The organism is Cupriavidus sp. GW821-FHT02F09, from assembly GCF_059421605.1.
Genome location: NZ_JBWKVH010000022.1, coordinates 1 through 56705, shown reverse-complemented (window position 1 = coordinate 56705; position 56705 = coordinate 1). Strand labels below are relative to the sequence as shown.

Annotated in this window: 49 protein-coding genes (1 of these 49 running past the window's edge); 26 read left to right on the top strand and 23 right to left on the bottom strand. The window is 67.4% G+C overall.

From position 1 onward, the window contains the following. The 5 genes from AC07XB_RS22985 to AC07XB_RS22965 form a co-directional block, all read left to right on the top strand. Positions 1-346, top strand: the 3' end of a protein-coding gene (locus tag AC07XB_RS22985; RefSeq protein ID WP_492371896.1) for a DUF1839 family protein. Its footprint begins 647 nt before the window's first position; the window shows 346 of its 993 coding nt (coding positions 648-993); the start codon falls outside the window, past its left edge; the stop codon is at positions 344-346. A gap of 30 nt (positions 347-376) precedes the next feature. After that, the gene (locus AC07XB_RS22980) at positions 377-2986 is read left to right on the top strand and encodes a glycoside hydrolase family 2 protein (RefSeq protein ID WP_492371895.1); all 2610 of its coding nucleotides are present in this window, start codon (positions 377-379) and stop codon (positions 2984-2986) included. A 278-nt stretch (positions 2987-3264) separates the two neighbouring features. Next, positions 3265-3987, top strand: a complete 723-nt coding sequence (locus tag AC07XB_RS22975) for a Crp/Fnr family transcriptional regulator (protein WP_492371894.1) — start codon at positions 3265-3267, stop codon at positions 3985-3987. A 41-nt stretch (positions 3988-4028) separates the two neighbouring features. Then, the gene (locus tag AC07XB_RS22970; RefSeq protein ID WP_492830036.1) at positions 4029-6437 is read left to right on the top strand and encodes a polysaccharide biosynthesis tyrosine autokinase; all 2409 of its coding nucleotides are present in this window, start codon (positions 4029-4031) and stop codon (positions 6435-6437) included. A 315-nt stretch (positions 6438-6752) separates the two neighbouring features. After that, a complete protein-coding gene (locus AC07XB_RS22965; RefSeq protein ID WP_492829996.1) occupies positions 6753-8612 on the top strand; it encodes an alpha/beta fold hydrolase in 1860 nt (619 codons plus the stop codon). A gap of 84 nt (positions 8613-8696) precedes the next feature. Here AC07XB_RS22965 and AC07XB_RS22960 read toward each other — a convergent pair whose 3' ends face one another. The 4 genes from AC07XB_RS22960 to AC07XB_RS22945 form a co-directional block, all read right to left on the bottom strand. Then, complete coding sequence (locus AC07XB_RS22960) at positions 8697-10940, bottom strand: polysaccharide biosynthesis tyrosine autokinase (RefSeq protein ID WP_492371892.1); 2244 nt, start codon at positions 10938-10940, stop codon at positions 8697-8699. Further along, positions 10937-11401 (bottom strand): arsenate reductase/protein-tyrosine-phosphatase family protein, encoded by a 465-nt coding sequence (locus AC07XB_RS22955; protein ID WP_492829998.1) that lies wholly within the window; start codon positions 11399-11401, stop codon positions 10937-10939. The genes AC07XB_RS22960 and AC07XB_RS22955 overlap by 4 nt, the downstream gene beginning before the upstream one ends. 11 nt (positions 11402-11412) lie before the next feature. Then, a complete protein-coding gene (locus AC07XB_RS22950; protein WP_492371954.1) occupies positions 11413-12507 on the bottom strand; it encodes a polysaccharide biosynthesis/export family protein in 1095 nt (364 codons plus the stop codon). Positions 12508-12867: 360 nt separating this feature from the next. Next, complete coding sequence (locus AC07XB_RS22945) at positions 12868-13809, bottom strand: response regulator transcription factor (RefSeq protein WP_492830000.1); 942 nt, start codon at positions 13807-13809, stop codon at positions 12868-12870. 888 nt (positions 13810-14697) lie between these two features. Here AC07XB_RS22945 and AC07XB_RS22940 point away from each other — a divergent pair. From AC07XB_RS22940 to AC07XB_RS22910, 7 genes are all read left to right on the top strand, one after another. Beyond that, positions 14698-15558 carry a class I SAM-dependent methyltransferase gene (locus AC07XB_RS22940; protein ID WP_492371889.1) on the top strand — a complete coding sequence of 287 codons (861 nt, stop codon included), beginning with the start codon at positions 14698-14700 and terminating at the stop codon, positions 15556-15558. Further along, positions 15555-16742, top strand: a complete 1188-nt coding sequence (locus tag AC07XB_RS22935; protein ID WP_492830002.1) for a glycosyltransferase — start codon at positions 15555-15557, stop codon at positions 16740-16742. Before AC07XB_RS22940 ends, AC07XB_RS22935 begins: the two co-directional genes overlap by 4 nt. A gap of 63 nt (positions 16743-16805) precedes the next feature. Further along, positions 16806-18086 (top strand): hypothetical protein, encoded by a 1281-nt coding sequence (locus AC07XB_RS22930; protein ID WP_492830004.1) that lies wholly within the window; start codon positions 16806-16808, stop codon positions 18084-18086. Then, a complete protein-coding gene (locus AC07XB_RS22925) occupies positions 18083-19126 on the top strand; it encodes a glycosyltransferase family 2 protein (RefSeq protein WP_492830006.1) in 1044 nt (347 codons plus the stop codon). The genes AC07XB_RS22930 and AC07XB_RS22925 overlap by 4 nt, the downstream gene beginning before the upstream one ends. Further along, positions 19123-20295, top strand: coding sequence for a glycosyltransferase family 4 protein (locus AC07XB_RS22920; RefSeq protein ID WP_492371885.1), 1173 nt, complete (start codon positions 19123-19125; stop codon positions 20293-20295). Before AC07XB_RS22925 ends, AC07XB_RS22920 begins: the two co-directional genes overlap by 4 nt. Further along, a complete protein-coding gene (locus tag AC07XB_RS22915) occupies positions 20289-21629 on the top strand; it encodes a hypothetical protein (RefSeq protein WP_492830008.1) in 1341 nt (446 codons plus the stop codon). Before AC07XB_RS22920 ends, AC07XB_RS22915 begins: the two co-directional genes overlap by 7 nt. 84 nt (positions 21630-21713) lie before the next feature. Next, the gene (locus AC07XB_RS22910; RefSeq protein ID WP_492811160.1) at positions 21714-22907 is read left to right on the top strand and encodes a glycosyltransferase; all 1194 of its coding nucleotides are present in this window, start codon (positions 21714-21716) and stop codon (positions 22905-22907) included. Positions 22908-22944: 37 nt separating this feature from the next. Here the strand turns inward: AC07XB_RS22910 and AC07XB_RS22905 are convergent, their stop codons facing one another. The 12 genes from AC07XB_RS22905 to AC07XB_RS22850 form a co-directional block, all read right to left on the bottom strand. Continuing rightward, entirely contained in the window at positions 22945-24207 is a 1263-nt protein-coding gene (locus AC07XB_RS22905; protein WP_492830010.1) for a glycosyltransferase WbuB, read from the bottom strand. A gap of 72 nt (positions 24208-24279) precedes the next feature. Then, the gene (locus tag AC07XB_RS22900; RefSeq protein WP_492830012.1) at positions 24280-25371 is read right to left on the bottom strand and encodes a glycosyltransferase; all 1092 of its coding nucleotides are present in this window, start codon (positions 25369-25371) and stop codon (positions 24280-24282) included. A gap of 1 nt (position 25372) precedes the next feature. Continuing rightward, complete coding sequence (locus tag AC07XB_RS22895) at positions 25373-26419, bottom strand: GDP-L-fucose synthase family protein (protein ID WP_492830037.1); 1047 nt, start codon at positions 26417-26419, stop codon at positions 25373-25375. Next, positions 26412-27632 (bottom strand): GDP-mannose 4,6-dehydratase, encoded by a 1221-nt coding sequence (gene gmd / locus AC07XB_RS22890; RefSeq protein ID WP_492371880.1) that lies wholly within the window; start codon positions 27630-27632, stop codon positions 26412-26414. The genes AC07XB_RS22895 and gmd overlap by 8 nt, the downstream gene beginning before the upstream one ends. Then, positions 27619-29043, bottom strand: a complete 1425-nt coding sequence (locus AC07XB_RS22885) for a mannose-1-phosphate guanylyltransferase/mannose-6-phosphate isomerase (protein ID WP_492371879.1) — start codon at positions 29041-29043, stop codon at positions 27619-27621. The genes gmd and AC07XB_RS22885 overlap by 14 nt, the downstream gene beginning before the upstream one ends. A 232-nt stretch (positions 29044-29275) precedes the next feature. Beyond that, positions 29276-29608: a hypothetical protein gene (locus AC07XB_RS22880; RefSeq protein ID WP_492371878.1), complete on the bottom strand. Its 333-nt coding sequence runs from the start codon at positions 29606-29608 to the stop codon at positions 29276-29278. A gap of 499 nt (positions 29609-30107) precedes the next feature. Next, entirely contained in the window at positions 30108-30941 is an 834-nt protein-coding gene (locus tag AC07XB_RS22875; protein WP_492371877.1) for an ABC transporter ATP-binding protein, read from the bottom strand. Then, positions 30938-31702 (bottom strand): ABC transporter permease, encoded by a 765-nt coding sequence (locus AC07XB_RS22870; protein ID WP_492371876.1) that lies wholly within the window; start codon positions 31700-31702, stop codon positions 30938-30940. The genes AC07XB_RS22875 and AC07XB_RS22870 overlap by 4 nt, the downstream gene beginning before the upstream one ends. 1 nt (position 31703) lies before the next feature. Continuing rightward, on the bottom strand, positions 31704-32696 hold the full coding sequence (locus AC07XB_RS22865; protein ID WP_492371875.1) for an ABC transporter substrate-binding protein: 993 nt from the start codon (positions 32694-32696) through the stop codon (positions 31704-31706). 86 nt (positions 32697-32782) lie between these two features. After that, positions 32783-33529, bottom strand: a complete 747-nt coding sequence (locus tag AC07XB_RS22860; RefSeq protein WP_492830014.1) for a GntR family transcriptional regulator — start codon at positions 33527-33529, stop codon at positions 32783-32785. Further along, positions 33487-34899 (bottom strand): AtzE family amidohydrolase, encoded by a 1413-nt coding sequence (locus AC07XB_RS22855; RefSeq protein WP_492830016.1) that lies wholly within the window; start codon positions 34897-34899, stop codon positions 33487-33489. The genes AC07XB_RS22860 and AC07XB_RS22855 overlap by 43 nt, the downstream gene beginning before the upstream one ends. Next, complete coding sequence (locus tag AC07XB_RS22850) at positions 34896-35087, bottom strand: DUF4089 domain-containing protein (RefSeq protein ID WP_492830018.1); 192 nt, start codon at positions 35085-35087, stop codon at positions 34896-34898. Before AC07XB_RS22850 ends, AC07XB_RS22855 begins: the two co-directional genes overlap by 4 nt. Before the next feature lie 455 nt (positions 35088-35542). On the opposite strand from AC07XB_RS22850, the gene AC07XB_RS22845 reads away from it, so the two are divergent. Together AC07XB_RS22845 and cynS are read left to right on the top strand one after the other, a co-directional pair. Beyond that, the gene (locus AC07XB_RS22845) at positions 35543-35668 is read left to right on the top strand and encodes a hypothetical protein (protein WP_492371872.1); all 126 of its coding nucleotides are present in this window, start codon (positions 35543-35545) and stop codon (positions 35666-35668) included. Between the two features lie 87 nt (positions 35669-35755). Further along, positions 35756-36199, top strand: coding sequence for a cyanase (cynS, locus tag AC07XB_RS22840; protein WP_492830021.1), 444 nt, complete (start codon positions 35756-35758; stop codon positions 36197-36199). Positions 36200-36362: 163 nt separating this feature from the next. On the opposite strand, the gene AC07XB_RS22835 is transcribed toward cynS, so the two are convergent. Together AC07XB_RS22835 and AC07XB_RS22830 are read right to left on the bottom strand one after the other, a co-directional pair. Next, the gene (locus AC07XB_RS22835; RefSeq protein ID WP_492371870.1) at positions 36363-36806 is read right to left on the bottom strand and encodes a nucleoside deaminase; all 444 of its coding nucleotides are present in this window, start codon (positions 36804-36806) and stop codon (positions 36363-36365) included. Between the two features lie 156 nt (positions 36807-36962). Next, a complete protein-coding gene (locus AC07XB_RS22830) occupies positions 36963-37568 on the bottom strand; it encodes a response regulator (RefSeq protein ID WP_174425785.1) in 606 nt (201 codons plus the stop codon). Between the two features lie 382 nt (positions 37569-37950). Here AC07XB_RS22830 and AC07XB_RS22825 point away from each other — a divergent pair, with 382 nt between their 5' ends. From AC07XB_RS22825 to AC07XB_RS22815, 3 genes are all read left to right on the top strand, one after another. Next, on the top strand, positions 37951-40005 hold the full coding sequence (locus AC07XB_RS22825; RefSeq protein ID WP_492830023.1) for an ATP-binding protein: 2055 nt from the start codon (positions 37951-37953) through the stop codon (positions 40003-40005). Beyond that, entirely contained in the window at positions 40002-41648 is a 1647-nt protein-coding gene (locus AC07XB_RS22820; RefSeq protein WP_492371867.1) for an EAL domain-containing protein, read from the top strand. The genes AC07XB_RS22825 and AC07XB_RS22820 overlap by 4 nt, the downstream gene beginning before the upstream one ends. Positions 41649-42096: 448 nt before the next feature. Beyond that, complete coding sequence (locus AC07XB_RS22815) at positions 42097-42273, top strand: CsbD family protein (protein WP_492371866.1); 177 nt, start codon at positions 42097-42099, stop codon at positions 42271-42273. Positions 42274-42372: 99 nt separating this feature from the next. Here the strand turns inward: AC07XB_RS22815 and AC07XB_RS22810 are convergent, their stop codons facing one another. Then, on the bottom strand, positions 42373-42555 hold the full coding sequence (locus AC07XB_RS22810) for a hypothetical protein (RefSeq protein WP_492371865.1): 183 nt from the start codon (positions 42553-42555) through the stop codon (positions 42373-42375). A gap of 407 nt (positions 42556-42962) precedes the next feature. On the opposite strand from AC07XB_RS22810, the gene AC07XB_RS22805 reads away from it, so the two are divergent. Next, positions 42963-43670, top strand: coding sequence for a phosphoribosyltransferase (locus tag AC07XB_RS22805; protein WP_492371864.1), 708 nt, complete (start codon positions 42963-42965; stop codon positions 43668-43670). Between the two features lie 28 nt (positions 43671-43698). On the opposite strand, the gene AC07XB_RS22800 is transcribed toward AC07XB_RS22805, so the two are convergent. The 4 genes from AC07XB_RS22800 to AC07XB_RS22785 are packed head-to-tail and all read right to left on the bottom strand — an operon-like array spanning position 43699 to position 47370. Next, the gene (locus tag AC07XB_RS22800; protein ID WP_492371863.1) at positions 43699-44211 is read right to left on the bottom strand and encodes a LeuD/DmdB family oxidoreductase small subunit; all 513 of its coding nucleotides are present in this window, start codon (positions 44209-44211) and stop codon (positions 43699-43701) included. After that, a complete protein-coding gene (locus tag AC07XB_RS22795) occupies positions 44208-45515 on the bottom strand; it encodes a 3-isopropylmalate dehydratase large subunit (protein ID WP_492830024.1) in 1308 nt (435 codons plus the stop codon). The genes AC07XB_RS22800 and AC07XB_RS22795 overlap by 4 nt, the downstream gene beginning before the upstream one ends. Then, entirely contained in the window at positions 45512-46540 is a 1029-nt protein-coding gene (locus AC07XB_RS22790; protein WP_492830026.1) for a tripartite tricarboxylate transporter substrate binding protein, read from the bottom strand. The genes AC07XB_RS22795 and AC07XB_RS22790 overlap by 4 nt, the downstream gene beginning before the upstream one ends. Before the next feature lie 50 nt (positions 46541-46590). Beyond that, positions 46591-47370 (bottom strand): GntR family transcriptional regulator, encoded by a 780-nt coding sequence (locus AC07XB_RS22785; protein ID WP_253928545.1) that lies wholly within the window; start codon positions 47368-47370, stop codon positions 46591-46593. Positions 47371-48031: 661 nt separating this feature from the next. On the opposite strand from AC07XB_RS22785, the gene AC07XB_RS22780 reads away from it, so the two are divergent. From AC07XB_RS22780 to AC07XB_RS22745, 8 genes are all read left to right on the top strand, one after another. Then, positions 48032-49480, top strand: a complete 1449-nt coding sequence (locus AC07XB_RS22780) for a hypothetical protein (protein ID WP_492371860.1) — start codon at positions 48032-48034, stop codon at positions 49478-49480. Positions 49481-49676: 196 nt separating this feature from the next. After that, positions 49677-50126 carry a hypothetical protein gene (locus AC07XB_RS22775; protein WP_492371859.1) on the top strand — a complete coding sequence of 150 codons (450 nt, stop codon included), beginning with the start codon at positions 49677-49679 and terminating at the stop codon, positions 50124-50126. After that, positions 50123-50818, top strand: a complete 696-nt coding sequence (locus tag AC07XB_RS22770) for a C39 family peptidase (RefSeq protein ID WP_492371858.1) — start codon at positions 50123-50125, stop codon at positions 50816-50818. The genes AC07XB_RS22775 and AC07XB_RS22770 overlap by 4 nt, the downstream gene beginning before the upstream one ends. Positions 50819-50828: 10 nt before the next feature. Further along, positions 50829-52076 carry a hypothetical protein gene (locus tag AC07XB_RS22765; RefSeq protein WP_492830028.1) on the top strand — a complete coding sequence of 416 codons (1248 nt, stop codon included), beginning with the start codon at positions 50829-50831 and terminating at the stop codon, positions 52074-52076. Between the two features lie 107 nt (positions 52077-52183). Beyond that, positions 52184-53620, top strand: coding sequence for an acetate kinase (locus AC07XB_RS22760; RefSeq protein WP_492830030.1), 1437 nt, complete (start codon positions 52184-52186; stop codon positions 53618-53620). A gap of 246 nt (positions 53621-53866) precedes the next feature. After that, complete coding sequence (locus AC07XB_RS22755) at positions 53867-54379, top strand: DUF1269 domain-containing protein (RefSeq protein ID WP_492371855.1); 513 nt, start codon at positions 53867-53869, stop codon at positions 54377-54379. 249 nt (positions 54380-54628) lie between these two features. Continuing rightward, a complete protein-coding gene (locus AC07XB_RS22750; RefSeq protein WP_492813440.1) occupies positions 54629-55765 on the top strand; it encodes an ABC transporter substrate-binding protein in 1137 nt (378 codons plus the stop codon). Positions 55766-55788: 23 nt separating this feature from the next. Next, the gene (locus tag AC07XB_RS22745; RefSeq protein ID WP_183034760.1) at positions 55789-56556 is read left to right on the top strand and encodes an SDR family oxidoreductase; all 768 of its coding nucleotides are present in this window, start codon (positions 55789-55791) and stop codon (positions 56554-56556) included. The last annotated feature ends 149 nt before the right edge of the window (positions 56557-56705 follow it).

The window sequence follows — 56705 nt, the reverse complement described above, 5'->3', positions numbered from 1 at the left end:
GGCATTCCGCACGGCGTTTCCCGCGCATCAGGAAGCACTGATGGCCGGTGGCGAGCAAACCTTCCATCCCTACGCCTTTAGCGTGCTGCGCCAGCTCGGCGCCAACTTCGAGCTGCTCGGGCAGTACCTGCGCTGGCTGGCGCAGCATGGCCAGCCGATGCCTGAGAGCATTGCGGGCGCGTGCCAGAAGCTCGCGTCCGAGGCCATGGTGATGCAGTTCCGCCTGGTGCGCTCCATCATCAGCCGCCGCGTGGATCGCTGCCAGGATTGCCTGGACCAGCTCGAGGCCTCCTACGAGCTGGCGGTGCCGGCGCTGGCGGGCTACGTGGGCGAAGCCGAGTACTGAGGGGCGCCTGCCATGCATGCGCCGCCTGGCTTGACACCCGTCCCTGGGCGACCCGTGCACCGGCACCCGCTCGCCGGCGACTGGGCCTTGCTCGAGACGCCCGCCGGCGCCGTGGCATCGCCCGCGGCGCTGGCCGGGCGCGGCCCGTGGATGGCGGCCCAGGTGCCCGGGACGGTGGCGCAGGCGCTCCAGGCTGCGGGGCAATGGCAGGCGGCGGCACCGCGGCCGCTGCACGATCACGACTACTGGTACCGCGTGACGGTGTCCGGCACGGGCGCGTACCGGCTGCGCCTGCACGGCCTGGCTACCGTGGCCGAGGTCTGGCTCGATGAGGTGCGCGTGCTCGACGCGCAGAACATGTTTACGGCGTTCGAGGCCGAGCTCCATCTCGATGGCGAGCATGTGCTCTGCCTGTGCTTTCGCTCGCTGCACCGCTGGCTGCGCACGCAGCGCGGCCCGGTGCGCTGGAAGCCGCGCATGATCACGCCGCCCACATTGCGCCTGGTCCGCACCACGCTGCTGGGCCACATGCCCGGCTGGTGCCCAAGCGTGCATACGATCGGGCCCTGGCGCGGCATCGACCTGCTGGCGCTTGCCACCGACGCGAGCCCGCTGCTGACGGCGCGCCTGGACCTGCAGGCAAGCCTGGCCGCCGATGCGGCGCAGGGTGGCGTCATCCGGCTGCGCCTGCGCGACGTGGCACCGCTGCCGCCAGCGATGACGATCATGCTGTGCGTCGATGGCCGCGAGGCACCCATGAAGGCAGTGGACGCCACCGGCACCGGCGGCATCGCCTACGAGGGCGAGCTGGCCGTGCCCGAGCCGCGCTTGTGGTGGCCGCACACGCATGGCGCGCCCGAGCGCTATGCGGTGCATCTGCGGCTGGGCGAAGAGCGCATCGCGTGTGGGCAGGTCGGCTTTCGCCGCATCGAGCTCGACCGAACCATCCATGGCAGCACCGACGGCCTGGCGGACCACGAAGAGGATGCCCAGGGGTTTGCGCTGCGCATCAACGGCGAGCGCATCTTTTGCCGCGGGGCCTGCTGGACCAGCCACGACCTTGCCGGCCACGCCGATGCGTCCGACGAAGTGCGCAAGTGGCTCGCGCTGGCGCACGGCGCGGGCATGAACATGGTGCGCGTGAGCGGTGTTACCTGCTACCAGGGGGAGGCCTTCTTCGACGCGTGCGACGCGCTTGGCCTGCTGGTCTGGCAGGATTTCATGTTCGCGAACTTCGATTACTCGGCCAGCGCCGAGGCCGTGCGCCCGCTGATGGCGCAGGCCACGCGCGAGGTCAGCGAGTGGCTGGCGGCGCATCGCCATCATCCCAGCGTGGCGGTGCTGTGCGGCGGCAGCGAAGTCGAGCAGCAGGCCGCGATGATGGGCACGCCCGCGGCCACCTGGCGCCAGCCCTTGTTCGACGAGATCATTCCAGCGTGCATTGCAGCCTGGCATCCCGACGCGGTGTATGTGCGCAACTCGCCGTGCGGCGGTGCGTGGCCCTTCCAGGCCGACAGCGGCGTGACGCACTACTACGGCGTGGGCGCCTACCAGCGCTCGCTTGACGACGCGCGCCGCGCCAATGTGCGGTTTACCTCGGAGTGCCTGGCGTTTTCCAACGTGCCTTGCGCGCGTACCGTGTCGGACGCGCTCGCGGTGCCGCCCGTGCATGATCCACGCTGGAAGGCCCGTGTGCCGCGCGATGCCGGCAGCGGTTGGGACTTCGAAGATGTGCGCGACTTCTATTTGCGCGAATTGTTCAAGGTGGACCCGCCGCGCCTGCGCTACGAGGACACAGCGCGCTACCTGATGTTGTCCCGCGCCGTGGTGGCGGAGTTGATGACCGACGTTTTCAGCGAATGGCGGCGAGCGGGCTCTACCTGCTCGGGCGGCCTGGTGTGGCAGTTGCAGGACCTGCTGCCCGGCGCGGGCTGGGGCATTGTCGATGCGCTGGCCCGGCCCAAGTCGGCCTGGCATGCCTTGCGCCAGGTGTGGCAGCCGCTGCAGGTGCTGATCACTGACGAAGGCCTCAATGGCATTCACCTGCACCTGATCAATGAGCGCGCCACGCCGCGCAATGTGCGCCTGCAACTGCAATGCTGGCGCGACGGCGAGACCGCGTTGCTCGATGTCGCGCACGATGTGTGCCTGGCCCCGCGCTCCACGCGGCGCATCAGCGGCGCCGCGCTGGCGGGTGCCTTTTTTGATTTCACATACGCCTATCGTTTCGGGCCGCGCCTGCACGATGTGGTGCGCGCCGCGTTGCTCGATCCCTGCGACGGCGCCCTGCTGAGCCAGGCCTGCTACCTGCCCGAGCGCAGCGCGGCCGCGCTCGAGCCGCCGGAGCTGACGGTCGGCGTGGCGCGCGAGGACGGCGATTGGTGGCTCACGGTGTCGACCCGGCGCTTTGCGCGCTGGGTGCACATCGACGATATCGCCTTTCGCGCGGAACACGACTGGTTCCATCTTGCGCCCGGCAGCCAGCTGCGCGTGAAACTCTTGCCCGATAACGGCCAGCAAGGTGGAGGCCGCGAAGGCGCGCAGGGTGTAGGCCTTGCGCAGGCAGATCCCATCCCGATGGGGGAGGTCCATGCACTCAATGCGCGCCGCGCGATTGCCTACAGCGCGCCAGGCGCCTGAAGAGGCGGAAAAACGCCAGACGATGACGGCGCGAAGCGCCGCCTGGCCGTCATTGCCGCGCACCGGCGATGCGGCCCGGCCGCGCTCTCACACCTACCGAAGGATGATCAGGTTTCAGCCGTGCGGCTACTGTTGGCAGGGCCACATATGGCACTTAATACAAGCACAAATGCCGTGCGAACCAGGGTCAAAGAAAAGGTGGTCGGCGCGGGTCCTCCGGAGCTAGGTGGGCCGGCTTCGGTCGAGGTGTTCGTACGGCTGGTCACGGGGAGAGAGTAATGATCAGTCAGCGTTCGGATCTGCACGTCAATCATGTGCTTGGCGCCTTGCCGCGCAAGGATTGGGAATTACTGTCGTCGCATCTTGAGCTGGTACGCATGCGCGCCGGGCAGTTGCTGACCGATTCCGGCCAGCGCATCCATCATGTCTATTTCCCCACGACGGCCATCGTCTCGATGCTGTCGCTGCTGGAGGACGGCGCCACCGTCGAGATCGCCGCCATCGGCAATGAAGGCCTCGTCGGCATCCCGGTGCTGACCGGCGGCGACACCATGCCCTGCCGCGTCGAGGTACGCACGCCGGGCTTTGCCTACCGCCTTTCCGCCGCCACGCTCAAGCAGGAATTCACGCACTCCCCGGCCATCCAGCGCGTCACCCTGCTCTATGTGCAGGCCGTGCTCACCCAGATCGCGCAGACCGCCGTGTGCAATCGTCACCACTCGCTCAACAAGCAGCTTTGCCGCTGGCTGCTGCTGGCCCTCGATCGCATGGCGTCCAACGAGCTGGTGATCACCCAGCAGGTCATCGCCAACATGCTGGGCGTGCGCCGCGAAGGGGTGACGGAGGCCGCCGGCAAGCTGGAGGACCTGGGCCTGATCCAGCATAGCCGCGGGCACATCACGGTGCTCGACCGGCATGGGCTGGAGGCACATTCCTGTGAGTGCTACAAACTCGTCAAGCGCGAGTTCGATCGTTTGCTGCCGGCGCTTGCCAGTGCTTGAGGCGGGAGCGGGGTTGGGTCAGGGAGATTGCCGTGAAAAGGTTGACCTTTGCCGGTGCGTCGCCGGCTGCAAATGAGCCGGCGCAGCCGCGAGCGCAGGGCTCGCGCGCACTAGTCGATCACCTTGGCTGGATCGTTGCGCTGACGCTCGCCGGTGGCGCCATCGGTGCGCTGGTTGCGTTGTCCATGCCGCAGCACTATCGCGTCGAGGCGCTGGTGCAGGTGGAGCCACGCGACGCAGGCCAGAATGCCGGCGCGCGCGGCGCGGCGCAGGCCGGCCCCGCCGCCCCGTTCGATGCCGGCATGCTCACCAGCCGCGCGGTGGTCGGGCCCGTGGTGGAGCGGCTGCACTTGGACGTCTCGGCGGTGCCGTTGCGCGCGCCGCTGGTGGGTGCGCTGGTGGCGCGCTTTGCCGAGCCCGGGCAAGCCATGGCCCCTTGGCCGGAAAGCCTGGGCTACGCCTGGGGCGGCGAGCGCATCCAGATCGACAGCCTGGCGGTGCCCGAGCGCCTGCTTAACGTGCCGCTGATGCTGGAGGTCCAGCCGCAGGGCCACTATCGCCTGTATGCCGGCAATGCGCTGCTGTTCGAGGGCGTGGCGGGCGAGCCGGCTGCGGGCAACGATGTGGAACTGCAGGTGGCCAACCTCGATGCGCGGCCGGGCACGCGCTTCGAACTGATTCGCCATGATCCGCTTTCCACCGTGGATGCCATCTCGCGCGAGCTGGTGGTGGACGAACACACGCGCGACGCCGGCACTGTGCGCATCGCCTGGCGCTACCCCGATCGCAAGCTGGCCGCCGCGCTGGTCAATGGCGTGGCGCAAGCGTATATCGACAGCCAGACCACCCAGCGCCGCGATGATGCGGCCGGCAGCCTTGCCTTTGTCACCGGCGAGCTGCCGCGCGTGCAGGGCGAGCTGGAGCGCGCCGAGGCCGCGCTCACGCGCTACCGTACCCGTAGCGGCACCATGGCGCCGACCCAGGACGCGCAGTCGTACCTGAACGGCAGCATGGACTACCAGCGCCAGATCGCCGCGCTGCGGCTGGAGCGTACCCGCCTGCTGCAACGCTTTACCACCGACAGCAATGAAGTGCGCACGGTCGACACCCAGATCCAGGAGCTCAGCAAGGTGCGCCGCGACATGGATTCGCGCATGCAGAACCTGTCGGAGACGGAGCGCGAGTCCGTGGCGCTCACGCGCGACGTGAAGGTGGCCGAGGACATGTACATGACGTTGCGCAACCGGATGCAGCAGCTCTCGCTGGTGCAGTCGGATCGCTCCAACAACATGCGCATCGTCGATGCGGCGCTTGCGCCCGCCCGGCCCGACGGGGTTGGCCCGTGGCCGCTGACCGGCGGCGGCGCGCTGCTTGGGCTGTGCCTCGGGCTTGCCGGCGTGGCCGCGCGCCAGCGCTACAGGCCTTCGGTGGCCGACGCCGCCGATGCCGAGGCGCGGCTGGGCATGCCCATGCTCGGCGAGATCGCGTTCAGCAGCGAGCAGACCGAGCTCGAACACCAGTCCGAGGTGCATCGCCGCCTGGGCATGATGATGGGCTTCGCCGCCCAGCCCACCCCGCGCCTGTATGCGCCCGCGCCTGGCAGCGCCTTGGCCGAACCCGGCGGGTTCTCCACCGGCGAGGCCGAGCGGCTGCTGCGGTGCGGGCTGCATGACCGCTTCCTGCTGGCGCGGCGCTCGCCGCACGCGCTTGCGGTGGAGGGCCTGCGCAGCGTGCGCGCGGCTTTGCATTTCGCCGTGCGCAACGCGCCCGATGCGGTGCTGGCCGTGACCAGCCCGGCGCCGGGCACCGGCAAGACCTTTGCCTCCGTTAACCTGGCCGTGCTGTTCGCCGAGGCTGGCCAGCGCGTGCTGCTGATCGACGCCGACCTGCGCCGCGGCAAGATCGCCAACTGGTTCGACCAGGCCGCCGAGCCGGGGCTGGCCGAATTGCTCGCGGGCCATGCCGAGCTCGCGGCGGTGATGCGGCCCACCGTGGTGTCGGGGCTTTCGGTGATCACCGCCGGATCGATGCCCCCCAATCCCTCCGAGCTGCTGATGATGCCGGCGCTGGCCGAGACGCTGCAGGCCTGCAAGGCGCGCTTCGACCTGATCATCATCGACACGCCGCCGGTGCTGGCCGTGGCCGATGCCACCCTGGTCGCCAACCTGGCCGGCTCAACGCTGCTGGTGGTGCGCGCAGATGTCACGCCCGCCGCGCAAGTGGACGAGGCGCTAAAGCGCCTGGCTCGCGCCGGGGCGCGGCTTGCCGGTGGCATGCTTAACGGCGTCACGCCCCGGCGCAGCAACCGCGCGGACTTCGCCGCGATGAGCCCGTACCTGGGGCTGCCGCTGCCGGCCGCGCGGCCTGAAACGCTGGCGCTGGAGTCGCGCCCCGCGCCGGCCGGCTCGGCAGAGCAGCAGGCAGGCCATGGCTCCATGCCAGCCGCCTGATAGCCGGGGACGCCAGGGAAATCTCCATGAGCGTACCCGTTTCTGCGTGCGCCCGGGCCTTGTGAAACGCCTCCTCGCAACCTGCGCGCAACGTGCCCTGCACGTTGCGCGTTGTCATGAAAATCGCGGCCTGCGGTGGCCAATCAGGGCCGTTGGGCGGGCCGCGACACGGATTTCGATGGGTTATGCCAGGCCGGGAGCCGCCGGCGGGCATGGCGCACGAACACGAACCAACAACATCAGAAGGCAAAGCGTACCCGTTTCTGCGTGCGCCAATGCCTGGGGCCAACGCCCCATTTCTCGCTGGGAGAGGTCATGAAACCGGTCTTGTTCGAGGGCTGTGCCGGCTGGCTGCACGAGGCCGCAGGCACCACGGGCGTGGTGCTGTGCAACCCGCACGGCCACGAGGCGATGTGGTCGCACAGGGCGTTTCGCCACCTGGCCGCAGATCTCGCCGCCGCGGGCTTGCCGGTGCTGCGCTTCGATTATCCCGGCACCGGTGACTCCGCCGGCACCGATGCCGATGGCGAGCATATTGCCTGGTGTGTGCATGGCATCCTGGCCGCGGTAACCACGCTGCGCGAGCAGGCTGGGGTGAGCCGGGTCGTGCTGTGCGGCCTGCGCCTGGGGGCCACGCTGGCCGTGCTCGCCGCCGAGGCAATGGCCGCGCGCGAGCCCGGTACCGTGGCCGGCCTGGTCCTGCTGGCGCCGGTGGTGAGCGGGCGCGCCTATCTGCGCGAGCTGCGCGCGTTGCACACCAGTTGGGTCAACAACGTCATCCCCGACATCGAGCTCACGCCGCCCACCAACGGGTCGCTCGACGTGCTGGCCTATCGTTTCCAGCCCGACACCGTGACGACGCTCGAAGGCCTGCGCCTGGCCCGCCGCAAGGGCTGCCCCGCGCCGCGCGTGCTGCTGCTCGACGCTTGGCCGGGGGCCACCTCCCCCGTCGCAGAAATGGGTACGCTTTATCGCGGCTCGGGGGCCGAAGTCACGCTGGGCACCTTTGGCGAGTACCCCGGCATGATGCAAGCCGCCGAGTGCGCGCAGGTGCCTGAGAGCGCCTGGCAAGAGGTGCTGGCCTGGGTGCGCCCGGCCGTCGTCGCAAGGCGCCGCGGCGCCGCGCCCGGCCTGCCTGCGCCAGGCAATGAGAGTCCTGCGCTGGAATGCGAGGTGGACGGCGTGCGCGAGCAACGGGTATGGCTGGATCGCGGGCGCCAGTTCGGCATCCTTTGCCAGCCCGCGCGGCGCGGCGCGAGCGATGTCGCGGTGCTCTTTCCCAATACCGGCGGCAACCACCATGTGGGCGACGGGCGGGTCTTTGTGAGCTTGTCGCGCGAATTGGCTCGGCACGGCGTAACCGCATTACGCCTCGATCTCTCTACGCTGGGCGATAGTCCGGCCCCGGCACGCCAGATGAGCATTCCCGCGGTATACGCGCAGAGCGCCTGCGACGATGCCAGTGCCGCCGTCGACTGGCTGCGCGCGCAGGGGTACAAGCGCATCGTCATGTCCGGGGTTTGCTCGGGCGCGTTCATCAGCCTGCACGTGGCGTTGCGCAATCCGGCGGTCAACGGCCTGGTCCTGGCCAACCTGGCGAAATTCCGCTGGGACGATGCCGACACCGCCGCCGTGAACGAACGGGTGCAGTCCATGCGGGGCTACGTGGCGGCCGTGCGCCGCGCGCAGAACTGGCAGCGGCTGTGGCGCGGCCAGGTCAAGGTCTGGCCGATCCTGTCCGGCTTCGCACGCCGATGCGCGCGGCGCGCGATGCAACGCGGCGCCGCCGCCATGGCGCGCTGGCGCGGCGGCGGCGACACCACCACCGTGACCGGCTTCGCGCGGGCCGCCATGCGGGAGCTCGACCGGCGCGGCGTGCAGACGGACTTCCTGTACGGCATGAGCGATATCGGGCTGGAAGAAGCCAAGGACCGCTTTGGCGGCAACCTCGAAGCGCTGCAGGGCCTGGGCAACATCCGCGTGCGCACCCTGCCCACATTCGATCATTCGCTGTTTCTTGCTGACAGCCGCGCCGCGCTGGCGGCGCATCTGGTGCGCTACATCGAGGTGCAGCTGGCGCGCGGCGAGCCGGCCGAGGTGAGCGAGGTGAGCGAGGCGAACGAGGACAGCGCCGGCGCGCTGGCGGATGCGGTGTCAGGCACGGCGAGCGCCTGAGCGTGGGCGGCAAGCCGGCCGCGCACGACAAAGAAGAGGCGCCGGAATCCCGGCGCCTCAGATTGCGCGCTACGCGCGGCAGCCCTACCGGCTCTGCACCGTATCCACGTCCTGGTACCGATAGTTCAGATACCGGTACTTGCCGAAGTTGTAATGCGCCCGATACCAGCGCCCTTGCACATTCAACCCGTTGAACAGCACGCCCTTTACTTCCCCACCCACCTGCCTGATCGCCCTGCCCGCGGCTTCCAGTTCATCCACGGTAGTCGAGTCCGCACGGGCCACCATGAAGACCGCATCTGCCTTGGTAGCGAGGATTCCGGTATCCGAGGCGGCCAGCACTGGCGGCGTGTCGATCAGCACGATGTCGTAGTTCGCCTTTAGGGCATTGAGCAGCGCGTCCATCGCGGGACTCAGCAGCAGGTCCGCGGGATGCTCGGGCAACGTCCCGGTGGGAATGAAATCCAGCCCGGGCACAACCTGCCTGCGAACGGCGGGCTCTACCGGCGCGCCCTGCAGCAGATCGGTCAGGCCGGGGCCACGGTCGGTGTCGAAGCGCCGGTTCAGGTTGCCCCGCCGCAGGTCGGCGTCGATCAGCACCACGCGCTTGCCGCCGGCGGCGAGCACCGCGGCGAAGTTGGCGCAGATGAAGGACTTTCCGACACCCGGCGCCGGGCCCGTCACCAGCACCACCGGATGGCGGTTGCCAAGTAGCGAGAACTGCAAGGCGGTGCGGAAGCTGCGCAAGCTCTCCATGGCGGGATCGTCAGGCATCCGGCAGGCCAGCAGCGCGGCTTTCGGGTTGCCCTGCGTGGCCAGGCGCGACTGTTCCGGGCTGAACGGGATGGTGGAGTACACCGTGAACCCCGTCAGGTTTTCGATATCGTCGGCTTCGGCGACGCCGCCGTCCAGCATGTGGCGCAGGCACACGACGATCAGCGCGCCCACGGTGCCAAGCATGGCCGCGAATATCACCAGCAGCGACCGGTTGGGCCGCACGGGCTGCAAGGGCACTTCGGCCGGGTCGACCATGCGCGCGGTCCCCACCTTGCTGGCCTTGGTCAGCTTGAGTTGCTGGGCGTCGTTGAGCAGCGACTGGTAAAGCTCGGTGCTGACCTTGACATCGCGCAGCAGGCGCAGCACGTTTTGCTCCACTTCGGGCAGTTTCTGGATACGCGTGGTCACGCCGGCGAGCGCGGCATTCAGGCTGCCGATCTGCTCGTCGATGATGCCGATGCTGGGATGGTTGCCGGTAAAGCGCGTCACCAGTTCCTGGCGTTTCGCGCGTAGCTCCTGCAGGCGTGTCTGGATCTGCACGGATTGCGAGAGGATCAGCTTTGACTCCTCGCCCAGGTCGATCGTGCCGCGCTGGTTGCGCAGCGCGTTATAGCGCGTCTCGGCGGTTTCCACCTGCTGCTTGACCTGCGGAAGCTGCTGGTCGAGGAAGGCCAGGGATTTCTCGGCCTCTTCCGCCCTGCGGCGCACGTTCTGGTCGACATACTCGCTGCCGATCTCGTTGAGCGTTGCCGCGATCAGGTCCGGGTCCGGGCCTTCAAGGGTGATGCCGATCACCCCGCTCGACTTGCCGCGCTCGGCAATCTGCAGCGATTGCTGCAGCTGCGCGATGGCAATGGCCCGAGGCAGCCGCGTCACATTGAAGCTGGCGCCAGGGTTGCCTTCCAGTTCCGTAACGAGGATCTCGACGTTGCCGCGTGAGGTTGGCACGACCAGCGGCTGGCCGACGGTGCCTGTTGCCATGGTCTGCTCGCCCTTGACTTTCAGCCGGTACCGTTTGCCGTCAAGGGCCGTCACTGTCATCCTGGTGCCTTCCAGCCGCGTTGGCATGTCGAGGCGGCCTACCGTAATGCGCTCGTCGCCCCAGACGAAGCCGCCCCAGCCGAAGAGGCCGGGTTCCGACAGGCCAGGGTTGTAGCGTGCCAGCGCCTGGCCGATCACCGGAAAGTAGCTCGGCCTGGCATCAATGAACAGCTTCAGGCTTTCCACCGCCTTGCCCACCACCATGCGCGAGTGCAGCAGCTCGATTTCCGCGGCGGCGGCCGGCTTGACGTCGAAGACCGGCGCCACGCTGCCCGCGAGCTTGCTGTTGGTGCTGCTCCCCGTGTCCTCCACTTGCACCACGATGTCGGTACGGTAGACGGACTTGGTGAAGAACGCGTAGGTCGCGCCCAGGGCGAAGACCGTGCCCGCGATCAGGATGAAGGTCCAGCGGTAGCGCATCAGTATGTCGAGATAGCCGGTCAGGTCGATCGATTTTTCCCGCTGAGCGCGTCCCACCGGCAATGCCTCGTTTGGATTGAACGTGTTCATGCGACCTCCCCATGACATTGATCCCGTGCAATGGCGCGAATGCGCACCGACCATGAATCGACCCCTTGCTTGATCAGCCCCAGCACGATCCGGAACATATTCTGCGAACAGCCATAGGGGTCGGGCACGTCAGCGTGCATGAATTCGCAAAGGCGGTAGACCTTGCCGCGTGCCTGCGGATACTGGCGCTCAAGCGCCTCTCTTTGTTCCGTGTCCATCACCAGCACCAGGTCGGCGCCGTTGATCATGTCCCCGTCCACGGTGCGCGCGCGGTGCCCTGAGAGATCGAGGCCGTCCTCCTCGAGCAGGCGCACCGTATGCGGATCGGCGGCGGCGCCCTCCAGCGGGGCCAGCCCGGCGGAACTCACCGTGCAGCTGGGCAGCGCGTGGCGCAGCAGGCCCTGTGCCATGGGGCTGCGGCAGGTATTGCCGATGCACACAACCAGGATCGAGCGGATCATCGCGGCCTCGCTTACTTGACCACGCTGGCGGCGCTGAACGCACCGCTCGTCGATGGCAGCAGCAGGTTGACCACGCGGCTCCAGCGCACCAGTTCGCGCGCGTCGACATACACCACGTCCTTTGCCTCGAGTTCGAAGCCTTCGGCAATGGCCAGCGCCACGGGCGACGTGCCATCCAGGTGATACACCTTGGGCTCGCCGTCCGCCGCCTTGCGGATCACGAAGATCTGCTCCGCGTTGGCGGTGTTCGGGTTCACGCCGCCAGCGTCGCCAATGGCCTCATTCAGCGTCATGCGGCCATTGCGCATCAGCAAGGTGGTGGGGCGCACCACCTCGCCGGTGACGAAGATCTTGCTGTCCTCGCGCTGTTCCACGCGCACGATGTCGCCGTTCTTGAGCATGATGCGCGAGGGATCGATGCCGCGCGCGAGCAGTGCCGGGATGTTGACATGCCAGCTGCGCTCGCCGCGCGTGATGCGGATGCGGCTGTTGTCGCCTGTCAGGTTGAGCACGCCACCCGCACGGTTAAGCGCCTCGATCAGCGTCATCGGCGCGTCGTCGATCGGTTGCATGCCAGGCGTACGCACTTCGCCATCCACATAGATGCGCTGGCTGCGGAACGCGAGCACGCGCACCGTCATCTGGGGATCGCGCACCACGCGCGAGAGCACCTTCGCGATCTGGTCGCGCACGTCGTTCGCCGTCCTGCCGGCGACCTTCATCACGCCAGCGTAGGGAAACTGGATATCGCCCTGCGCGCTCACCACATAGCCGGGCACATTGGAGCCGCCGCCCACCGCGGGGATTTCATACGCGGCGCCGATGCTGTAGGTCTGGTTGGGGAAGACCAGTTCCGGGTGATCCCATACCACCACCGAGACGATGTCGCCCGGGCCGATGAGATAGGGCTGCGGCTTGCCATAGAGTTCGTCCAGCTTCTCGACCTCGCGTTGCGCCATGGTGCGCTGGTTGCGCACCACCTCCAGCGTGATCGGCGTGATGTTGGGCATGGCATCGGGTCCGACCGCGCCGACGGGCGCCTTGGGGTCGAAGTGCATGCCTGGGGAGCTTGCGCAGGCGGCGAGCATCAGGGTCGCGCATAGCATGGCAAGGCATGCCAGCGGCCGGCCTTGGCGTTGCGCGTTCCTGTGTTGCCCGTCATGGTCGGTGATCTCGTTCACGGCAGCCTCCGGCATTGGGCGACAGGGACATCGCAACCGCTGCGACAGTCCCCCGATGCTCCCATCCTAGGAGGCTGACGGGGGCCAATCGGTGCGCTTTCACACATTGCACTGCGATGCCGGAACCAGCGTGCGCGAGGCACCAGGGCGAACGGGGGCGGCTTGCTTTTGGGACAAGCAAGGCACACAACGTATGCGGGAAAGCGTGCCCCGCGGCCCCGCATAAAAGACAACGGCGGCAGGCTTGCGCCTGCCGCCGCCGGTTGGCTGCGCCGCAAGCGCGCCTCAGCGCATCGCGGCGGAAGCGCCCGTGCCGTATTCCGCGACCGTGCGTGCCGGCCTGGCGCCGGCAGACGGCGCGTTGCGCACCGCCGTGCGCGGCGCGGCCTCGTCGCCGCTGACCCATTCCAGCGACGCGCCGCGCTGGAGCGCCGCGTAGACCGCCTCGCCCTTGTTGCGCACCTTGAGCCGCTGGTACAGGGTGCAGGCATGGCTCTTGACGGTCGCCACCGAGATATTGAGCATGCGGCTCACGGTCTTGATGGGATGTCCGCGCGCCAGCAGCACCAGGACCTCATATTGCCTCGGGGTGATCTGCAGCATCTCGGCTTCGTCGTACGCGGTCTCGCTGTGCCCGCCGGTGCCACTGGCATCGGCCGGAACAGCGCCCGGGCGAGACACGGCGGCCAGGGACTCGCGCGAGGATGGCGCGGCGTGGACGCGCATGCCCGCGGGGTTGCACTGTGCGCTGTCGGTCAGCGGTGCCAGCACGGGAATGCGTCCACCTACTGGATAGTTGCCGGCCGACAGACCCGGCGATCCGCTGCTTGACGCGCCAGCTTGGCGGTTGTTCTGGCCGCGCACGTATTGCCCGCCAACCATGGCCAGGCGGATGCCAGCTTCCAGCACCGCCAGCGAAGCGGATTTCGGCAGGCAGCCGCAGATCCCTTGCGCCATGGCGAGCGCCGGAATCTGCAGCGGGATCATATCGGCGAGCAGCAGCAAGCGATCGGCCGAGAGCACGGAGCGCACCTTGTTGAGCAGATGCCATCCGGCGTCGGTGTCGGCCGGCATGCCGAACACGAGCAGGTCGCAATGATTGCCTTCCAGCAGGGCGACGTCGGCCGGGTCGACGGTGATGACGTGGTCGACGCCATGAATACGCTCGAGCATTTGCAGCAACCCGAGACGCAGCAGTGGGTGACCCTCGATGAGCAGTGCGTTCATGTTGTTATTCCCCCCGTATGATTGCGGTAGGAAACAGGTTGAACGCAGCGGAATAATGACCTGCGCGACCCTCGTGGTGCTCCACGCGCGCCGCCCCTATTTATCCCCGTACCACCGCCAAGCCGGACCGCCCGTTCTTATTGCCGGGAACTGACCGCGAGCCGGAAGGCTGACCCCCTGAACCCACCCCAAAATGCCATTCGTCTTAAAACGAATTAAGGTCATATTATGGTCTGATCTGCACGAAATCAAGTTGCTTTGGCGGCGCTCCAATTAGGTTGGAGAGGTTTGTTCTCATCATCCGGAAAGCCTTGATGGTGGCCGCATGGCGGGTTACCCGAACGGGTGATGGATAATCGACGGGATTATGTTTCAAGACTGAAACAGTTATTGGTCGATAAAGTTTCACCGCTGCAACGGAAAAGGGGTGTTGCTAGCGCATTTATGGCTTTTCCGGGTGGCGCGCCCGGGTGGCGAACCAATCTTGAAACTCGCGCCGAGGTGGAGTCCGCGATCCACTTGCGCCTTCGGCATGAGCCTTGGGCGAGCGCCGCGCGACAAACGGATGAGAGCTATCTCAGCCATCAGGATGAGGGGAGAGCGGCAGCCGGCACGCGAGCATGCCCACGGTGCCGGATGCCCCCTTGCGCTGCTGGAAAGCGATGCTGGCGATACCCCGTCGCCGCGCCTGAAGCGGGCCCCGCAGATGCCTCGCAGCGCACGCCGATCTACCAGTTCCCGGCGTCCCGACCCGTGTGTGGCAACGTACAGAAACCTGAATCCCGCGCCGGCATCCTCACTGCAGGCAGACCGGTCATCCGCCCGGCAAGGCATGCCAGCGGCATGGCTGCGCTTTGGTCCAACGTTGCTCATCTTCACGAGGATGTCATGGCTTCAGGCACGGCGCAGGATCGCATCAACCAACACGCATGGCGTAGCTGGGGCGCGCGCCGGTGGTTCGGCACCGCCAGCGATTGGACGGACCCTGGCGAGGCTGCGGCGATTGCCTGGGTGGCGGACGAAGTGCGGGGCCAGCCCATTCTCGACGTTGGCGTGGGCGGCGGGCGCACCGTGGCGCTGCTGCGCACGCTGAGCGACGACTATACGGCAGTCGACTACATGCCCGAGATGGTCGAGATCTGCCAGCGCAATCATCCCGGCGTGCGGGTGATGCAGATGGATGCGCGCAACATGTCGCGCTTTGCGGACAACAGCTTCGCGCTGGTGATGTTCAGCTTCAACGGCATCGATGCGGTCGACTACGCGGGGCGCGTCGCCATCCTGCGCGAGTTCGCGCGCGTGCTGCGTCCCGGCGGCCTGATGCTGTTCTCCACGCACAACATGCGTGGGCCGAGCTATCGCGAGACTCTCTCGCGCTTCGTGCGGCTTCCGCATCTGTCGGCCAACCCTATCGCGGTTGGCATCGATACCGCGCGGGTGATCTGCAACCTGCCGATTGCCACCTTCAACTACCTGCGGCACTCGCGGCTGAACCGCGAGTTCGATGGCTATGCCATCCGGGTTTGCGCCGCCCACAAGTTCGGCATCGTGATCGTCTATACCGAGTTCGCCGCGCAGAAGCGCGCGCTCGCGGAGCTGGGGCTGCACACCGATGTGGTGTTCGGCAACCTGAACGGCGAGCCGGTGCGCGAAGGCCAGGACCTGCGCGACGTGTACTGGTTTCATTTCATTGCGCGCAAGGCCGCGGCCGGCGACTCGTCACCGGCGGCCCCCGGAGCCCGGCCATGAAGATCCTGCACGTGATCTCGTCGATCGATCCGGGTGGTGGCGGCCCGATCGAGGGTGTGCGCCAGCTGCGCGCACCCTTGCGTGAGCGCGGCGTACAGGTGCAGGTGTGCTGCGGCGACGCGCCCGATGCGCCCTGCGTGCGCGACAGCGAGCTCGACGTCATCGCGCTGGGGCCGTCATCGCTCAAGTATGGCTTCAACCGGCGCATGGTGGCCTGGCTGCGCGCGCATTGCGAAGCGTACGATGCGGTCATTGTCGAAGGCCTGTGGCAGTTCCACGCGCTGGCCGTGTGGCTGGCGCTGCGTGGCAAGCGGGTGCCGTATTTTGTGTTCACGCACGGCATGCTGGATCCCTGGTTTCGCGACCACTATCCGCTTAAGCATCTGAAGAAGAGCCTCTACTGGCTGGTCGGGGACTATTGGGTCTTGCGCCATGCGCGCGGCGTGCTGTTCACGTGCAGCGAGGAGAAGCAGCGCTCCAGCGGTGCGTTCTGGCCATACCGGTGCCGGGAGGTGGTGGCAAGCTACGGCACGGCGCAGCCGCCGCAGGACGGCGCGCCGTTGCGTGAGGCCTTTCTTGGCGCCTTCCCGGAGGTGCGCGGCAAGCGCATCGCGCTGTTCCTCGGCCGAATCCACGAGAAGAAGGGTTGTGACCTGCTGGTCGACGCCTTCGCCGGCGTGGCCGCGGCGCATCCCGCGCTGCATCTGGTGCTGGCCGGACCGCACGACACCGCGCTGCGCGCGATGCTGGAGCAACGCATTGCTGCGCATGGGCTGTCCGCGCGCGTGAGCTGGACCGGCATGCTCAAGGGCGAGCTCAAGTGGGGCGCGTTTCACGCGGCCGAGGTGTTCTGCCTGCCTTCGCACCAGGAGAATTTCGGCGTGGCGGTGGCCGAGGCGCTCGGCTGCGGCGTGCCGGTGCTGATCTCCGACAAGGTCAACATCTGGCGCGAGATCGTCGCCGACGGCGCCGGGCTGGTGGGCCCGGACACCGCGCAGGGCGCCGCTGCCTGCCTGCGGCATTGGCTGCAGGCCGAGCCCGCCGAGCAGGCACGCATGCGCATTGCCGCGCGGCAGTCCTTTGCCCGGCGCTTCCATGCCGGACAGGCCGCACAGCGGCTGCTGGACATCATCCATGGCGCGACCGAGGCTGCGCAGCCTGTCCACCACGCGGCGGCGGGATAGAGGAGGAGAGGCCATGGTCGCGCCGTCATGCCACAGCGTCATTGAGCGGGGAGCGGGAGCGCCGTGAAGCTGCTCAGATTCCTCGTCTATGCGGTGCTTTCGCAGGGGATCGGCGCGATCACCGGCCTGCTGCTGGCCCGTTGGCTTGAGGTGGGCGACTACGCCATCTACACCGTGGTCGGCCTCATCATGGGCGCCATCGCCATCGTCACCAAGGGTGGCATCCAGCTTGGCCTGAACGCGCTGCTGGGCAAGACCTGGCCGGACCGGGAGCGTGCCGCGGAACTGGCCTGCGCGGCCATGGGCCAGCGCTGGAAGCTCTCCGCCTGGCTGTTGCCGGTGGTGCTGGCGATCGCCGCGTGGCTGCTGTATCGCAACCATGCCAGCGTGATCCTGATCGTGCTGCTGCTGGCGCTGTTGCTGGCGACCTGGTACTTCGACATGCAATCGCGCGTCGTGGACCAGGTGCTGCTGTTTGCCAACCGCGCGCCCGCGCTGCAGGCGCTGGATACCGGCTTGTCCGTGGGGCGCCTGGTGCTGTCGTCCGCGCTCTACGCGCTGGGCCTGCTCGGCGTGTTGGGCGCGACCCTCGTCAACGTGCTGTTCGCGGGACTGCGCGTGCCGTTCGTGCGGCGCTGGATCGCGCGTGAGATACCGCTGGCGGCGCATGCCGGCAGCGCGGGCAAGGCGGAAGACAGCCAATACATCGGCCGCATCATGCGGCGGCAGTTGCCGCTGGAGGCGTTCTACTGCGTCCAGGGGCAACTGGTGTTCGCCATCGTTGCCTATCACGGCGCGGTCGGGCAAACGGCCTCGCTGGGCGCGCTGTCGCGCATCGGGCAATTGCTGATGCCGGTGGGCGCCGTGGTGGCCGCGTATGTGATTCCGCGCTTCGCGCAAGCGCGCGACGGCGTGCTGCGGCGCTTTGCCGGCTGGGTGGCGCTGGCTTGCCTGCCTGCCGCCGCGCTGGTGCTTCTGGCCGTGACATGGCCGGGGTTGCTGCTGTGGCTGGTGGGGCCGAACTACGCCACGCTGGGCGCCGAACTGATGATCGCCTGCCTTGGCGCGGGCTTTGCCAGCGTGGTCGGCATCGCCTGGCAGTTGCTGGCCAACCGTGGCCTGAATCATTTTGCCTTCGTGCAGGTGCCGGTGGTGCTGGCCTGGTGCGCGGCCGCGCCGCGCTTTCTCGATCTCGCCACGCTTGATGGCGTGCTGTGGTTCCAGCTCGGGCTGTCGTCGGGGCTGGCCGCGGCCATCGTCTGCGAACTCGCCGCGGCCGTGCGTGCCGGGCGCCTGCTGCCAAGCGACGAGCGCCTTGCCCCCCATGGAGGAAGCACGCAATGAGCGATGCGCCCAGCGTTACGCTGATGGTCCCGACCTACCGGCGCCCGGACATGCTCCAGCGCTGCCTGCAGGCTGCCGCCGCGCTCGTGCCGGCGCCGGTTCAGCTGATCGTGGTCTGCCGCGGCGCGGACGATCCCGACACGGCGGCGTGGCTGGCAAATACGGCGCAGGTTCGCTATCCGGCGTTGCAGGTAGTCAAGGTGACCGAGCCTGGCGTGGTGGCTGCCATGAATGCCGGCCTGCCGCACGCAACCGGCGAGCTGCTCGCGATCCTGGACGACGACGCGCTGCCGCGCGCGGACTGGCTGGCCTGCTTGCTGCCCCACTTTGCCGATGCCACGGTGGGCGGTGCCGGTGGCCGGGATGTCGTGCGCAGCGCCGATGGCGCGCCACTGGCCGTGCCGGATCTGCCGCTGGCCGGCTATCGCGACGGCTGGGGCAGGATCATCGGCGAGACGCATCGGGTGTGCGGCGCGCCGCGCGCGGTGGAAACGCTCAAGGGTTGCAACTGGATCCTGCGCCGGGCGGCGCTGGGCACGGCGCGCTTTGACGAGCGGCTGCAGGGGCAGGGCGCGCAGCCCGGCAACGAGACGTGGATGTGCCAGATGCTGCGGCACGCAGGATGGCGCCTGGTGCTCGATCCCGGCGCCATCGTTGATCACTATCCGGCCGCGCGCTACAACTACGAGCGCCAGAGCTATGCGCACAGGCGCTGCTTCGAAGAGACCTGCAACATGACGGCGATCTCGATGGCATATGCACCGCCCGCGATGCGCCTGCGGCTGGTGTTGTTCCAGCTGCTGGTGGGGTCGCGCAGTTGCCCGGGCGCTTACTTCCTGGCGCACAGCCTGCTCAAGCGTCCACGCAGCCTGCCCGGGCAATTGCTGGGTGGCTGGGGTGGCTTCGTGCAGGGCGTGCGCCTGGCGGGCACGCTGCGCATGCAGCCGCCCGGGCGGCCCACGCGCTGCGCCGGGCCGCCCGCGCAAGCCGTGTCCGCCGGAGCGAGGCTCGATGGCTCCCCACGGGGGAGCGAAGCATGAAAGCCCTCGTCACGCATCCCGGCCTGCAGCATTCGCACCAGATGGCACAGGCGCTTTATGAGCACGACATGCTCAAGCAATACTGGTCCGGCGTGCCGGTGCGCGCCCCGGGCGAGGCGCCGCCATGGTGGCTGCCGGCCGGATATCACGCCAAGGTGCGCGAGGTCGCCATCCCCAAGGCGCTGCGGCGGCACCCGGTGTTTTTCCCCGGTGTGCTCAAGCTTGGCCTCAATCGCTATGTCGGCCGCTCCGGGGCAGCTTACGCGCACCGGATCTTCCATCTGTTCGACCAATGGGTGGCCGCCCGGGTGGAGGCGGTGCGCCCGGATATCGTGGTCGCTTACGAGAATTCTGCGCTGCGGACCTTCCTGGCGGCGCGGCGCATCGGCGCGCGCTGCGTGCTGGAGGCGCCCGCCGTGCATCATCGTGCGGCCGAAGCCATGGTGCCGGTCGAGGACCGCACCTACCTTGCGCAGATCAATGCGCAAAAAGATGCGGAGATCGCGCTGGCGGACATCATCATCACCTGCTCGGAGTTTGCCGCGCGTACCTATATCGACGCCGGCGTGCCCCCCGCCAAGCTAAAGACGATCCTGCTTGGCGCAACGCTGCCGGACGACGTCCGCCGCCAGCGGCTCGCCGGCGGCCCGCGCTTTGTGTTCGCCGGGGCGGTGCGCGTGGGCAAAGGCATCGACCTGCTGCTCGACGCGTTCGCGCGGCTGCGGGAGCGGGTGCCGGAGGCGGAGCTGGCGCTTGCCGGCGCGCTCGTGGAGCAGGAGCTGGGCGGGCGCATCGCTGCCATGCCGGGCGTGCTTCAGCTTGGCGCGTTGCCGCAGCCGGCGCTGTTCCAGGTATTTGCCGATGCCGATTGCTTCGTGCTGCCGTCGCGCTTCGATTCCTTCGGCATGGTGGTGGCTGAGGCCCTGGCATGCGGCACGCCGGTGCTGCTCTCGGATCGGGTTGGTGCGAAAGAAATCATCGATGAATTCCCGCAGGCCGGGTGGGTGGTGCCGCTTTGCGCGGACGCGCTGTACCAACGCATGCTGGCCCTGGCGACAGATCGCGCGCAGCTGGAGCGCGCGCGTGCCCATGCCCGTATCGCCGGGCAGAAGTACACCTGGGCGAGGTATCGCCTGAGTGCAGCCGAAACGGTAGGCGCGCTATGCTGAGCCATTCCCTTCCCTATGCAAAACCTGCCGTGCCGGCCCACCGGGCGCGCGTCACCGTGTTCGGGCGGATCTTCATCACGGTCTTCGTGATTGCCGTGTTCGAGGGCGCCGCGCGCAAGTGGGTCTCGGATTCGCTCACCATGCCGCTGATCCTGCTGCGCGACCTGATGGTGGTGTATGCGCTGTACCACGCGGTGCGCTATTCAGGCTTTACCCCGGCGCGGCGCACCGTGCGCATGCTGCTGTGGTGGTCGGCCATTGTTTGTTTCTGGGGCTTGCTGCAGCTTGTTGCGGGCATCAACTCGCTGCCCATTTTCCTGATCGGCGTGCGCTTCTGGCTGCTGTACCTTTGGTTTGCCTACGCCGCGGCCGAGCTGCTCGAGGAGCAGGACCTGGAAGCCATCTCCAAGGCCGCGCTTGCCATGCTGCTGTTCATGGCTCCGCTGGCACTGGTGCAGCATTTTCAGTCGCCGGAGAGTTTCCTCAATCGTCAGATCGAGGGCGATCCGGATACGGTCTTCCGCGTGACGGCCGACGTGGTGCGCACCACGGGCACCTTCTCGTTCACGCTGGGCTACACCCTGTTCCTGGCGATCGTCAGCCCCTTCGCGCTGGAGGCCGTGCTGGGCGAGCAGAAGCCGGGGCTCCGGGGCAAGCTGCATTCGCTTGCGGTCATCGGCAGTCTGTTCATCGCCTCGCTGGTGAGCGGGTCGCGTTCGGCCATCCTGCTTTTGCCGATCGTATTTGGCATCGCGCTGCTGGCAAGCTTGCGCTACGGCAAGGGAAAACGGCGCAGGGCGGCGTTGTCGTGGGGCATTGTTTCCATCCTCATGAGCGTGGTCATCGTGCTGTTTGTCAGCTCGGCGGTGGACGCGACCTTGGAGCGCTTCAGCTCCGCGGCGGAGTCGGAGAGCTTCGGTGACCGGGTGGAGTCGATGTTCTTCGGTGTCAACGATGTCTCGGCCGAGCAGAGCCTGCTTGGCAGCGGGCTGGGGCTTGGCAGCAACCTTGCCAACTACTTCCTGCAGACCGGCCTGCTGTTCGTGATCAGCGAAACCGAGACCGGCCGCGTCATCGGCGAGATGGGCCTGGTCGGCTATCTGAGCATCTTGCTCAAGGCGCTGATCTTCATCAACGGCATGTGGCGCGCATTGCGCGTGGCCAGGCGCACCGGCAACTCTTTTCTCATCCTGATGTGGACCATTGCCATCTTCGGGCTGACCTCCTGGCCGGTAGTCGGGCAGCTGACAGCCAACGCGCTTGGCTTCGTGTTTGCCGGCATCACGCTGGCGGCCACGCGGCAAGCGAGCCAGCGCTTGTATCACCCCGGCTAAGCCCTGTCCCGGTTCGGCGGGGCGAAGTCACGACCTAAAAAACGACGCGGCGACGGCCGGCTATCCGCACACTTTTCAATCACCATGAAAATCATCTTGTTGGGTCACCCCGCCTTTTTTGGCAGCCACAGCATGGACCGCTTTGCCGCGATGATCATCGACGGCATGCGCGCGCGCGGCCACCAGGCTGAACTATGGACCCCCGCCGCCGTGATGTGCCGGCTGCCGGCGCGCGGCGGGCTGCGTAAATGGCTGGGCTACATCGACCAGTACATCCTGTTCCCGATGCTCGCGCTATGGCGTCTGCGCAAGGTCGACAAGGACACCTTGCTGGTGCTGGCCGATCATGCGCTGGGCATCTGGATGCCGCTGCTGCGCCATCGTCCGCACGTGGTGCATTGCCATGATTTCATTGCCCTGCGCACGCTCGCCGGCGAGTTCCCCGAGCACGGGCTCTCGGCCAGCGGGCACACCTACCAGTCGCTGATCCGTTGGGGCCTGTTGCAGGGAAGGGCGTTTATCGCCGTCTCCAACAAGACCATGCGCGACCTGCGGCGGCTGCATCCGTGCGCGCCCGAGGCCGCGTGGGTGGTCTACAACGGAATGAACTATCCGTTCCACAGGATGGGCACCACCGAAGCGCTGGCCTGCCTGCAGCGCGCTGGCGTGCCGGCCGATCCGCAAGGCATGCTGGTGCATATCGGCGGCAACCAGTGGTACAAGAACCGCGAAGGCGTGCTGGCGCTCTACCTCGCCTATTGCCAACGGTGCCGCGTGCCGCGGGCGCTGTGGATGATCGGTGGCGATCCCACCGCGGAAATGCGCGAGCAGGGCGAACGGGCGAGCCCCCTTGGCGGCAGCGTGCGCTTTCTGACGGGGCTGCCCACCGAGGCGGTGCAGGCAGCCTATTCGCTAGCCGCCGTGATGCTGTTTCCGAGCCTGGAGGAAGGGTTTGGCTGGCCCATCATCGAAGCCATGGCATGCGGCGCGCCGGTGCTCACCACCAACCGCGCGCCGATGACCGAGATCGGCGGCGACCAGGTGCAGCTGCTCGAGCCGTTGGCTAGCGGTGACATGGATGGCTGGGCGCAACGCGGCGCGGACGTGCTGGCCGGGATGCTCGCATGGCCGCAAGCGCGGCGCGCCGAAGTGGCCGCGCGCTCGATCGCGTGGGCCGGGAACTTCTCCGCCGAGAAAGCCATCGACCAGTACGAGAGCATCTATCTCACGGTGCTGGCGGCGGCTTCGGTGGAAGATCGCGTGTCGGTGGACGCCTGAACGTCTGAACGTCTGAACGCCTGAACGGTGGCGTGTGCTATTCGCTGCCGACCCCGGCGGTGCTGGGCGCGCCGGCGGGCTGGTGCCTGATCAGCGCGAACAGCGCCTTCTCCAATTCGCCCAGCACCATGTCGAGGTCCAGGTGCTGCTCGGCCCAGCGCCGGCCGGCGCCGCCCAGGTGCGCGCGCAGGGCGGGCTGCGCAGCCAGCATGTCGATGGCGGCGGCCAGCGCGGCCGCGTCGCCAGGCGGCACCAGCACGCCGCATTGCGCAACCACGCGGCCAAGCTCCGTGTCCGGCTCCGCGGTGGCGACCACCGGGCGAGCGCTGGCCAGCATGCCGGTCAGCTTCGAGGGCATGACCAGGTCGGCGGCGCCGGCGCGTTGTGGCAGCAGGTGAATGTCGGCCGCGGCCAGCAGCGAGGCAAACATGGCGGCGGGCTGCAGGGACAGGAAGCGCACCTGTGGCAGCCCCGCGCAGGCGGCCTCCAGCGCGGGGCGCCCGGCGCCGTCGCCGCAGAAGATGAAGTGCAGGCGTTCATGGCCATCGAGCAGGCGGGCGGCATCGGCCATGACATCCAGCCCCTGCTTGGCGCCCATATTGCCTGAGTACAGCGCCACCACGGCATCAGCTGGAATGCCCAGCGTGCGGCGCGCCAGCATGGCGCTGCCGGCGCCGATTTCCCACAGGTTGACCCAGTTGGGCAGCAAGGCCGCGCGCTCAGGCTCCGTGCCCTTGCCACGCGCCAGAGAGACCATGGCCTGCGAGATCGACGAGACCCGGTCAAAACGCGTCATCAACTGATGCTCCACGCGCCGCGCCACGCGGCGCAGCCAGGGCCGGCGGAGCAGCCCCAGCGCAAAAGCCGCGTCGACCTCATAGTCCTGCACATGCAGCCAGGTCTTGCAGCCGCTCCAGTGTGCGAACAGCAAAGCGGCCGGCGCGCACATCAGGGGAGGCTCCACCACGAACAGCACATCCGGGCGCCAGCGCAACTGGGCCATCAGGCTGGGCAGGCTGGATACGGCAAAGCTCGCCAGGTGCAGCAGCCGCGTGATGCCGCCCGGCTTGCGCGGTACCCACAGCGGCGCGCGATACACCTCCACCCAGCGCCGCCGCTCGCGGCTGTATTGCCACGCGCGATAGCCCTCGCCCACGCGCCACGCCGGATAGTACGGCGGCGCGGTGACTACCCGCACCTCATGGCCGCGCGCGGCCAGCCACTCGGCCTGCTCGCAGGTGTACTTGCCGATGCCGGTCAGCTCGGGCGCATAGTTCAGGCAGTACATGAGTATCTTCATGGCAACCGTAGCGTCAGTGGCGTCGATGCTCTGTATGGGGTACGCAGCTGTCGCGCCCGCTGCGGCGTGCGTCTAGTCCGCGGCCATGATCCGCACGCAGCCAGCCGCCATGGCCCTGCCCGCGGAGGCGGGAGAGTCCTCCAGCGCGGCGGCCTGGCAGCGCTCGGCGGTGGCGGCGGCATCCGCAAAACGCGTGGGCACCTGCACCAGGCACCTGGCCAGCGCACCGGCGTCGCCCGCCTTGAAATACAGGCCGGTGACGCCGTCGCGTATCAGTTCGCCGGCGTCGTCGTTATTCACGCTCACCACCACCGGGCAGCCGTAGCTCAGTGCCTCGCGTACCAGCGGATGCCAGCGCTGCGCGGCATCTGGCAGCACCAGGCAGCTCGCCTTGCGGTACTCCACGGCGAAGTCGGCCGGCGCCATCGCGCCCAGGAAGCGTACCGACGGCCCCAGCCCGAGCGCGTCGGCCATGGTGCGCAGCCGGCCATAAGCGCGGCCCGTACCCACCAGCGATAGCGTGGCCGCCGGCCACGCCTGCCGCGCGCCGGCAAAGGCATAGAGCAGCAGCACCAGGGCCGGATCGTGCGTGAGGGCGCCAACATGCAGGAAATGCGGCGCATGCGGCGGTGCAGCGTGCTCGACCCGCTCGCGCCGTTCGGCGGCAGCATCGAAGCCGTCCGGCAGCACGGCTGGCGGGCGGCAGGCAAAGATCTTGCGCGGGGGAACGTCGGCGGCAATGGCGCGCGCGCAGCCGCGCTCGCTGCCGACGAATACGCCCTGGCAATGGCGCAGCAATACCGCGTCTGCCAGCGCGCCAACTCGCCCAGGCACGCTGGCAAAGGCGGCCCCGTGGAAGAAGGCCGCGCGTCGCCGCCCCAGCGCCATGCTGGCCAGCAGCATGGCCCAGTTCTCCAGCCGGCTCTGGCCCGCCAGCACCACCAGCGCGCCGGGACTGAGCGAGATGGCGCGCATCTGCTGCAGGCAGCGCCGCCACAGGCCCGCATCCGCGCTGCCCGTGGGAAAGATGACCTGTCCGGGCCAGAGCGCACCGGGACTCGCTGCCGCGCCGCTGGCGGCCGAGGTTGCCGAGGTAGCCGACGTTGCGGACGCAGTGGCCTGAGGCCGCGCGCGCTTGTCGGGATGGCGGAGCAGGGGTTTCATGTCAGGTCTCCACGTGTTGTGCCGGTGCTGTGCCATGTGCCAGCCTTCCGCTCTGCAGTGCATCCAGGTAGGCCAGGCGCAGGCCGTCGCGCAGCGCCACGGCCGGTTGCCAGCCGGTGGCGGCAAGGGCCGTGCAGTCGAGCCGCTTGCGCGGTGTGCCGTCGGGCTTGCCGCTGTCGAAGACGATGTCGCCGCGAAAGCCCACGGTCTGCGCCACCAGCCCCGCCAGTTCGCGCACGCTGACTTCCTCGCTGCTGCCCACGTTCAGGAATCCGGCCGGCGCGGTCTGGCGGTACACGTCCTCGGCCAGCGCCATCACATGCAGGCATGCCGCGGCCAGGTCGTCCGCGTAGAGGAACTCGCGCAGCGGCGTGCCGCTGCCCCACACCGGCACGTGCTGGGCGTGGGCCATGCCGGCTTCGTGGAAGCGCCGCAGCAGGCCCGGTATCACGTGGCTGTTGTCGGGGTGATAGTTGTCGCCCGGGCCGTAGAGGTTGGTCGGCATCACGCTGCGGTAGTCGGTGCCGTACTGGCGGTTGTAGCTCTCGCACAGCGCAATGCCTGCGATCTTGGCCAGGGCGTAGGGGGCGTTGGTGGGCTCCAGCGGCCCGGTAAGCAGCGCGGCCTCGCTGATGGGCTGGGGTGCGAACTTCGGGTAGATGCAGCTCGATCCGAGGAATAGCAGGCGCTTCACGCCCGCGCGCCAGGCTTCGTGGATGACGATGGCCGCGATCATCAGGTTCTGCTGGATGAACTCGGCGGGAAAGGTATGGTTGGCGTGGATGCCGCCTACGCGCGCGGCTGCCAGGTAGACCGTGTCGATGCCCTGGGTGGCGAAGAACGCGCGCACCTGCTGCTGGTCGGTGAGGTCGAGCTCGGTGTGGCCGCGCGTGATGATGTCGGCCTGGCCACGCGCGTCCAGCGCACGCACGATGGCCGAGCCGACCATGCCGCGGTGGCCCGCCACGAACACCCGCGAGTGCCGCGCTGGCAAGGATGCGGATGACGGCGTGGGGTCGCTTGACACTGCGGTGCCGGCGTCACTCATGATGGTCATAGGCCCGGAAGCCAGCCAGCTTGACGAACGCATCGCGCCGCGCCGCGGCAAAGTCCGCTTCCATCATTTCCCGCACCAGCGCCCCGAAGCTCGTGCGCGGCGACCAGCCCAGCTGTTCGCGCGCCTTGCTGGCGTCGCCCAGCAACGTCTCGACTTCGGTCGGTCGGAAGTAGCGCGGGTCCACCCGCACAATCGTGTCGCCTGGCTTGCAGCGCGCTGCCACCGGGCAGGTGGCGGCATCAACGTGCGCCACCACGCCCACCTCGCCGGCGCCTTCGCCCTCGAAGCGCACCGCGATGCCGAGCTCCAGGGCGGCCAGCTGCACGAACTCGCGCACGCTGTGCTGCTCGCCGCTGGCGATCACATAGTCCTCGGCTTTGTCCTGCTGCAGCATCAGCCACTGCATTTCCACGTAGTCGCGCGCGTGGCCCCAGTCGCGCAGGGCCGACAGGTTGCCGAGATAGAGCGTGTCCTGCAGCCCCAGCACGATGCGCGCCATCGCCCGCGTGGTCTTGCGCGTGACAAAGGTCTCGCCGCGCACCGGGCTCTCGTGGTTGAACAGGATGCCGTTGCAGGCATACATGCCGTAGGCCTCGCGATAGTTCACCGTGATCCAGTAGGCGTACAACTTGGCGGCTGCATAGGGGCTGCGCGGGTAGAACGGCGTGGTCTCCTTCTGCGGTGTTGCCTGCACCAGGCCGTACAGCTCGGATGTGGACGCCTGGTAGAAGCGCGTTTGCTTCTCCAGGCCAAGGATGCGCACGGCTTCGAGCAGGCGCAGCGTGCCCAGCGCATCCGTGTTGGCGGTGTATTCCGGTTCCTCGAACGACACCTGCACGTGGCTTTGCGCCGCCAGGTTGTAGATTTCGTCAGGTTGCGATTGCTGTACCACCCGCACCAGGCTGGCGGTGTCGGTCATGTCGCCGTGATGCAGGATCAGGCTGCGCCTGGACGCTTGCGGATCCTGGTACAGGTGGTCGATGCGCTCGGTGTTGAACAGCGAACTGCGGCGCTTGATGCCGTGCACCTCGTAGCCTTTGGCAATCAGCAGCTCACACAGGTAGGCACCGTCCTGGCCGGTGATGCCAGTGATCAGCGCGCGGCGCGGGCGTTGCGCCCCGCCGCTGCCGGTGTTGCCGCTGGCTTCGGGCTGCAGCTCGGTGGTCGCAAGCCGGCCGAAGGGTTCGAGATCATGTGCGCCCATAGATATCTGCCATCCGGATGATGTCGTCTTCGCCAAGGTAAGAGCCGGACTGGATCTCGATCAGTTCGAGCGGGATCCGGCCGGGGTTTTCAAGGCTGTGCGCCTCGCCGATCGGGATATAGGTGGATTGGTCTTCGGTCAGCAGGTACTCGACGTCTCCGCGGCGCACGCGCGCCGTGCCGGAAACCACCACCCAGTGCTCGGCACGGTGGTGATGCAGTTGCAGCGAGAGCTTGGCGCCGGGTTTGACCGTGATGCGCTTGACCTGGTAGCGCGTACCGTGGTCCACCGCGTCGTAGGCGCCCCAGGGCCGGTAGACCTTGCGATGCTGGGTGGCCTCGGGGCGGCCCTGGGCGCGTACCGTTTCCACCAGTTGCTTCACGTCCTGGCAGTGATCCTTGTGGACCACCAGCACCACGTCCGGCGTTTCCACCACCATCACGTCGTCCAGGCCGGCGACCGCCACCATTCGGTGCGAGGCGTGGACGAGGCAGCCCCGCGCGTGGTGCGTGACCACGTCGCCGATGGCCACGTTGCCATCGGCGGTCTTCTCTGCGGCCTTCCAGACCGCATCCCAGGAGCCCACGTCGCTCCAGTCGGCGGACAGCGGGGCCATTTGCGCGTCACGCAGGTGCTCCATCACGGCGTAGTCGATCGAGTCGGAGCGGCAGGCGGCGAAGGCGTCCGTGTCGAGCCGGAAGAAGTCCAGGTCGCGGTGGCCGCGCACCATCGCTTCCTGCGCGGCCAGCAGGATGTCGGGGGCGAACCGCTCCAGCGCGGCGAGATAGACGGAGGCGCGGAACAGGAAAATGCCGCTGTTCCAGAAGCAGTTGCCTTCCTGCAGGTAGCCGGTGGCCATTTCCAGCGAGGGCTTCTCGACGAAGCGCGCGACCGACAGCAAGTCGGCCGTATTGCTGGGCACCGCCTTGATATAGCCGTAGCCGGTGGCGGCAAACGTGGGCACCACGCCCAGCGTCACCACCACGCCCGTCGCGGCCACGGCGCTGGCCTGGCACACGGTCTGCGTGAAGGCGGCGCGGTCGCGGATCAGGTGATCGGAAGGCAGCACCAGCAGCACCGGGTCCGCGCCGCCGCTGCGCGCTTGCAGCGCGGCCACCGCCGCGGCGGGCGCGGTATTGCGCGGATGCGGCTCGAGCACGATGGCGGACAACGCGCAGCCAGCCTCCCGCGCTTGCTCGGCCACCACGAAACGGTGCGCTTCGTTGCTGACCAGGATTGGGGCTTGCGCACCGGGAATCTCCCGCACCCGCAACAGGGTGTCCTGCAGCAGCGAGTCTTGTCCGAGCAGGCGCAGGAACTGCTTGGGATAGCCGTCGCGCGACAACGGCCACAGCCGCGAGCCCGCTCCGCCACACAGGATGACCGGTACGATCTGCTTGTCGTCTGCCATGGCATGTCTCCTTCACGCAGCACGAAGCCTGGCTCGCGTTCGTGGCGAGCCGGGTGACGGGTAGTGAAGTGACTGTAATGCCGGGCCACAGGGGGGGACTGTTGGCTAGCACACACTCGATGGCGCGCTGGCGCGGCGTGACGGGTGCGCTATGCAAGCACAAAAAAAGACGCCGTCCGCGCGCAAGGCGGGACGGCGTACGTGGCTACCTTGCCGGGACGGCTCGGCCGGTTTAGCGGGTCCAGTAGCCGGGCCGCATCACCCAGCCGCCGTGCGGGCTTTGCACCCAGCGCTCGGGCACATAGCGGTGACCCGGGCGTTCGCGCTGCCAGTAGCCGCCGCGCCAGGCATAGCTGCCGCCGTTGGCGTTCCAGTGTCCCGGCACCCATGCCTGGCCAGGGCGGCCCGGCGGGCGCGGTTCATAGCGCGGCGGGGGCGGCGCGGGGCGCATGTGCGGGCTGCCGTGGTAGCCCGGGGGATAGGCCTGGGCCTGGGCCGGCGAGATCAGGCCAAGCGCGGCGCCGGCGGCAAGGGTAGTGAGGGCGAGCAGCAGTTGGCGTTTCATGGTTCAACTCCAGGGGTGCGAGCGATGCATTGGATTTCGGGGGCGGCGCGTGCGTGTTACCTGCAGCCGCTCAATAGCGGTCGTGGTAACGGTACGGCGGCGGGCCGCCACGCGGGGGCACCACGATGCAGGCGGACAGCAGGGACGCTGCGGAGCAGAGCAGGACAACGAGGGCGATGGCGCGTTTCATGTTGGGGACTCCGTGACTGGCTTCGCGTTGAACATGGCCTCACTGTAGCCATCGGGCCCGCGCCGGTGTGCTTGCACTTGTAAGGCGCAATCACACTTTCAAGGGCCTCGGCTTCACCTTTGGCGAGGCTTTCCGGGCCCTTGCACGTCACCCGCCAGGCCTTGCCGGCATTGGGCGCACGGGTGATGGCGCGGGGCCGGCCGCAGCCTCGAAAAGAAAACGGGACCGTGGCCGGTCCCGTAATGTGGCGTTACATCGGAAATAACTCTCGCAAAGATTTGCCTGTGCAGCGGCCCGTTTGCACGCGTCTCAGCGTGCCCGCACCTCGCGCTGGAACACTGCCAGCGCATGCGCGCGGGTGGCGATGAAGCGCGGATCGGCCACCGCCTGCGCATCGCGCGGGCGCGGCATGTCGAAGTCGATCGCCTCGGCCACGCGCGTGGGCCGGCGCGTCAGCAGCAGGATGCGGTCGGCCAGGAAGACTGCGTCTTCCAGGTCGTGCGAGACGATCACCATGGTGGTGCCCTCCGCCAGTTGCACCTCCTGGAGCTTGTCGCGAATGAACAGGGTGGTCTCGAAATCCAACGCAGAAAAGGGTTCGTCGAGGAACAGCACCTCGGGCCGCGGCGCCAGCGCGCGCATGATGCAGATCAGCTGCTGCTGCCCGCCCGAGAGCTCATAGGGAAAGCGGTTGACGTCGAAGCGCACGTCGAAGGTGCGCAGCAGCTCCTCGGTGCGGGCCTTGGCCTGTGCCTCCGGCATGCCTTTGCGGCGCAGCGGGTAGGCCACGTTGTCGCGCGCGGAGATCCACGGCAGCAGGGCGTCCCGGTAGTTCTGGAAGACGTAGCCGATCACGGTCTGGCGCAGCGTCTTGCCATCGAACAGCACCTCGCCCCGGTCGAACGGCAGCAGGCCGGCCACCATGTTGATCAGCGTCGACTTGCCGCAGCCATTGGGCCCGAAGATCGAGACGATCTTGCCGCGCGGCAGGTCCAGGTCGAGATGCTGGTACAGCGGCACGCCGCCGAAGGCCTTGGACAGGCCGCGGATGGTGACATGGACCTCGCGCCCGGCCGGAGCGGCCACCAGCGCCGATGGCGGCGGCGCGTCGGCCACGCCGGCGCCCGATTGCAGGACTCTCATTTGCCGCTCCAGTGGACAAAGCGCTTCTCCAGCATGAAGAAGGCCAGGTTGAGCACGTAGCCAAGCGCGCCGGTGACCAGGATGGCGGCGTACATGCTGCGGATATTGAAGACCTGCTGCGCATCGATGATGCGGTGGCCAAGGCCTGTGTCCGAGCCGATGAACATCTCCGCCACGATCACGATCACCAGCGACATCGACACGCCGGTGCGCAGCCCGACAAAGGTCTGCGGCAGGCTCTCCATCAGCAGCACGTCCTTGAACACGTGCCACTTCGATACGCCCATGGCCTGCACCGCCAGCACGCGCGTCTTCCTGGCGTTCATCACGCCATACGCACTGTTGAACAGGATCAGCAGCACCGCCGCGAAGGCGGCAATGGCGATCTTGTTCGCATCCGACAGGCCGAACAGCAGCATGAACAGCGGGATCAGCGCGGATGACGGCGTGGAGCGGAAGAAGTCGATCAGGAATTCCACGCTGCGATAGGCCGGGACCGAGCTGCCCAGCGCCACGCCCAGCGGCACGCCGATCACCGCGGCGATCGCAAAGGCGTAGAAGGTGCGCGACACGGTGGCCAGCAGGTCCGCGTTGATGGACCCGTCGGCAACGCTTGTGAACAGTACCCCGAGCGTTGCCGCCGGCGATGGCAGCAGCACCGGGTTGACCCATTTGGCCGACACCGCTGCTTGCCACAGCGCCAGCAGCGCCAGTGGGCCGATCAGCGGCAGCAGCCGCGGCGCCAGGTTGGATGCACGCATGTCAGCCCCGGTAGAGCATGTCCGCCACCGGCACCCGGCGGGCAAACAACTTGCGGTCGTGGAAGACGTCGAAGAATTTCTGGAAGGCCTCGATATCGGCCGGCTTGAACTCGTTGTAGAGCGTGAAGCCGGGCAGCGGCACTTCCCTGGCCAGCTGGTCGTCGATGCTGGTGTAGCCCTTCAGGAAGGGGCGCACCTTGACGGGGTCCTTGCGCACCATGTCGATGGCCTGGCCGTAGGCGGCGATAAAGCGTTTCGACAACTCAGGGCTGGACGAGAGGAAGGCCGAGGTCAGCGAAGCCGAGCCGCCAAACCACGGCAGGCTGGCGTTGCCCAGCACGTAGCGCGAGATCACGCCGTACTCCAGCGCGCGGCAGGTGCCGTTGAGGCGGCCCACGGTGCCGGTGGGTTCCAGCGTGTAGACCGCGTCGAGCTGGCCCGCGGCGAGTGCGGCCACGTGCTGGCCTACCGGCAACTCGACGGGTTTGACGTCGGCGTAGCCGTTCTTCTCGAAGATCACCTTGGCCAGCGTCACGTTCTGGATGCCGGGGCCGCAGCCGATGCGCTTGCCCTTGAGCTCGGCCAGGGTCTTGAAGGGGCTGTCCTTGGCCACCAGGATTTCATCGAGCAGCAGCGTAGCGTTGGACGGGTTGGCGGCAAAGATCTTGCACAGGCCGGGCGAGGTGATCTCGCCCAGGCCTAGCGCCGCGGAAGCCGTGCCGTTGGCCGAGCCCTCGATGCGCCCGGCGATCATGGCTTCCACCACCTGCTGCGCGCTGGCGAACTTCACGGCCTCCACCTCCAGGCCGGCCCGCTTGAACAGCCCCGTCTCGATGCCCGCGTACAGCGGGATGCCGCCGGCGATCGGCCAGAAGCCCAGGCGGATCTTCGGCGCCTGCGCGCGCACGATGGCAGGCGCGGCCAGCATCGCGCCGGCGGCAAGGCTCTGGCGCAGGGCGAGGCGGCGGCGTGGGTTGAAGCGTGAATCGGTCATGTTGATCTCGCGACGAAAGGAGTGGAGGGACAAAATCGGGAGACGCCGGGGAGTGCCGCGCCTATGCGGTGCTATCTCGGTGCATGTCAGGCGCGTGCGCGCGCGCCGTCGGTGCGTATCGTCTGCAAGCGGTGCAGCGTGATCTTGCGCACTTCGGCGCGGCTTTCTTCAATATGGCTGGACAGCAGCAAAACGGCCTGCTCCGCGCGCTGGCGCTGGATCTCGCGCAGGATGGCGGCGTGCTCGTCGTAGGTGGCGGTCACGCGCGCGGCGTAGGTGAAATCGAGCCGGCGGATGATGCGGATGCGCTCGGTCACCTGACGGTGCACGCTGGCGATTTCGCGATTGCCCGCCGCCGCTACCAGTGCCGCGTGAAAGGCCTCATCGTGTTGCGCCACCAGGCGGCCGTCGTCCAGGCGCGCGTCCCGCGGCACCTGCCAGAACTGCGCAAGCTGGGCCAGCGCGCCGTGATCCACCGTGGGTGTGGCGTGCGTGCAAAGCATGCGCACGGCGTTGACCTCGATCAGCTTGCGCAGTTCGTAGAGCTCGTCGAAGCGTGTGAAATCCAGTGGCACCACCTCCCAGCCGCTGCGGAAATACACCTGCACCAGCGCGTCGGATTGCAGCCGCAGCAGCGCCTCGCGCACCGGCGTGCGCGACACGCCCAGGCGCTGGGCGATCTCGCCTTCGGTGAAGCGGTCGCCGGGAAGCATCCGGAACTCGAAGATGTCGTCGCGCAGCTGCGCGTAGACCGCTTCGGCGCGCGAGACCACACGGACCTCGGCGCCGCTCATGCCGCGGCCCGCGCGAGCAATGCGGATGGCCGCGGGCATGCCGCCACGCCTACGGCCTCCAGCGCCTGGGCGGCCGCAAAGGCCAGGTCCTCGCGCCACGGCGGCGCGATCAGTTGCACGCCTAGCGGCAAGCCGGCGGGGCCTGCCAGCGGCACAGTGAGCACTGGCAGGCCGATGCACGAGATGGGCTGGGTCAGCAGGCCCAGGCTGGCGCGCGCCGGCAGCACCTGGCCGTTGATGTCGATGCTCTCCTGCCCGGCCAGCGGCGCAGCCACCGGCGTGGCCGGGGCGATCAGCAGCTCGGTGCGCGTGAAGGCGTCGAGCAGTTCCTGGCGAAAGGCCGCGCGCACTTGCTGTGCGCGCACATACCACGCGGCCGGCAGCACCAGTCCGGCGGCCAGGCGGTCGCGCGAGAGCGGCTCCATCTGCGCGTACTGGTGCCGCAGATGCTCGCGGTGCAGGTGCCCGCCCTCGGTGCCGGTGATGACGAAGGCGGCCGAGCGCGCGGCCGCCGCGCCCGGCAGATGGATCACGTCCGTGGCTTCGAGCGCGTCGGCCACGCGCTGCGCGGCGGCGCGCGCATCGGGGCCGGCCATGTCATCGAAGTAGCCGCCCAGGCGTGCCGCGCGCACGCGCCTGGGCGCCTGGCCGCTGACCGCTTCGAGCGGGCGGCGCGCACAGGCCGGATCCCGGGTGTCGGCGAACTGCAGCATATCGTAGGCCGCCGCGAGGTCCGCCACCGAGCGCGCGAAGGGGCCGACGTGGTCCAGGCTGTGCACGAACGGATAGCTGCCGCGGCGGGACAGCCGCCCATAGGTGGGCTTGAGCCCGAAGATGCCGGTGAGCGCGGCCGGCACGCGGATCGAGCCATTGGTGTCCGAGCCGAGCGACAACGGCACCAGGCCCGCGGCCACCGCCGCCGCGCTGCCGCCGGAGGAGCCGCCCGCCACGCGGGCCAGGTCGTGCGGATTGCGGCAGGTGCCCCGATGTGCGTTCTCGGTGGTGAAGCCGTAGGCGAACTCGTCCATGTTGAGCGTGCCCACCAGCACCGCGCCCGCCTCGCGCATGCGCGAAACCAGCACCGCGTCGCGCCGGGCCGGTGCGGTGCCGGCCAGCACGCGAGAGCCCGCCAGCGTGGTGAGGTCCGCCACGTCGAACAGATTCTTCACTGCATAGGGCACGCCCGCCAGCGGCGGCAGCCGCGCGCCCTGGGCGCGCAGCGCATCGACGCGGCGCGCCTCGCCCAGCGCGCGCTCGCGCGTCACGGCGGTGAAGGCGTGCAGCAGCGGGTCGCAGGCCTCGATGCGCGCGAGCGTGGCGGTGGCCACATCCAGCGCGCTGCGCGCGCCGGTGTCGATGTCACTGCGGATCGCCAGCGCGGATTCGAACACGGGATCGCGCGCGCTCATGGCCGGTACACCGGAGCTGGCTCATCGTGCGCATCCAGCGGGTGCGCCAGCATGGGCGCTGCTATCGCGGCCACGCGCAGGAATTGTTCGATCACGCGCGTCTCGGCGTCCTCGGGCAGCTCCAGCCCGTGCAGCTTGAGCGCGCTGCGGGCGTAGTGCGCCAGCGTCTCGTCGCAAAATTGGGTCATGGCGTTTCTCCGGGAATTCGCGGGTCTCAGGCTGCGGCCGTTGTGCCCTGCTTGTATGCGATCTTGTATGCAAGCAATGGCTGTGCCACGTGCGGCGCGACGCGATGCACGGCGTGCGGCAGGATTCCACCCGCCGCGCTGCACCGCTTGGGGGCGAGGGTGCAATGCCAGGTGCGCACGCGCGGCGTGATTCACCGCGGCAGTGCGTGCGCCGCAGCGGCCTTGGTGCGCCTGTGCGTAGCGCCTGCGCTTGCAGGCACCACCTAGCGAGGCGTCCAGTGTCCTGCGCAGTGGCATGAACCTTGCGCGGAGCGCTTTGTCACGGAGGGCGCGCGCGTGGTCATTCTGGTGATGCGCGCACCGATCCACACTGGCACGCGGTGACATTGCCTGATGTGTGCCTGAGGCGTGCCGGACGCGTCACCATCTAGTGCGCGTGAACCTGTGGAGGTGCGATGCCGATCCTTCTTGTCGTGTTGGCGCTGCAGGCCCTCGTGCCGGGTGCTACGTCCTTTGCCGCGCTGGTGCGATACGACAACGCGCGCACCGCGGTTTGCACGCGGCTGGACGGGCTTCCCTGACATCGTCCGGCGCTAGTGCCGCCCCGTCTTGGCATCCGTCCCCCCAAAAGTCCCCCCAAAGCCAATCCAGAAACCAGAGGAGCACAAATGAATCGCAGCGATATCACCGACCTGATCATCGAAGCCAAGGTCACCAAAGGCATCAGGTGGTCCGATGTGGCCGAGAAGGTCGGCAAGAGCAAGGAGTGGACGACCGCCGCGTGCCTGGGCCAGATGGCCTTCGACGCGCCCGGCGCGCAGGCCGTGATGGAGATCTTCAGCTTGCCGCCGGAGGCCGAGCCGTGGCTGCGCACCGTGCCATACAAGGGCTCGCTGCCCACTCCCGTGCCGAGCGATCCGCTGATCTACCGCTTCTATGAACTGGTCAGCATCTACGGGACGACCTTCAAGGCGCTGATCCATGAAGAGTTTGGAGACGGCATCATGAGCGCGATCGATTTCCGCATGGACCTGCAGCGCGAGGCCGATCCGAATGGCGATCGCGTGAAGATCGAGATGTCGGGCAAGTTCCTGCCCTACAAAACCTACTGACCGGGGCTGGCACCCAGGCGCTTTGCACCACGCAGAAACGGGTACGCCCCCTGTTCCGGCCTGCTGAAAATCACGCAGAAACGGGTACGGAGCGGGTTCTGTGGATCACGCAGAAACGGGTACGCTTTGCATTTGCGGCCCGTTTTTGCGCATGGCTTTCGCCCTATGCCCCATACAGTTGCGCTGCTGTCATCCCTGCCGGCAGGCGGGTGAGCGGCAGCGGCGGCGGATCCAGCGGCAGGCGCAGCGCCTGGTAGGCGGCCTCGCTCGAAAGCCCGTAGGGCGCGGCGTCGGCATTGTCGAAGGCGTAGTACACCGCCTGCACGCCGGTCATGATCAACGCGGCCAGGCACATCGGGCACGGATGGCCGCTGGCGTACACCACGGCACCCTTGAGGCTCGGCCGGCCGAGCTTGCGGCACGCGGCGCGGATGGCCTGCATCTCCGCGTGCGTGGTGGGGTCGAAGCTGTGCACGATGTCGTTGACGCCGGTCGCCACCTGCTCGCCATCGAGCGTGAGCACCGCGCCAAAGGGGCGGCCGCCGCGTGCGCGATTGGCGTGTGCCAGGCGTACAGCTTCCCGCAGGTGTTGTTCATGCATAGACATGGGGGATCTCCGGGAGGGGGAGTGTGGCTAGGGCAGAAGCAGACCGCCCTTTACCGCACGCGATGCGCGTAAATATGAAACCCGGCGCATCATGGTATTTGAAAAAAATGATATACAATGGCGACGCTGAATCCCGCCATTGCGCCTGCCCAAATCCTAGGCTGGCGTGCCAGGGCCGACCTGCAAGGTCACCACCAGCGACTGCAGCACGGACATCGGGATTGGCTTGGAAAAGACACGGATATGCCCGGGAATACCGCCGCGGTCCGCAATGGCATGCTTGTCCAGCGAGGTCACCACGACGATACGTGTGGCGGCAAACTCCTGCTGCGCGTCGATGGTCCTGCACAGGCGGAAGCCATCGATGCCAGGCATGATCAGATCCAGGAGGACAAGGTCGGGTTTGCTGCTGCCAATGAGCAGCAGGCCGTCGTATCCGTTCGTGGCCTCGAGTATTTCGACCGACGGGTTGAGGGTTTCCAGCGCCATGCGGTAAATCTGCAGCAGGTGCTCGTCGTCTTCCACCAGCAGTACGCGAAACGCCCTTCCCGCCGGGGCGGCTGCCGCTGTCGTGGGTGCGGCGGTCTGGCTGCGCTGGTCGGCCACCATGCGGTCGACCGAATCGGCCGGGATCCTGCGATGTCCGCCGTCAGTCTTCCACGCGGGCAGCCGGCCATTTTCGACCCAGAGCTGGACCGTGCGCAGGGAGACGCCCAGCATCTCGGCAGCGGTCCTGGTGGAATAAAAGCGCAGATCGGTCATATGGCCTCTTCAACTGACGCAACGCGCGCCGGGCGAGGCTGCGGCGTTACGTATCGTATTGTTTTCATTATTCTTCGGAAAGCTGCCTAAGCGCAACTTAATGCCAGGAAAACACGCAATTATGATAAAGCCTCGCTGAACCGTTGAAGTTAACGCTTCGCGATGCACCTGGCCGGCTACGCCGGATATCCCGGGGCGATGGGCCAGTGCGAGCGGACTGGCGCAGCCGAATAGATCATACTGTGAAGTTTTGCCGCAAGCAGGCTGCCTTCAGGCAGCGGCACCCGGGGGGTGCGCGGGGCGCACGCACGCGCTGACTAGTATCGAAGGCTGCGATTCACGGCTGTGATGAACAATATATTCGTTTTTTGGTAGCTTTCCCATGAGGCTGGAAATCTACCGACAGGTATTGGCAGGTGCGCATCGCTCCGCGAGACGCCCGTTCTGGTCAGGCATTGTCATCGTGGCCTGCATCTGGTGCGCGCTCGCCGGCTTGGGGCTATGGGACCGCGCGGCCGAATTGCGGCACGTGCATGCCGGCCTGGCCCGCGTGGCCGGGCTGCTCGGCGAGCACGCCGAGCGCACGCTGGCCGAGGCCGACCAGATCGCATCGCTCGTTGGTGGCGCCGTGGTGGAGCGCGGGCCCGCGCTGCCGCTGGCGCAATGGAAGCGTGGCGGCTACCTTGCCGTCGCCCCCTTTCTCGAAGTATCCGTGCTCGACCGCGCCGGCAGGCTGCGCGCATCCACCAGCGCGGGCTTCGAGTCGGCGGACCTGAGCGACCGCCAGTATTTCCGCGTGCACGAGAGCCGCGCGCTGCCGTCGCTGTATGTCGGCATGCCCCTTGTCGGGCGTGTCAGCGGCCACTGGTCCATGCCATTGTCCCGGGGCATCGTGGGCGCCAAGGATGGCCGCTTCTCGGGCGTGGTGGTGGTGTCGCTCGACCCCGGCTACCTGTCGAGGGTCTACGCCAAGGCGGGCCTGGGGGAGTCCGGCACCGTGCTGCTGGCGGGCACGGACGACTTCGTGGTGCGCGCGCGCTGGAGCCAGGAAAGCAGCCAGCCGGGTCAGGTGCTGATGCCCGGCTCCGCGTTGCGCGGGGTGCTGGCCAGCGCGCAGGACAGCCTCATCACAGCCGTTGGCGGGTTGGATGGCGTTCGCCGTATCTACGCTATCCAGCGCTTGCCCGGGCGCAATCTCGCGGTGCTGGCAGGCATCAGCAGCGATGCGGCCCTTGCCAGCTATCACGACCGCTTGCGCGCCGGGATCGCGATCGCCGGCATGGTCACCGTGCTGGTGATGTTCTTCCAGGTCAGGCAGTTCATCGCGGTCGGCCAGCTCGCCGCGCTGGCCGACCGCGAGACCGTGGTGCGCGATATCCTGGCCGAGAAGAAGCAGCATTTGCGCGGGCTGTTTCTGGCCATGCCCGACGGTGTGGCGGTGTTTGGCCGCGATCGTGTGATCGACGAGACCAATACCGCGCTGTGCGAACTGCTGGGCGTGTCGTTGTCGCGGCTGCGCGGCGCCACGCAGCGCGAGTTTGTCCACTGGCTCTACCGCGGCCGGCGTGCGGCGCGGCAGGCCTGCCGCGCCGAGCAGCTCCTGGCGGAGCTGGACCGGGCTGAGCCGGCCGGGGAGTTCGCCGGCATCGTCGAGTTCGACATGGCGGTGTCGCCCGCCTACGAGGTGCGCATCGTGCATGCGGCCAGCGGCGGCGGCCTGGTGCTGGTGCTGCGCGACGTGACGACGCAACTGCGCCATGACCGCATGAAATCCCATTTTGTCTCCGCGGCCGCGCACGAGCTCAAGGCGCCCGTGGCGGGCATTGCCGGCTATGCCGAACTGCTGAGTGCCGATGTGGTGCCGGTGGAGCGGCGCAGCGGTATTTATCATGCCATCCACGCCCGTGCCGGCCAGCTCAATGCGCTGTTGTCCGACCTGCTCGACCTGGCCCGCATCGAAGCGCGCAGCAGCGGCATGCTCGAGCGTGAACGCGTGGAGGTAGCCACGCTCGTGCGCGAGACGGTGGCGGGCGAGTTCACCGAAGCGGGCAGGGTGCGCGTGATCGATGCCGGCATGCCGCTGCACGTTTTGGCGGACCGCGCGCAATTGACACAGGCGGTACGCAACCTGATAGAAAATGCGCTGAAGTATTCAGACGGGAAAGACGAAGTTACCGTCACGGTCGAGCCGCTGCCGCTAGAGCAGGAAAAGGTCTCGGTCAGGGTCGAGGATCGGGGTATCGGCATGACGAAGGAAGAAGCGGGCATGGCGTTCGACAATTTTTACCGGGCCAACCGGCAGGGCAATGCAACGGGGAACGGCCTGGGCCTGGCGATCGTGCGCGAGATCGTGGCGGTGCATCAGGGGCAGATCACGCTTGCCAGCGAGATCGGCAAGGGCACCGTCGTCACCCTCAGCCTGCCGGCGGCAATATGAAGCGCTGTCTGCGGGGAGAAGCCGGCCGCGCCGGGGCGCGGCGGCCCGCCTTGCTGGCGGCGTTGCTTGCCACCGGCCTGGCACTATGGCTGGTCGCGATGCTGGCCGCGCACGATGCGCGCGAGCGCGTGGAGCGCATGGCGTCGGCGGTGCGTGACAACCTGGAACTCGCGCTGGCCGATACGCTTGACATTGCCTACCAGGACCGTGCGTTGGTGGGCGCACCCTGCCGCCGCGTGGCGCGCCAGTTGCAGGAGCAGGGTGCCTATACCGCCTATATCCGCGATGTGGTGCTGGTGGCGCGCGGCATGCGCTATTGCTCGGCGGTGCGCGGCGAGATCGCGACCCCCCTGGGCGAGCTGCTGAACTGGCAGCCCGGGTTGCAGTACCTCCTTGCCAAGCCCCCTCGCGGTGGCAGCATGGCGCTTGCCGTGTTCTTAGGCACTGCCCCGGGCGGCGGCGTGCTTGTCTGGGTGGAGGGGCGTTACCTGGCCGACATGGTGCAGTCGGCGGGCAAGCTGGGATTTCCCGGTATCGAGATCGAGGTGGCGGGCAGGCGTTTCATGCTCAACGGCGGCGTTGGTGGCGAGTTGGGCGGCGCGGGCGAGCACGCCGGTGCCCCAGCCCTGGTGCGGCGTGATGACGCCGGGCAGGGCGCGCATGGCATTGTCGATATCCGGCCACTGACGGGACACCCGATCACCGTCATCGCGAGCGCGCCGCACAGCCTGATGCTGCATGAGAGCCTCAAGTACATGGTGCTGCCACCGCTGGCCGCAGGCATCGCCGCGCTGGTGGTGCTGGGGCTGCATTCGCGCCGGGCGGCGCGCCGCTCCTTTGCCGCGGAGCTGCAGCGCGGGCTGCGCAACGGCGAGTTCGTGCCTTACTACCAACCGGTGGTCGATCTGGAGAGCGGGCTATGCACGGGGCTGGAAGTGCTGGCACGCTGGGCGCACCCGCGGCGCGGCTTGCTCGAGCCGGAGCATTTCATCCAGGCCATCGAGCAACAGCATCTGGCGGTCGCGCTGACGCTGAACCTGATCCCCCGCGTGCTGCGCGATCTGGAGTCGCTGGCGTTGCCGCCCGCGTTCCATCTCGCCTTCAACGTCTCCAGCGAGCACTTCGACGACGCGGGCTTCTGGGCCGAAGACTCGCCGCTGTTCGCGCTGCTGCGGGCCAACGTGACCCCGGTGCTGGAAATCACGGAGCGCGATGCCGTCTCGCTGGTGGAGCACCAGCGCAGCGCGATCCAGCGCGCCAAGGCGCGCGGCATCAAGCTGGCGGTGGACGACTTCGGCACCGGCTACTGCGGGCTGGCCTACTTCAAGCAGTTCGAGGTGGACTTCCTCAAGCTCGATCGCATCTTTGTGCAGGCCGATCCTGGCGACAAGGTGAGCGGCCAGATCGTCGACGTTACCATCAACTTTGCGCACGCCCTGGATCTGGCGGTGGTGGCTGAAGGCATCGAATGCGAGGCGCAGCGCGCGTGGCTGGCGGGCAAGGGCGTGCGCCTGGGGCAGGGCTATCACTTCGCGCGCCCGCTGACGCGGGCCGGGCTATGCGAGTGGCTGCCCGCGCATCTCGAGCGCGGCGCGCCGGCAGCGTTGCCTGGCGGCAGCCTGGGTGTGCCGGAGTGCGTCTGATCCTGTTTCGTCGGATCGGTTTTTTGCGCAAATATGAAACATCACCCCTGTTTTTAATTGATAAAAATGATATAGAATCCGCGTGTAGCCTTACTTTCCCCGTCGGGCTATGCGCCTCCCTGCTGGAATCTCCTTGCCGGCCAGCGCCTCGTGTTCCCACGCGAGGCGCTCTTTTGATTTCCCTGTTGATTTCCCTGTTGATTTCCCTGTCTCCCCGGACGGCCGTGCCTCATTCGCGCGTCAATCCCGGACGCGTGCGCATTCGCCTGGGCATTCGTCCTACAGGGCTTACAGCCGCCGCCTGACACGCAAGGCCGCCGCGACTGCCTAAGCTGATTTCAGCGCCCTCCTGTCCATGCATGTGGGCACGGCGCGGGCACGGCGAGATTGCCGGCTCGCCGCTGGAGGGCGATTCATTCCTGTACCGTCGCTAAAACTGGAGCTGACCATGAACAAGGATCAAGTGAAGGGCCGTATCGAGGAAGCCAAGGGCAAGGTGAAGGAAGTTGCCGGGAAGGTGACCGGCAGCGCCAGCACCGAGATCAAAGGCAAGGCGGAGCAGATCGCCGGCAAGACGCAGGCCGCTTATGGTGATGCCAAGCAAGACGCCAAGCGTACCCGCTAACGCGTGAGCGCAATGGCGCAATGGAAAACGCCGCGGATGGCCGGGGTCACGCGACTCCGGGCATCCGCGGCGTTGCCGCATTCAGCGGTTCAGAGCGGCTCAGCTGAAGCACTCGTTGTAGAAGCGAGTGGCGGCGCCCACCGGTCGAAACGTATACGGCAGCTCGGCAAGTGCCGCCGCGTCGAGCGAGCCGTATGGGATATCGAGGCCGAGGCCGCTGGCGTCAGTGACTGCCTGTTCCTTGCGCTGGGTGTCGTGCGTGGATTTGTGATGTGTGCTCATGTGCGTTCTCGCTGAGTCTGACGGGCGTGCCACGCGGTGATGCCTCGTAGCTGGCGCTGGTGAAATGGCGATTCCTGCGGCTGCCATCGGTACCGGCCATCTTAGCTAAACGTGCCAGAAAGATAATCCGGCCCTGGCAAAATACACTGTTGCGCAATCCCATCCAATGGCGCGCTGGCCGAGGCGCCGCCAGCACGTGGCGCGGTGATCGGACATGCACGGTGCCTTAGCCGTCCCATCCTGCTTTCCTTTCCGGATTCCTTTCCCCATCTCGATTCGCCGGCCTTATCGGTCTATATTTGGCTAGTGCACGCGCACGCCGCGTTGCCTCGCTGCCGTGAGCGCGTGCCGGCACCGCTGCAGCACTGGCCTGCCCCGGCCCGACCGACCCTCTGCAGGAGCCAGCCATGTCACGCTTCCCGCCATTGCCGCCGTGCTTTGCCGATCGCCGCGAAGCCGGGATCTTTCTTGGACGGCACCTGGCGGAACGCGGCTTTGGCGCCGCTGCGGCTGGCGAGGCGCCGTTGGTGCTGGCGCTGCCGCGCGGCGGTGTGCCGGTTGCCTTCGAGGTGGCGCGGATCCTCGAGGGACGGCTCGATATCCTGCTGGTCCGCAAGATCGGCGCTCCCGGCTATCCCGAGCTGGCGCTGGGCGCGGTGGTGGAGGGCGACGCCGCTGGCAGTGCGCCGCTGACGGTGGCAAACGACGATCCCTGGACGCGCCGCGCACGCGACAGCGGTGCGTTCGATGCCGAGCGCGGCCGCCAGCTCGACGAGATCGGGCGGCGGCAGCAGCGCTATCGCGGTGGTGCGTCCGTGCCGGCCATGGCTGGGCGCACCGTGATCGTGGTGGACGATGGCGTGGCAACCGGCGCCACCATGCGCGCCGCGCTGGAGGGCGTGCGCCGGGCGCAGGCAAAGCGGGTGGTGGCGGCCGTGCCAGTTGCCTCCATCGAGGGCGAAGCCGGCCTGCGCGCCTCGGCGGACGAGGTGATCTGCCTGAACGTGCCAGCCAGCTTTGGCGCCGTCGGCGCGTTCTACCTGGATTTCAGGCAGACCACCGATGAGGAAGTGATGGCCTTGCTGCGCCAGTTCGCCTGCTGGCGCCCTGCTTGAGGTTGCGCTGCTGCCTGTGCGGGCGCCTTTAGCGCTGCGCCGCCAGCCTGGCCCGCAAATGCGGCACCAGCCCGCCGGCCTGCAGCAAGGCACGCAGGAATTCGGGGATCGGCTCGCAAGCCACGCGCTTGCCATCGGGCAGCATCAGGCAAGCCTGCTCGAGCTCGAGCCGCGCCGTGCCGCCATCCACCAGGCGCGTGACATCGGGGCAGATCAGCGCCGGCAGGCCCAGATTGATCGCATTGCGGTAGAAAAGGCCAGCGAAAGACGGCGCAATCACCGCGGCCAGGCCGAGATGGCGCAGTGCCTGCGGCGCCTGCTCGCGCGAGGATCCCACGCCAAAATTACGCCCGGCCACCAGCAGGTCGCCGGGGCGCACCGTGGCTGGAAACTCGGGACGCAGCCCGGCCAGGCAGTGGCGGGCAATCTCTTCGACACCCCCCTTCATATGGGCGCCGGGTGCCATCTGGTCGGTATCCACGTTGTCGCCAAAGCGCCAGATCCGGCCGCCCGGAAGGGGGGGGATGGGGGCTGGGCTCATGGCAGCAACCCGCGCGGGTCGGTGATGCTTCCGGTGACGGCGGACGCCGCCACGGTCAGCGGCGAAGCCAGCCAGACCGCGCTGCCGCTCTCGCCCATGCGGCCGGCAAAATTGCGCGCGGTCGAGGCGATGGCGCGGCTGTTGGCAGGAAAGCGGGAAGGGCCATAGCCCGCGCACGCGTTGCACGCATTGGGCAGCAATTGCGCCCCGGCATCCAGCAAGATGGCCAGCGTGCCCTCGCTCTCGGCCTGGCGCTGGTCGCGCAGCGAGGCGGGCGCCACCTGCAGCGTGACCCCCGGCGCCACGCGCCGGCCGCGCAGCACGCTGGCAGCCATGCGCAGGTCCTCCAGCTTGGCGCCGGTGCAGGCACCCAGGTAGGCGATGTCCACGCGTTGGCCGGCGGCCTGGTCGACCGGGCCGGTGTTGGCCGGTGAATGCGGCGCGGCCACCTGCGGCGCCAGCGCGGCCGCGTCGAAGCGGTGGTTCGCCAGCACTGGCGCGCCGGGCTCGGTGCGCCAGTGCGAGAGCGCGATGGCGTCGAGCGTCGCGGCGGGCACGCCGGCCTGTGCCAGCCAGGCCCGTGTGGTGGCGTCGGGGGCGATCAGGCCGGTCTGTGCGCCAAGCTCGGCACTCATGTTGGTCAGCGTCATGCGTTCCTGCATGGGCAGGGCCATCACGGCCTCGCCGGTATATTCGATGGCTTCATAGCGGCCGCCGTCCAGTCCCAGCCGGCCGCACAGGAACAGCATGATGTCCTTGGCGCAAACCCCGGCCGAGAGCCTGCCGTCCCATTGCAGGCGGATGGTATGCGGCACGCGCAACCAGATCTCGCCGGTGGCCAGCACGCCAGCCATCTCCGTCGCGCCGATGCCGAACATATAGGCCCCGAACGCGCCGCCGGTGGGGCTGTGGCTATCGCCGCCCACGATGAAGCGTCCCGGCAGCACGTGGCCGTGTTCGGGCAATACCAGGTGGCAGATGCCTTCGCCGTCGATGAAGTGGGGCAGGCACGCCTCGCGGACCCAGTCGCGGGTGAAGCGCACGATGGCCTCTGCCTCGGGATCGGCCGCGGGCAGGTAGTGATCGGTCACCACCACATAGCGCTCCGGGTCCCACACTTTGGCGCCCAGTTCGCGCAGCAGCGGCGCTACCCGGCGCGGGCCGCTGGAATCGTGCGACATGGCCAGGTCCACCCGGCACGTCACGATGGTGCCCGGCGTGACCGTCTCCAGGCCGGCAGCCCGGGCAACCAGCTTCTGCGCCAACGTGGCCGGGGTGTGGGCGGGCCCGGCAAGCGGTCTCATTCCGGCGTGGCTCCCGAATACTTGACCACCTTGGCCCAGCGCTTGATGTCATTGCGCACGAAAGCGGCAAAGGCCTCCGGCGAATTGCCGACCGGCTGCGCGCCGTCGAGCTCCAGGCGCTTGTGCACCGCGGGCGCTTCAAGGCCCTTGCGGGCAGCCTGGTATAGCGCCTGCAAGACGTCCGGCGGCAGGCCGGCGGGGCCGAACAGGCCGAACCAGGCGCTGGACTCGAACCCCTTGACGGTGGCGCCGATCGGCGCGACGCCGGGGAACTGCGGCAGCGGCGCCGGGCTGGTGACGCCAAGCACCTTGAGTTTCCCGCTCCTGACGTGCGGGAGCACATTGAAGGTACTGGCGAACATCAGGTCGACCTGGCCCGAGAGCAGGTCGGTAATGGCCGGCGCAGTGCCCTTGTAGGGGATGTTGACGATGTAGGTGTTCGTCATCATCTTGAACATGTCGCCGGCCAGGTGCACGGACGAACCCACCGAGCCGATCGCAAAATTCAGCTTGCCGGGCTTGCTCTTGGCCAACTGGATCAATTCCGGGATGTTATTCGCGGGCAGGCTCGGCGTGGCAACCAGCACGCTGGGGACAGTCGCCACCAGCGTGATCGGCGTGAAATCCTGGGCCGGGTCGAAGGGCAGCTTCTTGTACAGCGTGGCGTTGATGGTGTGGCTGGTGAAGCTCATCAGCAAGGTGGTGCCGTCGGGTGCGCTCTTGGCGACCAGGTCGGCGGCGATATTGCCGCCGGCACCCGGGCGGTTTTCCACCAGCACGGGCTGGTCCAGCTCCCGGGACATTTCCTGGGCGATGGTGCGCGCCAGCGTGTCCGTGGTGCCTCCGGCGGGCGCGCCCACCAGGATGCGGATGGGTTTGCGTCCGGCCACCTGGGCGCGCGTCGACGGCGCCTGCGCAAGCAAAGCAAGGCTGGCGGCGGCGCCGAGCAGCCCGCGCATTGCCTTGCGGCGCGAGGGGTGTGTGAGCGCTTGGGAGCGTGGTCGGCCCATGCGGGGAGCAGGCATCGCGGTTTCCTTCCAGGAAGATCGTGAGCGTGCAGTATCGCTTGCTTTTCTTACTCGCGCAGCCCCGTCCGTGCTTCGCGCTCCACCCACACGTTGGCGCTGTCGCCACCTGCGGGAGAGAGCTCCATGCGGTACTCGTAGCGGTCCGGACGGTATTGGCCTAGCAGGAATTGCACCGGGCGGCCAGCCTTGTCCAGCACCACGCGGCGCACCGCCAGCAGCGCACCGCCTACCGGCACGTCCAGCAACGGCGCTACCACCACGTCGGCCAGCCGGGCCGAGAGCGTCTGGCTGGCGCGCCCAAGCTGCACGCCCGCAGCCTCGAGCAGGCGCAGCATTGGCGTGATCTCGAGATCCTTGCGATTCAGGCCGCGGCCCAGGTCGGCCGGCAGATAGGCTGTGATGTGCGACAGAGGGCGGCTGCCGTAATGACGCACGCGCACCACCTTGACCACCGGGTCGCCCGGCTGCAGGCCAAGCGCTTCGGCGACTTCCGGGGTGGCATGCACATCGTCGATCGAGATCACCTTGACCGAGGTCTTCTGGCCCATGTCGATGATGTTGTCGAGCAGGCTGCCGGGCCGGTCGCCGAGCGTGACCGGCTTGATCGGATGCGGGTTGACGAAGGTGCCAAGGCCACGGTGACGGCGTACCAGACCCTCCTGCACCAGGCGGTCGAATACGCGCCGCATGGTCACGCGCGAGGCGTGAAACTGCTTGGCGAGGTCGATTTCACCGGGCAAGGGGCCTTGACCAAAGCGGCCTTCCACGATCTGTTGGCGTAGTACCACGTAAATCTGGTGATACAGGGGAACGACGGCTTCACTCATGGTTTCCCTTGTGATTGGGCGACAGGTTTGAATTAGCCTTAATGTACTTTAAATCAGACATAGAGCCTAGTCATGTTGCCATATGTTGCTTATTAGTTACTTAAACGTTGCGAAGGCGTTGCGCGCGCGCACCGCATAGGCAGCATGCAGCGCAATCTCCATACATTAAGGCCACTGCCCGGCAGGCAACACATGCCGTGCCGGACTGCAGCGGCCGGGTGTCATCCGAAGGTTTGAGACCCGTCGCGAGCGACGACCAGTGCACCGGCAGCGAGGCGTGTTTCATTCGCGATACAGCGCCTGCGGCCAAGGGTTTTCCTTAGGAACCCCGCTAAAGGCCTGATAGCAGGGGATTTTCGCCTGTCCCGGGGAAAGCCTGGCCATGCGATGCGTCCGGCCGTGTCACAGCCGTGTGACATGTCGTGTGCGGTTCACAGCGGCGGCGTCCGCGACTGTCCTCAGGAAGCTAGAAAAAGGCTGATTGGATGGCTTTGTAGCCCTTGTGTTTCAAGGGATTACGGGATTTGAACCGCTCCCTGGCACTGATTATGCGCAATGAGAGGCTGGTTTGGCGGAATGCCGGACCTGAGCCTTTAGCCGGCGTTCTCCCCGAGTGCCGGAGCGAGGCTGAGCCGCTGTGACATCCTCCTGGGAGCTTTGTATGAAAAAGACCTTACTTGCGTCGGCGATTGCTTTAGCCCTTGGGGCTGGCGGTCAGGCCTGGGCCAATCCGACGAACAACAATAGCGCGAAATCAGATGGCAGCAACACACAAACGGCCACTGCAACTTCAACTCAGTCCGGTAGTGGCGCTGCGGCAAACGAGAACTCCACGGCGTGGCAGGATTCCAGCACTCACACCAAGGTAGACACCAAGACCTCGACCAAGAACACCACCGTTACCAAGACCAACGCCGATAACAAGGGCAAGGTCACCTTCGACGCTGGCTATGGCAACGCTGGCGCCAACAACGGCAGCACGGCCACCGCCAACTTCAGCAACTCCTTCAACAGTAGCAAGGCCATCGCAATCAGCAAGCTATCTGGCTCGGTGAGCGGCATCTCGATCGGCAATATCGGCAACGTTGCCACCAACAACGGCAACGCCAATGGCGGCGCCGGTGGCAAGGGCGGCGCTGGATATGGCGGCACCGGCAAGGGCGGCACTGGTGGCAACGGTGGCAACAGCGGCAATGGCGGCAACGGCGGCAGCGGCGGTTCGGCTACCAATGGCAGCGCCACTGCAGGCTATGCCTCCAACGGCAGCGCCAATGCGGGCGACGGCGGCAATGGCGGCAAGGCCGTTGGCTGGGGCGGCGACGGCGGCAACGCCAAGGCGTCTGGTGGCGATTCGCTCGCTGGCAGTGCTGGCCTGGGTGGCAAGGGCGGCAGTGTCTACAGTGACGGCGGCGGCGCGCTCGGCGCGGCAAAGACGGGCAGCGGCGGCAAGGGCGGCAGCGCCGGTAGTGACGGCGGTGGCGCGCTTGCGGCAAGCGTTGGCGTCGGCGGAGACAGCAAAGCCAAGGGCAACAATGGAAGTGGTGGCAACGGCAGTGCCGGTACGGCTACTGCGACCGGTGGCGCCGCATCGGCATCGGGTGGCGCCGGTGGCTCCAGTGGCGCTGGCACGGCTGTGGCTACCGGCGGTGCAGCCGGCGGCACGGGCGGCGCAGGCGGCTCGGGTAGCGGCGGCGCGGCGACCTCTACTGCCGGCGCAGCCACTGGCACGGGCGGCGCGGGCGGTGCCCAAACCAGCGTGGCCGGCAACGGCGGTGCAGGCGGTAGCGCGACCAATGGCGGCGCATCGACCATGGCCAGCAACGGTAGCGCAACGGCCGGCAACGGCGCGGTTGGCGCGGCATCCGGCGCCGGTGGCGCTGGCGGCGTGGGCATGGGCGGCACCGGTGGTACCGGCAATGGCGCAGTGGGCGGAGCCGGCGGTGCCGGCGGTAGCAACTCTGTCAATGCTGGCACCTTCAATATGTCCAACACCATGACCAGCGTTGGTCAGTCGGCGGCGGGCATCATGATCGCCAACCAAAACAGCGGCTTCGCTTCGCTGGTGCAACAAAGCGTCAACGTCCAGGCCAACCTGGCGGTCGGCAAGTAAGGCAAGTGCGCGGTGGTGGCGCGCGCAGCGGGTGGATGGCCCGCGCGCACGTCCCGCCGGCACGGCTTGACTCCGGCAACTTAGGGCATTCCGGCGCGTTGTTCGTGTCCGGGATGCCCATTCGACGAAGAGTCCACTCGTCTCTTGTGTGAGCGTCAGGATGGGGACGCCAAACAGAAGGCTGAAGGAGACACCAATGCGATCGGTCCGCTCCGCTGTCATCGCGATGACGGCAGCAATCCTGGTTTGGCCTGGCCTGCAGGCCTACGCCGAGCCGCAGCCCGCGGGGCCATCTGCCGCAGTGCCTGCGGTCAACACCGGCACCGCCACGGAACACAGTGCGGCGGCACCGGACCAAACACCTCCCGCGACCGCGCGTGAGCGCGGCGTTCTCGCCGGTCTTGGCAAGCCTGTCGGCAGCGACAAACTGCAGGATATCCGTGGCGGCTCCGAGCTCGTGGTCAATGACATGCGTCTGGCCGGCACGGTGGCGGACAACAGCGCCAACCGTGTGATCAGCGGCTCCAACAGCATTGCCGAAGGGTCTTTCGCCAGTGCCGCGGGTTTGCCTACCGTGATCCAGAACACGGGTTCCAATGTGCTGATCCAGAACGCGACCATCATTAACGTCCAGTTCAAGCCATGACGCTGCGCAAGCTGCTTTTGCAGGCTACGCTGCTGCTGGTTTCGGCCAGCGCACCGCTGGCCTGGGCCGACTACGCCGTCGTCACGGGCGATGGCGGCAACTACTACAACGTACGGGTGACCAGCCTCAAGGAGGCGCGGTACAAGACCACCATTCGCCAGCAATACGACTTTAGTTGCGGCTCCGCCGCCGTGGCGACGCTGCTCACCTACCAGTATGGCTATCCGGTCAATGAGCAGACAGTGTTCCAGAACATGTACGTCAACGGCGACCAAGCCAAGATCCGGCAGGAGGGCTTCTCGCTGCTGGATATGAAACGCTTCCTGGAGTCGCGCGGCTTCCTGGCCGACGGCTATGAATTGCCGCTTTCCAAGCTGGAGGAAACCCAGATCCCGGCCATCGTGCTGGTGATCGAGAATGGCTACCACCATTTCGTCGTGGTCAAGGGCGTGCATGGCAACCGCGTGCTGGTCGGAGATCCGGCGCTGGGCACGCGCGCGCTGTCGCGCGAGCACTTCGAGCAGATCTGGGACAGCCATTTGCTGTTCGTGATTCACAACCGCGAGGAATCGGCGCGGTTCAATCTCGCAGCCGATTGGCGCATCGCGCCAAGCGGCCCTTATTCGATGGGCATCAACCGGGATAGTCTGTTCTTCACCGTCATGCCTTCGCATGGCGGTAGCGATTTCTAAGGAACGTACCATGTTCCAGACATCCTCAAAGCCAGCGCAGCGCCGCCGCGGCGGGGCCGGTTCGGCCACCGCAGTGGTGTTGCTGGGCGCTGGCCTGGCCTGCGCCGGGCAAGCGCGGGCCGACGAAGGCACCGGGATCGAGGCGCTCGGCTCGCATAGCGCGTCCGGCGCCGCCGGCCTTGCCGCAGCGCCGGCCGTGCCGGAGCAAACCGATAACCGGACCGATAACCCTTACCTGGCTGCCGCGCTCGGCAGCATGGCCGGCCGGACGCCGGCCCAGCAAGAACCCATTGCGGCGCCCCTGGCGGACCACCCCGCCGAAGTCGCGCTGGATCCCACGACAGATAGCAGCGGCGCGCTCGAGGCCGCATCCGAGCCATCCGGGCCATCCGCTCCATCGGATACCAAGGATCTCCAGGCCGCGGCACCACCGCCGGCGGCGCAGGCCGACACGGTTGCCTGGAAGCCGGTGGCGGACAAACACCTGCAAGACCTGCGCGGCGGCTTTGCCGCAGCCGCGCGGCCGGCCGCCGATGCGTCCGGCGACCCCGCCATCGCGAGGCCTGAAGCCGTGCGCGCGCAAGCACCGGCACCGCAGGTGCACGCGGCTCGCACCACCATGGCGAGCTGGAAACCCGTGGCGCAGGAGCGCCTGGATGACCTGCGTGGCGGCTTCGACGTTGGCGGTGGGCTGCAGGTTTCGTTCGGTATCGAACGCTCAGTGCTGATCAACGGTGCATTGGTGGTGTCAACCAGTCTTACTATTCCCGATGTGAGCCGCATCACCGCCGATCAGGCGACACGGTTGGCCGCGGCACTCGGTGTGGCGACCGGCGCCGGGGCGGCGGCGGCCACGGCCGTGGGCAACGCGCTGGCCTCCAATCCCGTGACCGCCGGCACCAGCGGGGCCAACGGCAGCGGCGCAGCAGGAGGCAGCAGTAGCAGTACCGGCACCAGTGCCAGCGCCAGCGCGGGCACCGTGGTGACCAGCCTGCCGGCGACAGCGATCGCGGCGGCCGGTGCCGCGGTAACTACCAACGGCGTCCTGAGCCTGATCCAGAACGGGCCGGGCAATAGCGCCGCGGCGAGCATGCTGGCCGGTGCGCCGGTGACGGTGATTCAGAACACGTTGAACAATCAGTCGATCCAGAACTTGGTGACCATCAACGCAGGGGTTAACACCTTGCAGGCATTCCGCGCCCAGGTGGCCAACGCGACGTTGAACAGTGCATTGCTCAGTGCAGCCGGCAGGCATTGAAGACGGACGACTGGCAGCAAGTTGCGCAAAGAGAGAGAGGCAGTATGGGTTAAGCAGGTTGCGGACTCCTGTGCGAAGTAGTCCGCCGTCCGGGGGAGGAAGGCGAAATGAAAAAAGGGTCGCTGCGAGGCATCCGTCAGGCCGGGTGTTCGACATTGCTGTTGCTGAGCGGGATGGCACAGGGCCAGACCCCACCCGACGAAGGACCGGCCGCGGCAAAGCTGGAGGCGCTAAAGCGGGAGGTGACCGAGCAGGCCGCCACCCTGGAGCAGATGAAGCGCTCGATGGCGGAGCAGGAGGCCACCATCCGCGAGTTGCGCAGCGTGCTGGGCACCGACGTGCTGGCGAGAAAGCGCGGCGGCCAGCGTGCGCCTGGCACCGGCGGCGTGACCCCTGGCGATACCGCCACCAATGCCGCTGCCGCCGCTGCCGGCTCGGCGGGCACGCAAGGCTTGCCCAATACCAACAACCTGCCGCAAGCCAGCGACAGTCCCCCTAACAACAACCAGAGCAGTGCGCAGGACAGCACCCAGATGGCTCTCGCCGGCGACGAGCAGCCGGTGGGAAAACCACCCGAAGCCAACACGGCCCCTCCTGCGATCGCGCCGATCTTCGATCAGCCAGGCGTGCTGACACCCGCTGGCAAGCTGGTGGTCGAGCCAAGCTTCCAGTACGGATATTCGTCCAGCAACCGGGTGGCGCTGGTTGGCTACACCATCATCCCCGCGATCCTGATCGGCCTGATCGATGTGCGCGAGGTCAAGACCTCGACCTACATCGAAGCTGTCGCGCTTCGCTACGGCCTCACCAAGCGCCTGGAGATCGAGGCCAAGGTGCCCTACGTGCAGAGTTCCGGCTCGACGATCAGCCGTGAAGTCTTTACCGGCACCGCGGTCGATAACGTCTTCAATGCCAGCGGCAAGGGGCTGGGCGACGTGGAGGCGACCCTGCGCTACCAGATCAACTACGGCAACGAGAAAATGCCGTACTTCATCGGCTGGCTGCGCTACAAATCCGCCACCGGCAAGAGCCCCTTCGATGTGGTGACCGATTGCGTGACGCGCTGCGTGGGCAATACCACCGGCACCGGCCTGCCGCTGGGGCTGCCCACGGGTACCGGCTTCCAGGCGATCCAGCCAGGCATTACGTGGTTGTTGCCGACCGACCCAGCGGTGTTTTTCGGCACCTTCAGCTATCTGCACAATTTCGCTCGGGACAATGTCAGCCGCACGGTACTGAACGGGCAACAGGAGTCGCTTGGCAAGATCGCGCCGGGCGATATCTTCGGCTTCAATTTCGGTATCGGCCTCTCGCTCAACGAGCATGCCTCGTTCAGTATCGGCTACGACCAGAGCATCATCTGGCCGACCAAGCAGAACGGCTCGACGGTGCCGGGCTCGGTGCGGGTGACGCAAGGCACCTTGCTGGTGGGCTATTCCTATCGGTTCAACAGCCGGTACACGCTGAACGTATCGGTCGGCGCCGGGCTGACCACCGACACGCCAAACCTGACGGTAACCGTGCGCTTGCCGATCACATTCTGATGTAAGCCGCGCACACGAACGGGCAGAAAACGGCGCGAGGTGACGCGTGGGCGGCATCGCTGCGATGTTGCCTTGCGCTCCCCCCGCGACTGGCGTACAAATGAAAAAACCCGTCCCCAGGGCGGATACGGATGCACCTCCACCATCTGGCTTGGCTGGCATGGTTGCGTGAAGGCGACTCCGCATGCACACCGCTGCCGGGATAGTCCGAAACGGCCTGACGTGGCCTGAAGCGAGGAGAGAGTCATGCGCAAACGTATCTTCTGGTTGTTGCCCGATCTGGCGAGTGCTCGCCGCACCATGGACGACTTGCTGCTGGCTCGCATCGAGAACAGCCATATCCACTTTGTCGCGCGCGATGGCGCCGATATGAGCGGCTTGCATGAAGCCAACCTGTTCCAGACTTCCGATATCGTCCATGCCGCCGAGATGGGGCTGATGGTGGGCGGTGGCATCGGCATCGTGGCAGGTGCGCTGGTGGCGATGTTCCCGATCGTCAGCGATACCCCGCAATGGGGCCTGGTTGGCGTGCTGGCGGTGCTGGGCGCGGTGTTCGGCGCCTGGGCGTCCAGCATGATCGGCTGCTCCGCGCCCAACAGCCGGCACAAGGCCTTCGAAAAGGACATCGAGGAAGGCAAGATCCTGCTGATGGTGGACGTGCCGCGTGGCCGCGTCGAGGAAATCGAAGCGCTGCTGCAATCGGCCCACCCGGAAGCTCGCTTCGCCGGGCTGGATCCCGCCGTACCCGCTTTTCCCTGAGTTCTCCCTTGCGCTTGCCCTCATCCTGATGGGCAGGACGGTCCCGTTGTCACGCCGAGGCTCGGCGGCCTGAGGGCCGCCTGCCCCGGCGGGCCAGCTCCCGATATTTCCCCAGCCGAGCCCTCCCTCGCCGCTTTTGCAACAGCGATTTGCCGAATCGCCTTGCTTTGAGGTAATTTGCTTGTCGCCGCGCCCATCCGTGGCGCGCATGACAAAGCAAAAGATTCGCAAACGAACGAGGGGTCGGAGATGAAGACAACATGGATGGCGTGCGGCCTGCTGGCCGCCACGCTGGGTGGGCTTGCGCCGCTGGCACAGGCCGAGCAAGGGGTCACCAGGACCACCATCAAGATCGGGCAATCGGCCGGGGTGACCGGGCCGGTGGCGGGCTCGGTCAAGGAGCAGATCGCCGGGGCGCAGGTCTACCTGAAAACGGTCAACGCCAACGGCGGTGTAGGAGGGCGGCGCATCGAGCTGGTGACGTACGACGACGGCTTCGACGCCAAGCGCACGCCCGACAATGTGCGCAAGCTGGTCCAGGAAGACAAGGTGTTCGCGCTCTTCATGGTGCGCGGCACGCCGCAGAACGAAAGCATCCTGCCCATCGTCAACACCGAGAAGGTGCCGCTGGTGGCGCCGCTGACCGGCGCCATCACCTTGCACCGCCCGGTCAACCGCTACGTGTTCAACGTACGCGCCAAGTACCAGGACGAGGTGGCCCGCGCAATCAACCATCTTGCCACCTCGGGCATGACCCGCATCGCCATCTTCTACGCCAACGACGGCTTTGGCCAGGACGTGTTCGAAGGCTTCAGCACCGCGCTGCAGGCGCGTGGCGTGCAGCCGGCGGCCAGTGCCTCGTTTGCGCGCCCGATGGGCGATATCCAGGCCGGTGTCACCGCCATCAACAAGGCCGGCCCGCAAGCGGTGCTGGTCATCGGCTCCGGCTCCGAGGCGGCGCGGCTGATCAAGGAACTGCGCCGCGGCGGCAGCCAGGCGCAGTTCGTCACGCTGTCCAACAACGCTGCCGACTCCTTTATCAAGGAGCTCGGCGAGGATGCGCGCGGCCTGATCATCACGCAGGTGGTGCCAGGCACCAATTCAAGCCAGATGAGCATTGCCAGCGAATACCGCAGCCTGGCGCGGCAGCAAGGCGTGGACCCGAGCAATGCCGGGATGGAGGGTTTCATGTCGGCCAAGGTGCTGGTAGAGGGCTTGCGCCGTGCCGGGCCGGACCTGACGCGCGAGCGGCTGGTCGGCGCGCTGGAGAGCCTGCGCGACTATGACCTCGGCGGCATCCTGATCAGCTACAGCCCGACGCGGCATACGGGTTCGTCGTTTGTCGAAATGTCGATCGTGTCGTCCACCGGCAAGCTGATCCGCTAGGCCCGCTGCGGTATAGTCGCCGCATGGCTACCTTACCTTTTTCCCTCGAAGGCCGCGTGGCGCTGGTCACCGGCGGCGCGCAAGGCCTGGGCCAGGCGATTGCCGCCGGGCTGGCGCAAGCCGGTGCACACGTCATCGTCGCCGCGCGCAACGCCGAGCGCGTGCATGCCGCCGTTGCCGCGCTGGCCGCTGACGGCGGCCGCGCCGAGCCGCTGGTGCTCGACGTCACCGATGCGGCCGCGGTTGACGCCGCCTTCGCCCACATCGATGCCACGCATGGCCGCCTGGATATCCTCGTCAACAACGCCGGCGCGCGCAACCGCAGCAATATGGCGCACCTGGACGCGGCGGACCTGCGCGAGATGCTGGAGACCAACCTGGTGGCGCCTTACGCCTTGTGCCGCCACGCGGCGCAGCTGATGCGGCGCGGGCGCTACGGTCGCATCGTCAATGTCAGCTCGATTGCCGGGCAGGTGGCGCGTGCCAACGATGTGCTGTATCCCGCTACCAAGGGTGGGCTCGATGCGCTGACGCGCGCCATGGCAGCGGATCTCGGGCGCGACGGGGTGACTGTGAATGCGGTTGCGCCCGGGTATTTTGCTACCGAGCCTAATCAGCCGATGGTGGATGACGCTGGCGTTGCCGAGTGGTTGCGGCAGAGGACTGCGCTTGGGAGGTGGGGGCAGCCGGAGGAGATTGCGGGGGCGGTGGTTTTTCTGGCTTCGGGGGCGGCTTCATATGTTACTGGGCATGTTTTGGCGGTGGATGGGGGGTATCTGGCGCATTTTTGATTTTTGATTTTGGGTTGAAACTGCAACTGCAACTTATTAACTTCAAAGTCAAAAGCAACTGCGGTTTCACCTCCCCTGCGGGGCGGCGACTGTGGTGGTCAAGTAAACCTGGACACTTTCTCAGGCAGCTTCCACCTTTAAATCCTCGT

What these genes read in the sequence shown, in the direction of transcription:
- AC07XB_RS22800 (WP_492371863.1), bottom strand. Translation starts at nt 44,211, where the DNA reads ATGAGCCCAGCCCCCATCCCCCCCCTTCCGGGCGGCCGGATCTGGCGC.
- AC07XB_RS22775 (WP_492371859.1), top strand. Translation starts at nt 49,677, where the DNA reads ATGCGATCGGTCCGCTCCGCTGTCATCGCGATGACGGCAGCAATCCTG.
- AC07XB_RS22895 (WP_492830037.1), bottom strand. Translation starts at nt 26,419, where the DNA reads ATGAGTGACGCCGGCACCGCAGTGTCAAGCGACCCCACGCCGTCATCC.
- AC07XB_RS22950 (WP_492371954.1), bottom strand. Translation starts at nt 12,507, where the DNA reads ATGCTATGCGCGACCCTGATGCTCGCCGCCTGCGCAAGCTCCCCAGGC.
- AC07XB_RS22960 (WP_492371892.1), bottom strand. Translation starts at nt 10,940, where the DNA reads ATGAACACGTTCAATCCAAACGAGGCATTGCCGGTGGGACGCGCTCAG.
- AC07XB_RS22965 (WP_492829996.1), top strand. Translation starts at nt 6,753, where the DNA reads ATGAAACCGGTCTTGTTCGAGGGCTGTGCCGGCTGGCTGCACGAGGCC.
- AC07XB_RS22765 (WP_492830028.1), top strand. Translation starts at nt 50,829, where the DNA reads ATGTTCCAGACATCCTCAAAGCCAGCGCAGCGCCGCCGCGGCGGGGCC.
- AC07XB_RS22880 (WP_492371878.1), bottom strand. Translation starts at nt 29,608, where the DNA reads ATGAAACGCCAACTGCTGCTCGCCCTCACTACCCTTGCCGCCGGCGCC.
- AC07XB_RS22900 (WP_492830012.1), bottom strand. Translation starts at nt 25,371, where the DNA reads ATGAAACCCCTGCTCCGCCATCCCGACAAGCGCGCGCGGCCTCAGGCC.
- AC07XB_RS22955 (WP_492829998.1), bottom strand. Translation starts at nt 11,401, where the DNA reads ATGATCCGCTCGATCCTGGTTGTGTGCATCGGCAATACCTGCCGCAGC.
- AC07XB_RS22905 (WP_492830010.1), bottom strand. Translation starts at nt 24,207, where the DNA reads ATGAAGATACTCATGTACTGCCTGAACTATGCGCCCGAGCTGACCGGC.
- AC07XB_RS22850 (WP_492830018.1), bottom strand. Translation starts at nt 35,087, where the DNA reads ATGACCCAATTTTGCGACGAGACGCTGGCGCACTACGCCCGCAGCGCG.
- cynS (WP_492830021.1), top strand. Translation starts at nt 35,756, where the DNA reads ATGAATCGCAGCGATATCACCGACCTGATCATCGAAGCCAAGGTCACC.
- gmd (WP_492371880.1), bottom strand. Translation starts at nt 27,632, where the DNA reads ATGGGCGCACATGATCTCGAACCCTTCGGCCGGCTTGCGACCACCGAG.
- AC07XB_RS22770 (WP_492371858.1), top strand. Translation starts at nt 50,123, where the DNA reads ATGACGCTGCGCAAGCTGCTTTTGCAGGCTACGCTGCTGCTGGTTTCG.
- AC07XB_RS22835 (WP_492371870.1), bottom strand. Translation starts at nt 36,806, where the DNA reads ATGTCTATGCATGAACAACACCTGCGGGAAGCTGTACGCCTGGCACAC.
- AC07XB_RS22915 (WP_492830008.1), top strand. Translation starts at nt 20,289, where the DNA reads ATGCTGAGCCATTCCCTTCCCTATGCAAAACCTGCCGTGCCGGCCCAC.
- AC07XB_RS22875 (WP_492371877.1), bottom strand. Translation starts at nt 30,941, where the DNA reads ATGAGAGTCCTGCAATCGGGCGCCGGCGTGGCCGACGCGCCGCCGCCA.
- AC07XB_RS22745 (WP_183034760.1), top strand. Translation starts at nt 55,789, where the DNA reads ATGGCTACCTTACCTTTTTCCCTCGAAGGCCGCGTGGCGCTGGTCACC.
- AC07XB_RS22855 (WP_492830016.1), bottom strand. Translation starts at nt 34,899, where the DNA reads ATGAGCGCGCGCGATCCCGTGTTCGAATCCGCGCTGGCGATCCGCAGT.
- AC07XB_RS22810 (WP_492371865.1), bottom strand. Translation starts at nt 42,555, where the DNA reads ATGAGCACACATCACAAATCCACGCACGACACCCAGCGCAAGGAACAG.
- AC07XB_RS22925 (WP_492830006.1), top strand. Translation starts at nt 18,083, where the DNA reads ATGAGCGATGCGCCCAGCGTTACGCTGATGGTCCCGACCTACCGGCGC.
- AC07XB_RS22910 (WP_492811160.1), top strand. Translation starts at nt 21,714, where the DNA reads ATGAAAATCATCTTGTTGGGTCACCCCGCCTTTTTTGGCAGCCACAGC.
- AC07XB_RS22885 (WP_492371879.1), bottom strand. Translation starts at nt 29,043, where the DNA reads ATGGCAGACGACAAGCAGATCGTACCGGTCATCCTGTGTGGCGGAGCG.
- AC07XB_RS22830 (WP_174425785.1), bottom strand. Translation starts at nt 37,568, where the DNA reads ATGACCGATCTGCGCTTTTATTCCACCAGGACCGCTGCCGAGATGCTG.
- AC07XB_RS22945 (WP_492830000.1), bottom strand. Translation starts at nt 13,809, where the DNA reads ATGAACGCACTGCTCATCGAGGGTCACCCACTGCTGCGTCTCGGGTTG.
- AC07XB_RS22780 (WP_492371860.1), top strand. Translation starts at nt 48,032, where the DNA reads ATGAAAAAGACCTTACTTGCGTCGGCGATTGCTTTAGCCCTTGGGGCT.
- AC07XB_RS22940 (WP_492371889.1), top strand. Translation starts at nt 14,698, where the DNA reads ATGGCTTCAGGCACGGCGCAGGATCGCATCAACCAACACGCATGGCGT.
- AC07XB_RS22790 (WP_492830026.1), bottom strand. Translation starts at nt 46,540, where the DNA reads ATGCCTGCTCCCCGCATGGGCCGACCACGCTCCCAAGCGCTCACACAC.
- AC07XB_RS22865 (WP_492371875.1), bottom strand. Translation starts at nt 32,696, where the DNA reads ATGACCGATTCACGCTTCAACCCACGCCGCCGCCTCGCCCTGCGCCAG.
- AC07XB_RS22935 (WP_492830002.1), top strand. Translation starts at nt 15,555, where the DNA reads ATGAAGATCCTGCACGTGATCTCGTCGATCGATCCGGGTGGTGGCGGC.
- AC07XB_RS22920 (WP_492371885.1), top strand. Translation starts at nt 19,123, where the DNA reads ATGAAAGCCCTCGTCACGCATCCCGGCCTGCAGCATTCGCACCAGATG.
- AC07XB_RS22975 (WP_492371894.1), top strand. Translation starts at nt 3,265, where the DNA reads ATGATCAGTCAGCGTTCGGATCTGCACGTCAATCATGTGCTTGGCGCC.
- AC07XB_RS22760 (WP_492830030.1), top strand. Translation starts at nt 52,184, where the DNA reads ATGAAAAAAGGGTCGCTGCGAGGCATCCGTCAGGCCGGGTGTTCGACA.
- AC07XB_RS22750 (WP_492813440.1), top strand. Translation starts at nt 54,629, where the DNA reads ATGAAGACAACATGGATGGCGTGCGGCCTGCTGGCCGCCACGCTGGGT.
- AC07XB_RS22825 (WP_492830023.1), top strand. Translation starts at nt 37,951, where the DNA reads ATGAGGCTGGAAATCTACCGACAGGTATTGGCAGGTGCGCATCGCTCC.
- AC07XB_RS22805 (WP_492371864.1), top strand. Translation starts at nt 42,963, where the DNA reads ATGTCACGCTTCCCGCCATTGCCGCCGTGCTTTGCCGATCGCCGCGAA.
- AC07XB_RS22815 (WP_492371866.1), top strand. Translation starts at nt 42,097, where the DNA reads ATGAACAAGGATCAAGTGAAGGGCCGTATCGAGGAAGCCAAGGGCAAG.
- AC07XB_RS22755 (WP_492371855.1), top strand. Translation starts at nt 53,867, where the DNA reads ATGCGCAAACGTATCTTCTGGTTGTTGCCCGATCTGGCGAGTGCTCGC.
- AC07XB_RS22845 (WP_492371872.1), top strand. Translation starts at nt 35,543, where the DNA reads ATGCCGATCCTTCTTGTCGTGTTGGCGCTGCAGGCCCTCGTGCCGGGT.
- AC07XB_RS22795 (WP_492830024.1), bottom strand. Translation starts at nt 45,515, where the DNA reads ATGAGACCGCTTGCCGGGCCCGCCCACACCCCGGCCACGTTGGCGCAG.
- AC07XB_RS22860 (WP_492830014.1), bottom strand. Translation starts at nt 33,529, where the DNA reads ATGCCCGCGGCCATCCGCATTGCTCGCGCGGGCCGCGGCATGAGCGGC.
- AC07XB_RS22870 (WP_492371876.1), bottom strand. Translation starts at nt 31,702, where the DNA reads ATGCGTGCATCCAACCTGGCGCCGCGGCTGCTGCCGCTGATCGGCCCA.
- AC07XB_RS22820 (WP_492371867.1), top strand. Translation starts at nt 40,002, where the DNA reads ATGAAGCGCTGTCTGCGGGGAGAAGCCGGCCGCGCCGGGGCGCGGCGG.
- AC07XB_RS22785 (WP_253928545.1), bottom strand. Translation starts at nt 47,370, where the DNA reads ATGAGTGAAGCCGTCGTTCCCCTGTATCACCAGATTTACGTGGTACTA.